The following is a 57,671-nucleotide window of genomic DNA, read 5'->3' as shown; positions in this document are numbered from 1 at the left end:
GCCCGGTCACGCCGCCGAAACCCGTGCCAAGCTCCTCGCCCACCTTCGCCCCACCACCGGGCGCCGCCAGCCACTGGGACGGCAAAATGCAGGTGTATGTGCTGGAAGAACAGCCCGACACCTTCTACCGCCAGCGCACCTACTACCGCTGGAGCAACGGCTGGAGCCGCTCGATCAGCCCGAACGGGCCGTGGGAGGAAACCAACGTACAGGGCGTGCCGCCCGGGTTGAGCAAGCAATACGCACAATGAAAAAAGGCGACCCTCGGGTCGCCTTTTTCATGGCCTTGAAATATTTCCCCCCCACCAATGAAAATCAACTGTGGGAGCTGGCTTGCCTGCGATAGCGGTGAGCCAGTTGGCAGATTTGTGGCTGACCCACCGCCATCGCAGGCAAGCCAGCTCCCACAGGGGATCACCTTGCCATCAAGCCACGGGACACTCCCGATTCAGTGCTTCATTCACCAACAACTGCGCGATCTCAATCATCTGCACCACCGCCAGCACTTGCTTGCGGCCCGAGCCACCCAGATGTTCAGCGCAGTCGTACGCACAGACAGTCGCCGACTCAAGCATCTCGCTGGCATTGCTCAAGGCAACTTCAGTACTGAGGCCGGGACGGACGGTGAAGATGACGTCGGGTGGGGTTTTATCCGAGAGGGATGACGGGGGATTGGGTGTGACTTTTTTCATGGTGAAGCTCCTATGAATGAGCACCTCCATTTCGCTACCACACGATGTAAGGAGGCGACTGTACACGGGGTGGTAGACCGGTCATAGAAACCCGGCAGGCCGAAGCCTCCCATGCACAGCCGCCACAAAGCAGCCCGCACAAAAAAACGCCCTTAAGCGTTTTGGGATCTATGAAGGAACCGGGCTACCACACCCGTTCGCTGAATTTGCAGCGACCCGCGAAGGTTAGCGGTGAGGTTGACCGGACGCAACCCGAAAGATGTGTAGGGCAGATCCTAAATGCTGAATACACACCAATCCCCTGTGGCGAGCGGGCTTGCCCTGCGTTGGGCTGCGAAGCAGCCCCAAACCCTGCCGACGCGTTCTGTCTGACTCTATCGCGCCGGTCCTATTGGGGCTGCTGCGCAGCCCAACGCAGGGCAAGCCTGCTCGCCACCCGTTATTCCATACAGGCTTTGGGCGTGATGCGGATCGTTTCAGTCCCACCCATTTCGGCGCTCGGCGCGAGCTCTTTATGGGTCGTGAACGCCAGCGGGTAGGGGCCGCTTTTAGCCAGCGCGGCATTCACTTGGGCCCTGAAGCTTTCCTCGCTTTCGGCATAGAAAATCCACTGCACCTGTTGCCCACCCGTCACCGTGCACAGCCACTTCGCCAACCCTTGTTCCTGCACGGCCGGCACGATCAGGCTGCGCATCTGTTCCATCCGGGAGAGGTCCCGGGGCGCTGGCCTGAGGGTTTTGGAGCTGTACTTCCAGGTGATTCTGATCTTGTAGGGCAGTGCCCGCCGTTCAGCCGCCGTGACAGAGCGCGCCCCCTGGTAAAGCATGGGGTTGGGTGTGTCTGGAAAGTCGGCGTCCTGGTAGTCGTCAGGGCCAGGCTCGGCCAATGCTTGCTGGCGAGGGTTGGGGTTGGCATCGTCCAGCAGGCGCCTGAGGGCTTCCGCTCGGTCCGCCGCTCGATCAGCCACACACCTGTCAAACGCCACGCTGTGCACCGGGCCTTCATCCAGGCAAGGGTTGCGCTCGACAGCGGGCGCAGGAGGGTGCCCTGCGCAGCCTGTGGTCAATACGCTTGCCAGCACCAGCAACGTGAGTGGGCGCTTGTTACTTTGCTTGTCTTTCAATGTTCATCCCTAAACGCTGAGCCTGCCCTGTGACGGCGAATGCTGGCTAATTAATGGCGCCGATTGTGCCAGACGCCCTCGCCGCAGACCATTGTCTACCCACCTTCAACCTTTCATAAAACCTTCATCCAACCGACCCCCTCCAGTCATGTGCAAGTAATAGCACTGACACCTGGCGCGCCTACTGTCGTTTGAACTCAAACGCAGCCACCCCGTGGCTGTTCAAACAAGACAGAGAAGCCCATGACTCACGCTATTCATGTCGATCACTTGAACAAGACCTTTGCGAAGAAATCCGCACTGGTCGACCTCGAACTCACCATTGCTGCCGGTGAGATGGTCGCGCTGATTGGCGCTTCCGGTTCCGGCAAGTCCACGCTGCTGCGCCACTTGGCGGGCCTGGCGTGCTGCGACAAGAGCAATGGCGGCAGCGTCAAGGTGTTGGGCCGGGAGGTGCAGGCCAGTGGACGGCTGAATGGCAAGGTTCGGCGGTTGCGGGCAGACATCGGCTACATCTTCCAGCAGTTCAACCTGGTCAACCGTCTGAGCGTGATCGACAACGTATTACTCGGCTGCCTGGGCCGCATGCCGCGCTGGCGCGGCAACCTGGGTCTGTTCAATGCCGAGGAAAAGGCCTTTGCCCTCGAATCCCTGGCCCGCGTCGGCCTGGCGGACCTGGCCGGGCAGCGCGCCTCCACCTTGTCCGGCGGCCAGCAGCAGCGTGTGGCGATTGCCCGCGCCTTGACCCAGCGCGCCGAAGTCATCCTCGCCGACGAACCCATTGCCTCGCTGGACCCGGAGTCGGCGCGCAAGGTCATGGAGATCCTCGCCGACATCAACCGCCGCGACGGCAAGACCGTGGTGGTGACCCTGCATCAAGTCGATTACGCCATGCGTTATTGCCCGCGCGCCGTGGCCCTTAAAGGTGGCCGCATTCATTTCGACGGGCAGGGCAGCGCCATGAGCAGCCAGTTCCTCAACGATTTGTACGGTGCCGACGTCGACACCAGCCTGATGTTTTCCGACCAGACCCGCCACGCCGAAGCCATGCCACGCCTGGCCCTGGCGCGCGCTTGAAATCCTACTCACGACCCACAGGAACGCCTTCCATGTTGAACCGTATCGGCCACGTGTTTTTGTCAGCCGCCTTGTTGGCCAGTGTCGCGATGGGCAATGCCCAGGCGGCGGACAAAGCCATCAACTTCGGTTTTATGTCCACCGAGTCTTCGCAGAACCTGAAAGCGATCTGGCAACCGTTTCTGGATGACATGCACAAGAAGACCGGCTTGAACGTCAACGCCACCTTCGCCTCCGACTACGCCGGCCTGATCCAGGGCATGCGCTTTAACAAGGTTGATGTGGCGTGGCTGGGCAACAAAGGCGCGATGGAGGCAGTCGACCGCTCCAACGCCGAAATTTTCGCCCAGACCACCGCCCCCGACGGTGGCGCCGGTTACTGGAGCCTGTTGATCGTGCGCAAGGACAGCCCGATCAACAACGTTGAAGACATGCTCAAGAATGCCAAGAGCCTGACCTTCGGCAACGGCGACCCTAACTCCACCTCGGGCTACCTGGTGCCGGGCTATTACGTATTCGCCAAGAACAACGTCGATGCGACCACCGCTTTTAAACGCACCCTCAACTCCAGCCATGAAGTGAACGCCTTAAGCGTGGCCAAAGGGCAATTGGACGTCGGCACGTTCAACACCGAAAGCTGGGATCGACTGGAAGTCACCCAGCCGCAAGAGGTCGCCAAACTCAAGGTGATCTGGAAATCACCCTTGATTCCTTCCGACCCGTTGGTGTGGAGCAAGTCGTTGAGTGACAGCGACAAAGCCAAGATCCGCGACTTCATCCTCACTTATGGCAGTACCGATGAGGAAAAGGCCGTGCTGAAGAACGTGCAGAAGGGCAAGTTCATCGCCTCCAACGACGACCAGTTGCTGCCGATCCGCCAGCTGGAACTGTTTAAGGCGCGCACGATCATCAGCGCCGATGACCACCTCGAAGCGGCCGATAAGGCCAAGAAGCTGGCCGACATCGACGCCGACCTGGCGAAGCTGCAACAGCGCATCAGCGAACTGGACAAAAAGACCGCAGCAAACGGCTAACCCCCCTGTGGGAGCGGGCTTTTGTGGGAGCCGGGCTTGCCCGCGATGCAGGCAACTCGGTCTGACAGTAAAACCGAGTCGATTCTATCGCGGGCAAGCCCGGCTCCCACATAAACCTTGCTCCCACACTTAGATTGAGGCGATCCAATGACAACCTTGCACGCTGAAGCCGTCGGCAAACGCACCTGGCCGCAATACCTCGGCTGGGGCCTGTTCCTGCTCCTGCTGGCCTGGGCCTGGCGCGGCGCTGAAATGAACCCGCTGGCGCTGTACCGCGATTCCGGAAACATGGCGACCTTCGCCGCCGACTTCTTCCCGCCGGACTTCCACGAATGGCGCTCCTACCTCAAGGAAATGATCGTCACCGTGCAAATCGCCCTCTGGGGCACGGTGTTGGCCATCGTCTGCTCGGTACCGCTGGGCATTCTCTGCTCTGAAAACATCACCCCGTGGTGGGTCCATCAACCCCTGCGCCGCGTGATGGATGCGTTCCGCTCCATCAATGAAATGGTGTTCGCCATGCTGTTCGTGGTGGCTGTCGGCCTCGGTCCTTTCGCCGGCGTACTGGCCCTGTGGATCAGCACCACCGGCGTCCTCGCCAAGCTGTTTGCCGAAGCCGTCGAAGCCATTGACCCGGGCCCGGTTGAGGGCGTGCGTGCCACCGGCGCCAGCGCCTTGCAGGAAGTGATCTACGGCGTGATCCCCCAAGTGATGCCGCTGTGGGTGAGCTACGCGCTGTACCGCTTCGAGGCCAATGTGCGCTCGGCCACGGTGGTCGGCATGGTCGGCGCGGGCGGTATTGGCGTGATCCTCTGGGAAAACATCCGCGCCTTCCAGTTTGTACAAACCTGCGCGGTGCTGCTGGTGATCATCGTGGTGGTGAGCTGTATCGACGTGCTGTCCCAACGCCTGCGCAAGCAGTTCATCTGACGCCGGAGGGGTGCCCGCGGGGCGCTTTTTTAAGCATGCAGTTGTCTAGACAAGATGAGCCGGTGTACCGCGAACTCGCAGACATCCTGCGCCGCGAACTGAGCAGCTACAACGCGGGCGACTTTCTGCCCGGCGAGGTGCACATGGCCGAGCGCTTCGGCGTCAACCGCCACACCCTGCGCCGCGCCATCGACGAGTTAGTGTTCGAAGGCAGCCTGTTGCGCCGCCAGGGCAAGGGCACCCAGGTGCTCGATCGCCCGCTGATTTACTCGATGGGCGCTGAAACGTCCTACAGCCAGTCACTGTCGGCCCAGGGTGTCGGCGTGCAGGCGGTGTTGCTCAAGCGCCGCTACTGCTATGCCAGCCGCGACGAAGCCCAACACCTGGGCATCGCCGAAATGGCGCCGATGATAGAGCTGCAAACCCTGCGCAAGCTCGACCACCAGCCCGTCAGCCTGATCCGCCATCGCTACTGCGCCAGCCGCGCGCCGTTGCTGGCCGACTACAACGGCGGCTCGTTGCGCCAGTACCTGCGCGAGCGTGACCTGCCGCTGACCCGCACCCAAAGCCTGATCGGTGCGCGTTTGCCCAACCGTGATGAAGCCGCACTGCTGATGATGCCTCGGCACTTGCCGGCCCTCACCGTTTTTACCCTTTCCTGCGATCGCGACGGCCGCCCGGTGGAGCTGGCGCAGTCCACCAGCCGTTCGGATCGCTTCCAGTACCAAGTGGTGACTTGAATGGAGTCCTCAATGAGCGTGTCCCCGCGTCAACACTGGATCGGCGTACTTGCCCGCGCCCGGCTCAGTGAACTGCAACCCTTTGAGGCGGCCTTGAAGGACGCCGACTACCAACTGATCCGCGCCCCGGAAATCGGCATGACCCTGGTGCGTGGCCGCATGGGCGGCAACGGTGCGCCGTTCAACGTCGGCGAAATGAGCGTGACCCGCTGCGTGGTGCGCCTGGCCGACGGCCGCACCGGCTACAGCTACCTGGCTGGGCGCGACAAGTTGCACGCCGAGCTGGCCGCCCTGGCCGACGCCCACCTGCAAGGCAGCCAGCCGAGCATTTGGCTCAGCGATTTGATCACCGCGCTGGCCCACGCCCAGGCGGCCCGCCGCGCGCAAAAAGAAGCCGACACCGCCGCCACCAAGGTCGAGTTTTTCACCCTGGTTCGAGGAGAAAACTGATGAATGCGCACCTGTTGCAACCGGCGTTTGTCGACCCGGTGCTGGACGCCCAGCGCGGTTTTCGCGCCGCGCTCAAGGCCCTGGCCGAGCCGGGTTTGATCCAGCACCTGCCGTCCGCCCCACGCCTGGACGGCCTCGCGCCCGCCACTTACGCCTTGTGCCTGGCCATGCTCGATATGGACACACCGCTGTGGCTGGCGCCGAGCTTCGACACGCCGCTGATCCGCGCCAACCTGGCGTTCCATTGCGGCTGCCCGCTGACCACCCGGCGTGAAGACGCCGCGTTCGCGCTGCTCGGCGAACAGGACCTGCTCGACCTCAGCGGCTTCGACCACGGCAACGACCGTTACCCCGACCAGTCTTGCACCTTGCTCGTGCAGCTTACCGACCTGGAAGCCGGCCGCGGCCTGCTGTGGCGCGGCCCGGGCATCAAGACCCAGCGCCAGGTGCACCTGCCGGTACCGCAAGCGTTCTGGCTGGAGCGCCAGCGCCGCGAAGCCTTCCCGCGTGGCCTGGACCTGTTGTTCACCGCCGGCAATCACTTGATCGGCCTGCCGCGCAGCAGCCGTGTCGCACAGGAGCATGCCTGATGTACGTAGCCGTCAAAGGTGGCGAACAGGCCATCGATAATGCCCACCGCCTGCTGGCGAAAAAACGCCGGGGCGATACTGCCGTTCCTGAACTGAGCGTGACGCAAATCCGTGAGCAACTGCCCCTGGCCGTGGCGCGGGTGATGACCGAAGGCTCGTTGTTCGATGAAGAACTCGCTGCCCTGGCGATCAAGCAAGCGGCGGGGGACCTGGTGGAAGCGATCTTCCTGCTGCGCGCCTACCGCACCACGTTGCCGCGTTTCAGCCCGAGCCTGCCGATTGATACGTCGCAGATGTGCTTGAGCCGGCGCCTGTCGGCCACGTTCAAGGACGTGCCCGGCGGCCAGCTGCTCGGCCCGACCTTCGACTACACCCACCGCCTGCTGGATTTTTCCCTGCTCGCCGAAGGTGAATACCCCGGCCCGCAGACCACGCCTGAAGCACGCATTGAAGCCTGCCCGCGGGTGCTCGGTTTGCTCGCCAAAGAAGGCCTGATCAAGAACGAAACCGACAACAACGCGAGCATCGCCGACATCACCCGCGACCCGCTGGAATACCCCGCCAGCCGCGCCGAACGCTTGCAGGCACTGGCCCGTGGCGATGAAGGTTTCCTGCTGGCACTGGGGTATTCGACCCAGCGCGGCTACGGCCGCAACCACCCGTTTGCCGGTGAAATACGCATCGGCGACGTGGACGTGTGGATCGACCCTGAAGAGCTGGGCTTCCCGATTTGCCTGGGCAGCATCGAAGTGACCGAGTGCGAAATGGTCAACCAGTTCGTCGGCTCGGCCACTGAGCTGGCGCAGTTCACCCGTGGCTACGGGCTGGCATTCGGGCACGCCGAGCGCAAGGCCATGGGCATGGCGCTGGTGGACCGCTCGCTGCGCGCCGGGGAATACAACGAAGAAGTGGTGTCGCCGGCCCAGCGCGAGGAGTTCGTGTTGGCCCACTGCGACAACGTCGAGGCGGCGGGCTTTGTCTCGCACCTCAAATTGCCTCACTACGTGGACTTCCAGGCCGAACTGGAGCTGATCCGCAAACTGCGCCAACCGGCCGAGGGCACCCGCCATGAATGACTTGACCCAACCGGCTGTGCGCGACCCTGCGTACAACTTCGCCTACCTCGACGAACAGACCAAACGCATGATCCGCCGCGCCTTGCTCAAGGCCGTAGCGATCCCCGGTTATCAGGTCCCGTTTGGCGGCCGCGAGATGCCGTTGCCGTATGGCTGGGGCACCGGCGGCATGCAATTGACCGCCGCAATCCTGGGGGACGATGACGTACTCAAGGTCATCGACCAGGGGGCGGATGACACCACCAATGCTGTGTCGATCCGGCGCTTTTTTGCGCGCACCGCAGGCGTTGCCACCACCGAAGCCACGCCGGACGCCACGGTGATCCAGACCCGCCACCGCGTGCCGGAAACCCCGCTACAGGCCGGCCAGATCATGGTCTATCAGGTGCCGATCCCGGAGCCGCTGCGCTTTATCGAACCGTCGGAAACCGAGACGCGCACCATGCACGCCCTCAATGATTACGGGGTAATGCACGTAAAACTCTACGAAGACATCGCCACCTTCGGCCACATCGCCACGGCGTATGCCTACCCGGTGATGGTCGACGAGCGCTACGTGATGGACCCGTCGCCGATCCCCAAATTCGACAACCCCAAACTCGACATGAGCCCGGCGTTGATGCTGTTTGGCGCCGGCCGTGAAAAACGCCTCTATGCGGTGCCGCCCTACACCCAGGTCCACAGCCTGGACTTTGAAGACCACCCGTTCGAAGTGCAGAAGTGGGAGCACAGCTGCGCCATCTGTGGCAGCCATGAATCGTTCCTCGATGAGCTGATTCTCGACGATGCCGGCACCCAGAGTTTCGTGTGTTCCGACACCTGGTACTGCGCCCAACGGGTGAAGGAGAACAACCAGTGAGCCAGCCATTGCTTCAAGTACGCGACCTGTCATTGCTCTACGGCCCGGAGAAGGGTTGCCAGGGCGTCAGCTTCAATCTTTACCCCGGCGAAGTGCTGGGCATCGTCGGCGAGTCCGGCTCGGGCAAATCCACCTTGCTCTCGTTGTTGAGCGGGCGCCTGCCGCCGCAGGCCGGCAGCATCGGCTACCGCAGCAAGGACGGCGAATGGCTGGATTTGTACAGCGCCAGTGAAGCCGAACGCCGCACCTTGCTGCGCACCGAGTGGGGTTTTGTCGAGCAGAACCCGCGTGACGGTTTGCGCATGGGCGTGTCGGCCGGGGCGAATATCGGCGAGCGTTTGATGGCCCAGGGCGTGCGCAACTATGAGCAATTGCGTGGCGCCGGGCTGGACTGGCTGGGCCAGGTGGAAATTGACCCGCAGCGCATCGATGACTTGCCGCGCACCTTCTCGGGCGGCATGCAGCAGCGTCTGCAAATCGCGCGGAATCTGGTCTCCAGCCCACGTCTGGTGTTTATGGACGAGCCCACCGGCGGGCTCGATGTGTCGGTGCAGGCACGTCTGCTCGACCTGCTGCGCGGGCTGGTGCGTGAGCTGGATCTTGCCGTGGTGATCGTCACCCACGACCTGGCCGTGGCGCGCCTGCTGGCCGACCGCCTGATGGTGATGCGCCGCTCCCACGTGGTGGAAACCGGGCTGACGGACCAGATCCTCGACGATCCACAGCACCCTTACTCTCAACTGCTGGTGTCTTCGGTATTGCAGCCATGACGAATGCTCTGATCGAGGTCCGTGACCTCTCGAAAACCTTCACCCTGCACCAGCAAAACGGCGTGGTGCTCAACGTGCTGCGCGGTGTGGAATTCAGCGTGCAGGGCGGCGAATGCATGGTGCTGCACGGCCAGTCGGGCGCAGGTAAAAGCACCTTGCTGCGCACGCTGTACGGCAACTACCTGCCGGCGGGCGGCAGCATCCGTGTGCAGCACGCAGGCGCGTGGCTGGAACTGGTCGGCGCCGAGCCGCGTGATATTTTGCAGGTTCGCCAACAGACGCTGGGTTACGTCAGCCAATTCCTGCGGGTCATCCCGCGTGTGGCCTGCCTGGACGTAGTGATGGAGCCGGCGCTGGCCCGTGGCTGGTCGAAGGCCAATGCGCAGTCGCGCGCCGAACACCTGCTGACCCGGCTGAACATTCCGCAACGCCTGTGGCAATTGGCGCCCGGCACCTTTTCCGGGGGCGAGCAGCAGCGCGTCAACATCGCTCGCGGCTTCATGGTCGAGTGGCCGGTGATGTTGCTGGATGAACCCACCGCGTCGCTTGACGACAACAACCGCCAGGTGGTGCTGGAACTGATGAACGAAGCCAAGACAGCCGGTGCTGCGCTGATTGGCATCTTCCACGACCGCGCCGCCCGTGAAGCGGTCGCCGACCGCCATTTCGACATGACCCCATCGCCTGTTGCCACAGAGGAATACGCCCATGCCCGCTGAACACATCCTCAGTAATGCCCGGATCGTCACGGCTGATCGCATGTTTCTGGGCTCGGTGGTGCTGCGTGGCGGCAAGATCGTCGACCTCGCCGAAGGCCGCAGCCAGTTGCCCCAGGCGCAGAACCTGGAGGGTGATTTCCTGTTGCCGGGGCTGGTGGAGCTGCACACCGACAACCTGGAAAAACACATGACCCCGCGCCCCGGCGTGGACTGGCCGTCGATTTCGGCGGTGCTCAGCCACGATTCGCAGATCATCGCGGCGGGCATCACCACGGTGTTCGACGCCGTGTCCATCGGCGACGTGAACCCCAAGGGCAACCGCATGAAGAAACTGCCGGCGATGCTCGATGCCATCGCTTCGGCAGAAGACGCCGGCCTGACCCGCGCCGAGCACCACCTGCACCTGCGTTGCGAGCTGTGCCACCCCGACACCCTCAGCGTGTTCCGCGACCTGGTGGAAAACCCGTTGGTGCGCCTGGTCTCGGTGATGGACCACTCGCCGGGTCAGCGCCAGTTTGTGCTCGAGTCCAAGTACCGTGAGTACTACATGGGCAAGTACCACTTGAACGACGAGACCATGGACGCGTTTATCGTGCTGCAAATGGCCAATTCCCGGGAGTACAGCGACCGTTACCGCGCGGCCATCGTCGAGCATTGCCTGGGGCGCGGGTTGTCGGTGGCCAGCCATGACGACGCGACGCTGGCGCACGTGGAAGAGTCGGCACGCTACGGCATGACCATCGCCGAATTTCCCACCACAATGGAAGCGGCGCGGGGCTGCCAGGCGCTGGGCATGAAAGTGCTGATGGGCGCGCCGAACGTGGTGCGTGGCGGGTCGCACTCGGGTAATGTGGCCGCCGCCGGCCTGGCCGCCGACGGATTGCTGGATATACTTTCCAGCGACTATTACCCGGCCAGCCTGTTGCAGGCCGCCTTTGTGCTGGCTGACCAGCAGGACGGCGGCGATCTGTCGCGGGCGGTCAAGATGATCAGCCTGGCGCCGGCGCAAGCGGCGGGCCTGCATGATCGCGGTGAAATTGCCGTTGGCCTGCGTGCGGACCTGGTACAGGCGCGCAGCCGCGAAGGGCTTCCTGTGGTGCAACAAGTCTGGCGACAGGCGAAGAGGGTGTTTTGATGGCAGGCAGGTTGATCTATCTCATCGGGCCCTCCGGTTCGGGCAAGGACAGCCTGCTGGAGGCTGCGCGCCCACGCTTGGCCGAGCGCGGTTGCCGGATTGTGCGCCGCGTCATCACCCGCTCGGCGGAAGCCGTGGGCGAGGCGGCGCAAGGGGTGAGCCCGGAACAGTTCGCGGTATTGCAAGCGGAGGGCGCGTTTGCCCTCAGCTGGCACGCCAATGGGCTCTCCTACGGCATCCCGCGCGAGATCGACGACTGGCTGGCGGCGGGAGAGGACGTGCTGGTCAACGGCTCCCGCGCGCACCTGGCGAAGACCCGCGAGCGATATCCGACCTCGCTGGTGTTGCTGCTGACGGTGGATCAGGCCGTGCTGCGCCAGCGCCTGATTGCCCGCGGGCGTGAGTCGCTGGAGGATATCGACGAGCGCCTGGCGCGCAATGCGCGGTTCACCGCCGAGCTGATCTCGGGCAATGGTTCGGGCTTGTTCGTGCTGGACAACTCCGGCCCACTGGAACACACCGTCGAGCGCCTGCTGTGCTGCCTGGACCACGGGCACTCGGCATGCGCCTGACCCTGCTTGGCACCGGTGACGCGCGGCAAGTCCCGGTGTACGGCTGTGACTGCCCGGCGTGCACGCTGGCCCGCCATGACGAAGGCCTGCGCCGCCGCCCGTGCAGCGCGTTGATCGAATGCGGTGACCAACGCTGGCTGATCGACAGCGGCCTGCTTGACCTCACCGAACGCTTCCCGCCGCGCAGCTTCAACGGGATTTTCCAGACCCATTACCACGCCGATCACGCCCAGGGGCTGCTGCACCTGCGCTGGGGCCAGGGGCTGGTGATTCCGGTGCACGGCCCGGCGGACCCGGAGGGTTTGTCCGACCTCTACAAACACCCCGGCATCCTGGATTTCAGCCAGCCGTTTGCTGCATTCGAGACGCGACAGTTCGGCGAACTGAGCGTCACTGCGTTGCCGTTGCAGCATTCCAAACTGACCCTGGGTTACCGGTTCGAAGGGGAAGGGCGGCGCATCGCCTACCTCACCGACACCGTCGGCCTGCCGCCCGAAACTCTTGCCTGGCTAAAGCGCGAACCGGTGGATGTGCTGGTGCTCGACTGCTCCATGCCGCCGCAGCCGCAGGCGCCGCGCAACCACAATGACCTGACATTGGCGTTGCAGAGTATTGAGGACGTGGGGGCTGAACTTGGTGTGCTGACTCATATTGGGCATACGCTGGATGCGTGGTTGTTGCAGCATCGGCGCGAGCTGCCCAGGCATGTGACCGTCGGCTGGGACGGCCGAATCATCTAAACCCCGCAAACCCATGTGGGAGCTGGCTAGCCCTGTATCTGCCTTGTGTGGGAGCTGGCTCCCACAAGTAAAGGTTTAGGCCACCGCCGGTGCGGCCTGGCGCGAAGCGCTCAGGAAGCGCAACAAGGCCACCAGTGGGAACGCGCTGCCCACCAGCATCACGCCCAGCCAGCCGCCGTGTTCGTACACGCTGCTGGCAATTGCCGAGCCGAAGGCGCCACCGATGAAGATGCTGGTCATGTACAGCGCGTTCAGGCGGCTACGGCTGTTGGCGTCGAGGGCGTAGATGGCGCGTTGGCCGAGGACCATGTTCATCTGCACGCAGAAGTCCAGGATCACGCCGGTCACCGCCAGGCCGATCACGCTGTACAGCGGGTGCACCAGGGCCGGCAGGAAACTCAACGCGCCAAACAGCATTGCCAGCAGCGAAGCGCGGTGGGTGTGGCCTGCATCGGCGAGGCGGCCGGCGATGGGCGCGGCAATGGCACCCAGGGCACCTACCAGCGCAAACAATGCGATCTGGCTTTGGCTCAGGCCGTGGTTACGCGCAAGCTCCAGCGGCGCGGCGGTCCAGAACAGGCTGAAGGTGGCGAACATGCAACCCTGGTAAAACGCGCGCTGACGCAGTACCGGTTGCTTGCGCAGCAAGGTCCCGAGAGAGCGCAGCAATTGACCGTAGCTGGCGCTGTGATTCGGCTGGCGCTTGGGGATGGTGACCAGCAACACCACGCTGATAAACGCCATCAGCGCGGCGGCCGCCATGAACATGGCGCGCCAGCCGAAGTGGTCGGCCACCACGCTCGACACCGGCCGTGCCAGCAGAATACCCAGCAGCAAACCGCCCATGATGCTGCCCACCACTCGGCCACGGGACTCGGCGGGTGCGAGGTGAGCGGCCAGCGGGATCAGAATTTGTACAGATACGGAACTGAAACCGATCAACAGCGACACCAGCAGAAACAGGTTCGGTTGCTGGGTGAACGCCGCACCCAGCAAGCTCGCAATGGCGACCACGGTGGTGGTGATCATCAGCTTGCGGTTTTCCAGCAGGTCGCCCAACGGCACCAGGAAAAACAGGCCCAGGGCATAACCGATCTGGGTCAGCGACACGATCAGGCTGGCCAGCGCGGGTGTGAGGCCGATGTCCGGCGCGATCAGGTCGATGATCGGCTGGGCGTAGTAGATGTTGGCCACAATGGCGCCGCAACAGAACGCAAACAACATCACCATGCCTCGGGTCATGGTGCTCGCAGCAGCAGGGGTAGCGTTCATGGCGTTCTCGTTAAAGCGAAGGAAGAGGGCGTGGCAGAGTAAAGACAACGCGGTGGCCGGGGTAGAGCGCTGACAGTGATATCACTCATGCCGCAAATTAATGACTGAAACGTTAACTTTCGGGTCGAACGGCAATGATACATTCAGTCACAACTGCCGAAACAGGAAATCCACCTTCATGAAAATCACGCTGAACAAGATGCTCCTGGCCTCAACCCTCGCCGCCGCCATGGCGATTGGCCTGGCCAACGCCGCCGAAGCCCCGCGTGTGGGCGTGCGTGGCGCCATCACGGCGGTCGACGGCGACGCGATTCACGTCAAGGTCAACAGTGGCGAAGACGTCACCGTGCACCTGACCAAAGACACCCAGGTACGTGCCGTCACCCTGGCCAAAATCGATGAAATCAAACCGGGCAGCTACATCGGCTCCGCCGCCATGCCCAATGCCGACGGCACGCTGACTGCGCTGGAAGTTCACGTATTCCCCCCGGCCATGGCCGGCACGGGCGACGGGCACCGCGCGTTTGACTTGAAAGAAGGCAGCAGCATGACCAACGGCACCGTCGGCGACCTGGTGGTCAGCAACGGGCGCACCTTGACCGTCAAATACAAGGGCGGCGAACAGAAAATCGTCGTGCCGGATGACGTGCCGATCGTCAATCTGGAGCCGGGCGACCGCAGCTTGCTCAAGGTCGGGACGAAGGTGGTGTTGTTTGCGGCGCAGGACGCGGATGGGACGGTGACGGCTCAGGCCATCTCGGCGGGCAAGGATGGCGTGACACCGCCGATGTAACGGCTGAACGCAAAGCCAGATGTGGGAGCTGGCTTGTGTGGGAGCTGGCTTGCCTGCGATAGCGGTACATCAGTTGGCGGATTTGCTTCTGATACACCGCTATCGCAGGCAAGCCAGCTCCCACAGCTTCAGTTATTGACCGTTGTAGATCTGGTCAAACACGCCGCCATCATTGAAGTGGGTTTTCTGCACGGTACGCCAGTCACCAAAGGTCTTCTCCACCGACAGGAAGTCGACTTTCGGGAAACGGTCGGTGTACTTGGCCAGCACCGCCGGGTCACGCGGGCGCAGGTAGTTATTGGCAGCAATTTCCTGGCCTTCCGGCGACCACAGGTACTTCAGGTAGTCTTCGGCCGCCACGCGGGTGCCTTTCTTCTCGACCACCTTGTCCACCACCGACACCGGCGGCTCAGCTTCAGCCGAGACGCTTGGGTAGATCACTTCAAACTGATCGCGGCCGAATTCACGGGCGATCATTTCGGCTTCGTTTTCAAAGGTCACCAGCACGTCGCCGATCTGGTTGGTCATGAACGTGGTGGTGGCGGCACGGCCGCCGGTGTCCAGCACGGGAGCGTGTTTGAACAGCTCGCCGACGAATTTCTTCGCCTTGTCTTCGTCGCCACCGTTCTTCAACACATAACCCCAGGCCGACAGGTAGGTGTAGCGGCCGTTACCCGAGGTTTTCGGGTTGGGCACGATCACTTGCACGCCGTCCTTGAGCAGGTCGGGCCAGTCTTTCAGGGCCTTGGGGTTACCTTTGCGCACGATAAACACCGTGGCCGAGGTGAACGGCGCGCTGTTGTTCGGCAGACGGGTGACCCAGTTGTCCGGCACCAGTTTGCCGTTGTCCGCCAGGGCGTTGATGTCGGTGGCCATGTTCATGGTGATCACGTCAGCCGGCAGGCCGTCGATCACCGAGCGTGCTTGTTTGCTGGAGCCGCCGAAAGACATCTGCAGGGTCAGCTTGTCGTTCGGGTGTTCGGCTTCCCAGTGCTTCTGGAAGGCCGCGTTGTAGTCCTTGTAGAAGTCGCGCATCACGTCGTAGGAGACGTTGAGAAGTGTGACGGGGGCAGCCTGAACGGCGCCCGCCAGGGCAAGGCCGGCGGCCAGGAGAGAGGCGCTAACGAGTTTTTTCACTGCTCATTCCTTGTTGTTCGAGAAGGTGGTCGGTTGAGTGGGGGCAATTTGCCATCGACTATAACGGGCGGTGCATAGACGTTTAAAGATTAAAACGCTCTGTACTTATTCCAGTTTACGAAAAAGGTTGCTGCCGCAACGCGAGCAAAACGCCGCGTTGGGCTCATGGCTGTCTTTTTTGCACACCGGGCAGTCGTGGTGCAGCTGTTCACCGCGCATGGCCGTCGCCAGTTCGGCGGTGAAAATCCCGGTGGGCACGGCGATGATCGAGTAACCGGTGATCATCACCAGCGACGAAATCACCTGGCCCAGCGGCGTCTTCGGCACGATATCGCCGAAGCCCACGGTGGTCAGGGTCACGATGGCCCAATAGATGCCCTTGGGAATGCTGGTAAAACCGTGTTCCGGGCCTTCGATCACGTACATCAAGGTGCCGAACACCGTGACCAGCGTGCACACGCTGACCAGAAACACCACGATCTTCTGTTTGCTGCCGCGCAACGCGGCCATCAGGTAATTGGCTTGCTTGAGGTAGGGGCTGAGCTTGAGCACGCGGAAAATCCGCAGCATGCGGATGATGCGAATAATCAGCAGGTACTGCGCGTCGCTGTAATACAGCGCAAGAATGCCCGGCACGATGGCGAGCAAGTCCACCAACCCATAAAAGCTGAAGGCGTAGCGCAACGGTTTGGGCGAGCAATACAGCCGCAACCCGTATTCGATCAGAAAGATGAGCGTGAAGCCCCACTCGATATAGGCCAGTACATCGGCATAGTTCTGGTGAATCTGGTCGATGCTGTCGAACATCACGATCACAAGGCTGGCGAGGATGATCAGCAGCAGGATGCCGTCAAAGCGCCGCCCGGCGACGGTGTCACTCTGAAAAACCATGACATAGAGCCGCTGACGCCAGTCGTTATTGCTGTCCATAAAGCCCGCCTGAATCGAATATCGGGCAAGCCTAGGGGGATTCGAACGGGCTGTCCACGCGGGCTTTGAACATCCGCCCGCTGGCGCGTACCAGCCAGCAGGCGAGGATGAACGGCGCGGTCAGCGCAGGTAGGTGCAGGGCAGCAAAACCGGGGGTGAGCATGATCGCCAACAAGAGGCCGAGCAGCGGCAGCCAGGGTTGGCGGCGTGACTGGCTCAACGCCAATGCGGCGAGTGCCGGGTTGTAGCTGTGCAGGCCGAGCAGGGCGCTGTCGGGTTCGTCCAGCAGCAGCGCAATCAGCACGCCCGCGCTGGCGCCGGTCAACGCCCATAAGGCGGCGCGACGGTTGGCGATCGACAGGCCCAGCGCAATCAAAGCGCCCGCCACCGGCTGGTCCAGCAGCATGATCTGCGCAAGGCCGGTAAAAGGTGCAACGAGCACGGACAGCGTATCGGGTTCAGTCAGGGCAAAGGTGCTCTCGGGTACCGTGCCCATCAGCAACCAGCCGAGGCCGACAAAAGGCGCGGTGTAGGCAGGTAAATCGTCGGGCTGACTGGCGTGTTTCAGCCATTGGCGCGTGAGGATCGCACTCAAGCCGCCGCACGCCAGGATCAGCGGCGGCAATAGCGCCGACCAGGCGAAGTGCTGGCTTATCAACAAACCCAGCAGTACACCGTTATAGCTATAAAGCCCGGCCTGGCGCTCGGCCTTGGGATAACCCCGGCGCTGGGCGGTAAGCAAACCGGCGACGCCACCGAGCAGCGCGCCGCCGAGCAGGGCCGGGGCGCCGATCAGGATGGCCAGCAGGCACAGCAGGCCACACAGCGGCTGGCGTTGGAGGAATATCTGGCTGAAGCCGTTGAGCAGGGCTTCGGCCCAGTCGGGGCAGGTTTGATTTTGCATGGTGGTTAGTCAGTGACACCGCGTTGCCCTTATCGCAGGCAAGCCAGCTCCCACACTTTGAATTGTGAACACAGTCAAATGTGGGAGCGGGCTTGCCCGCGATGAGGCCCGAACAGGCGCTAAATCAACGTCTCGATGCGCAGCGAGTTGGTGGACCCCGGCTGCCCAAACGGCACCCCCGCCGTAATCACCAACGTATCCCCGCGCTGCGCCATGCCCTGGGCCTGGGCAATCTCCAGCGCCGTGGAGCACACCTCATCCACTTGCCGCAGCCGGTCATTGACCACCGAATGCACACCCCACGCCACGCTCAAGCGCCTGGCGGTGGACAGGTTAGGCGTGAGGTTGAGGATCGGCGCCACCGGCCGTTCCCGCGCCGCGCGCAGGCTGGAGCTGCCGGACTCGCTGTAGTTCACCAGCACCGCCACCGGCAAAATGCTGCTGATGCGGCGAATCGCGCAGCTGATGGCGTCCGACACCGTGGCATCGGCTTTAGGTCGGCTCACATCCAGCTGAGTCTGGTAATCCGGGCCGTTTTCCACTTGGCGGATGATCTTGCTCATCATCTGCACGGCTTCCAGCGGGTACTCGCCCGAAGCGGTTTCGGCGGAGAGCATTACCGCGTCCGCGCCTTCGGCGACCGCGTTGGCCACATCCGTGACTTCTGCGCGAGTGGGCGCCGGCGAGAAGCGCATGGATTCGAGCATCTGTGTGGCCACCACCACCGGTTTGCCCAACTGGCGGCAGGTGCTGATGATGTCTTTCTGAATCTGCGGCACGCTTTCGGCGGGCACTTCCACACCCAGGTCGCCTCTGGCCACCATGATTGCGTCGCTCAGCTCGGCGATTTCCTGCAGGCGTTGCACGGCCGAAGGCTTTTCGATCTTGGCCATCAAAAAGGCCTTGTCGCCGATCAGCTCGCGGGCTTCGCGGATGTCTTCCGGGCGTTGCACGAATGACAGCGCCACCCAGTCCACGCCCAACTCCAGGCCAAAGCTCAGGTCGCGCCGGTCCTTGGCAGTCAATGGGCTGAGTTCCAGCAAGGCTTGCGGGACGTTTACGCCTTTGCGGTCAGACAATTCGCCGCCATTGAGCACGGTGGTGTCGATGGCGTCGGCATGCTTGGTGATCACGCGCAGGCGCAGCTTGCCGTCGTCCAGCAGCAGGTCCATGCCGGGTTCCAGCGCCGCGATGATTTCCGGGTGGGGCAGGTTGACCCGGCAGTGGTCGCCCGGCGTCGGGTCCAGGTCCAGGCGCAGCGCCTGACCACGCACCAGTTGCACCTTGCCCTCGGCAAACTTGCCGATGCGCAGCTTTGGCCCTTGCAGGTCCATGAGGATGCCCAGCGGGTAATTCAGCTGGCGTTCCACCTGGCGAATCCACTGGTAACGCTGGGCGTGATCGGCGTGGTCGCCATGGCTGAAGTTGAGGCGAAAGATATTTACCCCGGCTTCCACCAGCTCGCGGATGTCATCGATGCCGTCGGTGGCCGGGCCCAGGGTGGCGAGGATTTTGACCTTCTTGTCAGGCGTCATGTGCAGGGTTCCCCAGGATCAGAATGGCGCGGAAGTCGTTGACGTTGGTGCGTGTCGGCTCGGTGACGATCAGCCCGTCGAGGGCAGCGAAATAGCCGTAGCCATTGTTGTTGTCCAGCTCATCGCTGGCCGACAGGCCCAAGGCTTCGGCGCGGGAATAGCTGCACGGCGTCATGATCGCGCCGGCGTTGTCTTCGGAGCCGTCGATGCCATCGGTGTCACCGGCCAGGGCGTACACACCGGGCAGGCCCTTGAGGCTGTCGGTGAGGCTCAGCAGGAACTCGGCGTTACGCCCGCCACGGCCATTGCCGCGCACGGTGACGGTGGTTTCGCCGCCCGACAGAATCACGCACGGCGCCGCCAGTGGCTGACCGTGCTGCACGATCTGCCGGGCGATACCGGCGTGCACTTTGGCGACGTCCCGCGCTTCGCCTTCGAGGTCACCGAGAATCAGCGGGCTGAAACCGGCCTGACGGACTTTGACAGCCACCGCTTCGAGGGATTGCTGCGGACGCGCGATCAGCTGGAAATGGCTGCGGGCAAGTACCGGGTCGCCGGGTTTGACGGTTTCCGAGGCCGGGTTCTGCAACCAGCTGCGTACCGAGGCGGGGGCGTCGATGTTGTAGCGCTTGAGGATCGCCAGGGCTTGTTGCGAGGTGCTCGGGTCGCCGACCGTAGGGCCGGAGGCAATCACCGTGGCCTGGTCGCCCGGCACGTCGGAAATCGCGTAGGTGTAAACGGTTGCCGGCCACGCGGCTTTGGCCAGTCGGCCGCCCTTGATGGCCGAGAGATGCTTGCGCACGCAGTTCATCTCGCCAATGGTCGCGCCGGATTTAAGCAGGGCTTTGTTGATGGCCTGTTTGTCGGCCAGGGTGATGCCTTCGGCGGGCAGCGCGAGCAATGCAGAGCCGCCGCCGGAGAGCAGGAAAATCACGCGGTCGTCTTCGCCGAGGTTGCTGATCAGATCCAGCACGCGCTGGGCCACGGCGAGGCCGGCGGCGTCGGGCACGGGGTGTGCGGCTTCGACCACTTCGATTTTTTTGCAGGGCGCGCCATGGCCGTAGCGGGTGACCACCAGGCCGGTGACCTCACCCTGCCAGCAGTTTTCCACAACCAGCGCCATGGCGGCGGCAGCCTTGCCGGCGCCGATCACGATCACGCGGCCGCTGCGGTCGGCGGGCAGATAAGGTTCAAGGACTTGCCGGGGGTGGGCGGCGTCGATGGCTGTGGCAAACAGCTCGCGAAGCAGGTGTTGCGGATCGACCGACATAAGCGGGCTCCCGGGGATTCTTGTTATGAGTGTTGAGACGATCGTTCCCACGCTCTGCGTGGGAATGCCTCTTGTGACGCTCTGCGTCACGCTTTGGGACGCGGAGCGTCCCGGGCTGCGTTCCCACGCGGAGCGTGGGAACGATCAGCGGGGGAGCGGGTTACTTATCGCGAATCGAAAAATTCGCCATATGCTCCAGGCCCTTGATCAGCGCCGAGTGGTCCCAGTTGCCGCCGCCCAGCGCGGTGCAGGTGCTGAACACTTGCTGGGTGCCGGCAGTGTTGGGCAGGTTGATCCCCAGCTCCTTGGCGCCGGCCAGCGCCAGGTTCAAGTCCTTTTGGTGCAGGTTAATGCGGAAGCCCGGATCAAAGGTGCCCTTGATCATGCGCTCGCCGTGCACTTCGAGGATTTTCGACGACGCGAAACCGCCCATCAACGCCTCACGCACCTTGGCCGGGTCGGCGCCGTTTTTCGAGGCGAACAGCAGTGCTTCGGCCACCGCCTGGATGTTCAGCGCGACGATGATCTGGTTGGCGACCTTGGCGGTTTGACCGTCGCCATTGCTGCCCACCAGGGTGATGTTCTTGCCCATGCTCTGGAACAGCGGCAGGGCGCGTTCGAAGGTCTGCGGCTCGCCGCCGACCATGATGCTCAGGGTGCCGGCCTTGGCGCCGACTTCACCACCGGACACCGGCGCATCGAGGTACTGCGCGCCGGTCTCGTTGATCTTCGCGGCGAAGGCTTTGGTGGCGGTGGGCGAGATCGAGCTCATGTCGATCACCACTTTGTTTGGCGACAGGCCGGCAGCCACGCCGTCTTTGCGGAACAACACGTCATCGACTTGCGGGGTATCCGGCACCATCACGATGATGAACTCGGCTTCCTGCGCGACCTGTTGCGGGTTGGCCAACGCCACCGCGCCGGCGTCGATCAGGGCTTGCGGGGCCTTGCCGTGGTGTTCGGAAAGGAACAACTGGTGACCTGCCTTTTGCAGGTTGGCGGCCATGGGTTCGCCCATGATGCCGGTGCCGATAAAGCCGATTTTAGCCATGATGAATTCCTCTTATTATTAGGCGTAAAGATCGTTCCCACGCTCTGCGTGGGAATGCCTCTTGTGACGCTCCGCGTCACGCTTTGGGACGCAGAGCGTCCCGGGCTGCATTCCCACGCAGTGCGTGGGAACGATCAGTCAGTGTTAGATCGCGTTGTGGGTTTTGAGCCAACCCAAGCCCGCTTCAGTGGTGGTCAACGGCTTGTATTCACAGCCGACCCACCCCGTGTAACCAATGCGGTCCAGGTGCTCGAACAGGAAGCGATAGTTGATCTCGCCCGTGCCCGGCTCGTTGCGCCCAGGGTTGTCCGCCAGCTGGATGTGGTTGATTTCACCCAAGTGCGCGGCCATGGTCCGCGCCAGGTCACCTTCCATGATTTGCATGTGGTAGATGTCGTACTGCAGGAACAGGTTGTCGCTGCCCACCTGCTCGCGAATCGACAGGGCTTGAGCCGTGTTGTTCAGGTAGAAACCCGGGATGTCGCGGGTGTTGATCATCTCCATCACCAGCTTGATGCCCGCTGCCTGCAGCTTTTCGGCGGCGTACTTGAGGTTGGCGACGAAGGTTTTTTCCACGGTTTGGTCATCTACGCCCGCGGGACGAATCCCGGCCAGGCAGTTGATCTGGGTATTGCCCAGCACTTGGGCGTAAGCGATGGCCAGCTTGACCCCGGCGCGGAATTCCTCGACCCGGTCCGGGTGGCAGGCCAGGCCGCGCTCGCCCTTGGCCCAGTCGCCGGCCGGCAGGTTGAACAGCACTTGGGTCAGGCCGTTGGCGTCCAGTTGCGCCTTGATATCGGCAGAGCTGAACTCGTACGGAAACAAATATTCCACACCCTGAAAGCCCGCATCGGCGGCCGCTTTGAAACGGGCGAGAAAGTCCTGCTCGGTAAACAGCATGGACAGGTTGGCAGCAAAGCGCGGCATAGGGTTCTCCTTAATCGAGCAGGGAAATGGCAGTCGGCGCATCGTTGCCGACCAGTGCCAGATCTTCGAATTCGTTGACGGCGTTGATCTCGGTGCCCATGGAAATGTTGGTCACGCGCTCCAGAATAATCTCAACGATCACCGGAACCTTGAATTCTTCGATCATTTCCTCGGCCTTGCGCAACGCAGGAGCAATCTGCCCCGGTTCGAACACACGCAGGGCCTTGCAACCCAGGCCTTCGGCGACGGCCACGTGGTCCACGCCATAGCCGTTGAGTTCCGGGGCGTTGAGGTTGTCGAAGGACAGCTGCACGCAGTAGTCCATCTCAAAACCGCGTTGGGCCTGGCGGATCAAGCCCAGGTAGGAGTTGTTCACCACCACGTGGATGTACGGCAGCTTGAATTGCGCGCCCACTGCCAGTTCTTCGATCATGAACTGGAAGTCATAGTCGCCGGACAGTGCCACGACTTTACGGCTCGGATCCGCCTTGACCACGCCCAGCGCTGCCGGAATGGTCCAGCCCAACGGGCCGGCCTGGCCGCAGTTGATCCAGTGACGTGGCTTGTACACGTGCAGGAATTGCGCGCCGGCAATCTGCGACAGGCCGATGGTGCTGACGTAGCAGGTGTCTTTGCCGAACACCTGGTTCATCTCTTCGTACACGCGTTGCGGCTTGACCGGCACGTTGTCGAAGTGGGTCTTGCGGTGCAGGGTGGCTTTGCGCTGCTGGCAGTCATTGAGCCAGGCGCTGCGGTCCTTGAGCTTGCCGGCGGCTTTCCACTCGCGGGCCACTTCAATGAACATGGTCAGGGCGGAGCCGGCGTCGGAAACGATGCCCAGGTCCGGAGTGAACACGCGGCCGATTTGCGTCGGCTCGATGTCGACGTGAATGAACTTGCGGCCTTCGGTGTACACGTCCACCGAGCCGGTGTGGCGGTTGGCCCAGCGGTTGCCGATGCCCAGCACCACGTCGGACTTGAGCAGCGTCGCGTTGCCGTAACGGTGCGAGGTTTGCAGGCCGACCATGCCGACCATTTGCGGGTGATCGTCGGGGATGGTGCCCCAGCCCATCAGGGTCGGGATGACCGGAATGCCGGTCAATTCAGCAAACTCGACCAGCAGCTCGCTGGCATCGGCGTTGATCACGCCGCCACCGCTGACCAGCAGCGGGCGTTCGGCCTGATCCAGCAGCGCCAGGGCTTTTTCCACCTGCACACGGGTCGCCAGAGGCTTGGCCAGGGGCAGCGGTTGGTAGGCGTCGATGTCGAACTCGATTTCAGCCATTTGCACGTCGAACGGCAGGTCGATCAGCACCGGGCCTGGGCGGCCGGAGCGCATTTCATAGAAGGCTTTCTGGAACGCATAAGGCACCTGGCCCGGCTCCAGGACGGTGGTCGCCCACTTGGTCACCGGCTTGACGATGCTGGTGATGTCCACGGCCTGGAAGTCTTCCTTGTGCATACGGGCACGTGGCGCCTGGCCGGTGATGCACAGGATCGGGATCGAGTCGGCCGAGGCGCTGTACAAGCCGGTGACCATGTCGGTGCCCGCCGGGCCCGAGGTGCCGATGCACACGCCGATATTGCCGGCCTTGGTGCGGGTGTAGCCCTCGGCCATGTGCGAGGCACCTTCAACGTGGCGAGCAAGGACGTGATCGATGCCACCCACTTTCTGCAAGGCTGAGTACAGCGGGTTGATTGCGGCGCCCGGGATACCGAAGGCGGTATCGACACCTTCACGGCGCATCACCAGGACGGCGGCTTCGATTGCTCTCATTTTGCTCATGGTTTTGGTGCCTCTTGCGTTTTGTAATTGTATACAAGTGGTGTTTGTCCAAAGTGTATTCACGGCGAGCGGCGCAGGTCAATGGATTTTATAAACCAGCGATTACGTTCGTCGGAAGCACTTTTTTCGACGTGTGGAGACTTTGTTTGAAATTATTGTATACAAAAACAAATGTCATTGTGTTCTATTTGTTTGATCGAGCATCTGATTGTTCAGACCTCCACCGCTTTCCCAATAACAAAAGAAGGACGGCACCATGAGCGCTTTAACCTTGAAACTTGCCACCCAACTGGCCAGCCAGGCCCTCACCGCAGGGCGTACGATTTCGGCAGCGCCGCTGACCATCGCCGTGCTCGACAGCGGCGGCCACCTGGTCACCCTGCAACGGGAAGACGGCGCCAGCCTGCTGCGCCCGCAAATCGCCATTGGCAAAGCCTGGGGCGCGATTGCCATGGGCAAGGGCTCGCGCTTGCTGGCACTGGACGCACAACAGCGGCCGGCGTTTATCGCGGCGCTGAACAGCCTGGGACAGGGCAGCGTAGTGCCGGCGCCGGGTGGGGTGTTGATCCGGAGTCAGGAGGGCGTGGTGCTGGGGGCGATCGGGATCAGCGGGGATACCTCGGATATTGACGAGCAGTGTGCAATTACGGCGATTGAGGGGGTGGGGTTGTTGGCGGATGCGGGGGTGTCGGCTTGATGTGAGATGACTGGAAGGGCCTTATCGCGGGCAAGCCCGCTCCCACAGGGGGTGTGCGCTATTCATACAATTTGTGTGGGAGCTGGCTTGCCTGCGATAGCCTCACCCCGGTCTTTCAGTCCGGCTCACACCCTTTCAACACCAACCGAATTATCGTCTGCGCCGCCGCTTCATAATCCGCCTCATCCAGCTTGGCCTTTCCGGTCACCGCCGAAATCTGCCAGTCAAAATCCGCGTACGTCTGCGTGGCGGCCCAGATGCTGAACATCAAATGATTGGGGTCAATGGCTGCGATCAACCCGCGGTCCACCCAGCTTTGGATGCAGTCGATATTGTGCTTGGCCTGGGCATTCAGTTGTTCAACCTGCTCGGCGCTGAGGTGCGGCGCGCCGTGCATGATTTCGCTGGCGAACACTTTGGACGCAAACGGCAGGTCGCGGGAGATACGGATTTTCGAGCGGATGTAGTTGCTCAAGACTTCCTTGGGCTCGCCGTCGGGGTTGAACGGCGTGGAAGCGGCCAGGATCGGCTCGATGATGCTTTCGAGCACTTCGCGGTAGAGGTTGTCCTTGGACCGAAAGTAGTAATAGACATTGGGCTTGGGCAGCCCGGCCTTGGCGGCGATGTCGCTGGTTTTGGTCGCGGCGAAGCCCTTGTCGGCAAACTCCTCGCTGGCCGCCCGCAGGATCATTTGTTTGTTGCGCTCGCGAATGGTGCTCATAAACCAGGAACTTCCTTGCCATGACAGGCGGTCGGGCATGGTAGCACCGGCTTGACGCAGCGCTCAAGAATACAGGCGCAGCCCTTGTATCACGGGCGTTACAGAGAGTTTGTCTGTCTTGATGCTGAACGCATTCACGGTAGTACAGGCTTACGCCGAGCGCGCTGCTAGAGTTCAGGTCAGCGACACGGCGATCACGTCGGTCGTTTTGTCCTGTATTCGGCGTTCGAGTGAGAAACCGTGGAGAAAAGCAGACGACGTACGTTTGCCTGGGTCATTGGCGTGTTGCTGCTGGTGGCGTTGGTGATGGTTTTGGGCATGCACTTTTTTTCCGGTAATGCCCACAAGGGCCGGCCTGCTTCTCCCGGCGAGCCGGTCGCCGTGGTGCCGGTGGCCTTGCAGGATGTACCGGTGTACATCGACGCCCTCGGTACCGTTACTCCCACCCGAAGCGTCACGGTGGTGAGCCAGGTCGATGGCATTCTCAGCAGTGTTGAGTTCAAGGAAGGCCAGCACGTCAGCAAGGGCCAGGTCATTGCCCGTATTGACGACCGCGCGCTCAAAGCGCAACTGGCGGTCGCCAAAGGCACACTCGCTCACGATCAGGCGGTGCTGAGCAACGCCCAGCGTGATCTGGCGCGCTACCGCGACCTGGTCAAGGCCGGCTCCACCAGCCAGCAAACCCTCGACACCCAGGCCTCGCTGGTTCAGCAACAACAAGGCACCGTCGCCGCCGATCAGGGCAATGTGCAAAACCTGGAAGTGCAACTGAGCTATTGCACCATCACCTCACCGGTCGATGGCGTGGTCGGTTTGCGCCTGGTCGACCCCGGCAACTACGTCACCACGGCCAGCACCACCGGCATCGTGGTCATTACCCAGATGAACCCGGCCACGGTTGTGTTTGCCGTGCCCGAGGATGATCTTGGCGCGATCAACCACGCGCTGGCCCGTGGCAACGTCACGGTGCTGGCTTACGACCGCAATAAAAAGTCCCTGCTGGCCACCGGCAACCTGCTGGCGCTGGATAACCAGGTGGACACCAGCACCGGCACCATCAAGGTCAAGGCGCAGTTCGATGATTCGGGCAACGCGCTGTTTCCTAACCAGTTCGTCAACGCGCGGCTCAAAGCCGACACCTTGAGCCAGGTTGCCGTGGTGCCGACCCGTGCGATCCAGCACGGCAGCAAGGGCGACTTCGTGTTTGTGGTCAACGGCAGCAAGGCCAGCCTGCGCACTATCACGACAGGGCCTTCCACCGGGGATGTTTCGGCGGTGCTCGACAATGGGCTCAAGGCCGGTGAGCAGGTGATCACCGAGGGCGCCGACAAACTGGATGATGGCTCCTCGGTAAAAGTCGTCGCCCAGTGAGGAGCTGCCGAGCATGAATATTTCGCGGCCCTTTATCGAACGCCCCGTTGCCACCACGTTGATGATGGTGGCGGTGCTGTTGCTCGGTTTGCTGGGTTACCACTTGCTGTCGGTGTCGGCGCTGCCCGAGGTGGATTACCCGACCATTCAGGTGTTCACCCAATACCCCGGCGCCAGCCCGGATGTGGTCAGTTCCTCGATCACTGCACCGCTGGAGCGCCAGCTCGGCGAGATGCCGGGGCTCAAGTCGATGAACTCCACCAGCTCCGACGGTGCCTCGGTGGTAACCCTGCAATTTGACCTGTCGCTGTCCCTCGACGTGGCCGAGCAGGAAGTGCAGGCGGCGATCAACGCGGCAGGTACGTTCCTGCCGGCGAACCTGCCGTACCCGCCGGTGTACAGCAAGGTCAACCCGGCGGATGCACCGGTGCTGACCCTGTCGCTGACGTCCGACGTGCTGCCGCTGACCAAGGTGGAAGACCTGGCCGACACACGCCTGGCGCAGAAAATTTCGCAGATCACCGGCGTTGGTCTGGTCACCATCAGCGGCGGCCAGCGCCCGGCGGTGCGGGTCGAGGCCAACACATCGGCGCTGAATAACCTGGGCTTGTCACTGGATGACCTGCGCACGTCCTTGGGCACGGCCAACGTCAACCAGGCCAAAGGCAATATCGACGGCAAGTTCCAGGCCTATTCCATCGGCGCCAACGACCAGTTGCAGTCGGCCGAGGAATACCGCGACCTGGTGATTGCCTATAAAAACGGCGCGCCGATTCGCCTGTCGCAAATCGCCACGTCCACCCAGGGCCCGGAAAACCCCAGGCAAGCGGCGTGGACAAACGACACGCCGTCGATTGTGTTGAATATCCAGCGCCAACCCGGTGCCAACGTGATTGAAGTGGTCGACCGCGTGCAGCAACTGCTGCCCAAATTGCGCGCCAGTTTGCCGGGCACCCTGAAGGTGGCGGTGCTGACCGACCGCACCCAAACCATTCGCGCGTCGGTCACCGATGTGCAGTACGAACTGGGGCTGGCGATTCTGCTGGTGGTGATCGTGATCTTCGCGTTCCTGCGCAGCGTGCCGGCCACCATTATTCCGGCGGTGACCATTCCGCTGACGCTGATCGGCACGCTGGCCGTTGCTTATGCGCTGGGGTTTTCCCTGAACAACCTGACGCTGATGGCGCTGACCATTGCCATCGGCTTTGTGGTGGATGACGCCATCGTCATGATCGAAAACATCACCCGCTACCTGGAAGCAGGAGACACCCCATTGCAAGCCGCGCTCAAGGGCGCGGAGCAGATTGGCTTCACGATTATTTCGCTGTCCATCGCGCTGATTGCGGTGATGATCCCGCTGTTGTTCATGGGCGATGTGGTGGGGCGGCTGTTCCGTGAGTTCGCCATGACCGTGGCAGTGACCATCGTGATTTCTGCGGTGATTTCCCTGACGCTCACGCCGATGATGTGCGCGCGCATGCTCAAGTCCAGGCACGAGGAACGTCGCGCGGATTTCTTCGACCGTATCAACCGCCATTACGTACGCGGGCTCGATTGGGTGCTGGCCCATCGCACACTCACATTGATTTCGGTGGTGCTCACCGCCGCGCTGACCTTGTTCACGCTGGTGATCATGCCCAAGGGTTTTTTCCCCGATCAGGACACCGGCCTGATCCAGGGCATTTCCCAGGCCGCGCCGACCGTGTCGTTCCAACAGATGCAGGCCGAGCAGCAACGCCTGGCGGCGCGCATTCTCAAGGACCCGGCGGTGCAGAGCCTGTCCTCGTTCGTGGGCATCGACCAGACCAACCCGACCATCAACCAGGGCAATCTGCTGATCAACCTCAAGCCCCGTGGCGAACGTGACAGCAGCACCGAAGTGATCCGTCGCCTGGCCGACGCGAATGCCGATGACGCCGGCATCCGCCTGTACCTGCACTCGGTGCAGGACCTGACGCTGGACGCCACGGTGTCCACCACCAGCTACCGCCTCGGCCTGCAGGCCACCGACCCGGATGAGCTGGAACACTGGACCACCCAACTGCTCGCTGCCATCAAGCAAGACCCGATGTTCACCGATGTGCAAAGCCAGGCCATGCAGTTCGGCAACCAGATCAAGCTGACCTTCGACCGCGCCACCGCCTCGCGCCTGGGCATCACGCCGCAGGCCATTGACGACGTGCTCTACGACGCCTTCGGCCAGCGCCAGGTCTCGACCATTTACACCCAGCTCAACCAGTACCACGTGGTGATCGCCACCGACCACCCGCCGCGCAACCTGCCGGATTTGCTCACCGGTTTGTACGTGGATATTCCAAGCGGCGGCGTGGCGCCGCTGTCGAGCATGGCGACCCTGGAAGTGGTGCGCTCGCCGGTGACTATCAACCGTTTGGGGCAGTTTCCCTATGCGGACGTGTCGTTCAACCTCGCGCCCGGCCAGACGCTGGGCGCGGCGGTGACGCGCTTGCAGGCCATTGAGGCGAAGGTCGGGCTGCCGCTGTCGGTGAAGGCCAACCTCGAAGGCGCGGCGGCGACCTTCCAGGCGTCGCTGTCCAACCAAGTGTTTCTGGTGCTGGCGGCGATTGTGGTGGTGTATTTGATGCTGGGGATTCTGTACGAGAGCTTCGTGCACCCGGTGACGATCCTTTCGACGCTGTTGTCGGCGGCCCTCGGCGCCCTGCTGGCGCTGCTGGTCACGGGCACGCAGTTCGACATCATCGGCTTGATCGGCATCGTGCTGCTGATCGGCATCGTGATGAAAAACGGCATCATGATGGTCGACTTCGCGCTGGAGCTGTTGCGTGAGGGCGGTTTGAGCCCGGTTCAGGCGATTCGCCAGGCGGCGGAACTGCGTTTCCGGCCCATCCTGATGACGAGCATGGCCTCGCTGTTCGGCGCAGTGCCCTTGGCGCTGGGCACGGGCATCGGCTCGGAGCTGCGCCACCCCTTGGGCATCGCGATCATCGGCGGCCTGTTGCTGAGCCAGTTGCTCACGTTGTTTTCAACGCCGGTGATTTTCCTCGCCATGCACGGCCTGGGCGAGCGTTTCAGCCGTCGTCCGGTTGCCGTGGATTGATGCGATGAACCTCAGCGCGCCGTTTATCCGTCGCCCCATCGCCACCACGCTGCTGGCGGCCGGGCTTGCCCTGTTCGGCGTGTTGGCCTTCAACCTGCTGCCGGTGGCGCCGCTGCCGGAGGTGGATTTCCCGACCATCAGCGTCAGCGCCTCGTTGCCCGGCGCCGACCCGACCACCGTCGCCAGCTCCGTGGCCACGCCGCTGGAGCGCCAGTTCGGGCAGATCGCCGGCGTGACGCAAATGACCTCGGCCAGCAGCCTTGGCTCGACGCGCATCACCCTGCAATTTGACTTGAGCCGCGACATCGACGGCGCCGCGCGGGACGTGCAGGCGGCGATCAACGCCGCGCGCAGCAACTTGCCTAGCGACCTGTCCGGCAACCCGACGTACCGCAAGGTCAACCCGGCGGACTCGCCGATCCTGATCATCAGCCTGACGTCCGACAGCGCCACGCCCGGCCAGATGTACGACGCGGCCTCGACCGTGCTGGAACAGCGTTTGCTGCAAACCACCGGCGTCGGCGATGTCACGGTGGGCGGCGGCGCGCTGCCGGCGGTGCGGGTCGAATTGAACCCCGACCGGCTCAACCACTATGGCGTCAGCCTGGAACAGGTGCGCCAGGTCATCAGCGCCTCCAACGCGAATTTACCCAAGGGCAATGTGGCGGTGGGCGACCGCTCCTACGGCATCGGCGCTAATGACCAACTGCTCGATACCCAGGATTACGGGCCGCTGGTGGTCAAGGAACACAACGGCGACCTGATCCACATCTCGGACCTGGGCTACGTGCGCGAAGACGTGCAGGACCTGCGCAACTTCGGCCTGTCCAATGGCAAGCCGGCGGTGCTGTTGGTGGTGTTCAAGCAGCCGGGCGCGAATGTGATCGACACGGTGGACGCGGTGAAGGCCTCGCTGCCGTTTCTGCAAAGCTCGATTCCGGCGTCGATCAAGCTCAGCCTGTTGATGGACCGCACCACCACCATCCGCGCCTCGTTGCATGACGTGGAAGTGACGTTGCTGGCGTCGATCCTGCTGGTCACGCTGGTGACCTTTGGTTTCTTCCGCGACTGGCGCAGCACGCTGGTGCCGGCCATCGTGGTGCCGTTGTCGTTGCTCGGCACCTTTGGCGCGATGTATTTCCTCGGTTACAGCCTGAACAACCTGTCGCTGATGGCGCTGACCATTTCCACCGGTTTTGTGGTGGACGACGCCATCGTGGTGGTGGAAAACATCATTCGGCACCTGGAGCGCGGCAAGACGCGGGTGGAAGCCGCGATGGCCGGGGCGCAGGAAGTCGGGTTCACGGTGCTGACCATCAGCGTGTCGCTGGTGGCGGTGTTCATTCCGTTGCTGATGATGGGCGGGATTGTGGGGCGGCTGTTTCGTGAGTTTTCGGTGTCGCTGTCGGTGGCCATCGTGATCTCGATGCTGATTTCGCTGACCGTCACGCCGATGCTCGCCAGTGTGTTGCTGCGCGCGCCGAAGGCGATTCACGAAGGCAACGAACACCCGGATTCGCGTTTTCATCGCTTCTATGACCGCACGCTGGGTTGGGTCATCGACCACTCAATTCTGATGGGCCTGGTGACGGTGCTGGTGATCGTGTTGGCGGGCGTGTTGTACGTGCTGGTGCCCAAGGGGTTTTTCCCGCAGGAAGACACCGGGCGCCTGCAGGGCAGCATCATTGCGGCGCAAAGCATTTCCTATGGCGCGATGCAAAAGGACTTCACCGAGATCAACCGCAAGGTCATGAAAAACCCCAACGTGGAAACCGCCGCCGGGTTTGTCGGCGGCGGGGGCGGTGGCGGCGGGGCGGTCAACAGTGCGCAGATGTTTGTGCTGCTCAAGCCGCTGGGCGAGCGCAAGGACGGTGCCACCGAGGTGATCGCGCAGATCCGTCGCACCCTTGGCGATTTGCCGGGCACCAAGCTGTTCCTGCAATCGGCCCAGGACATCACCGTGGGTGGGCGGCAAAGCGGCGCGCAATACCAATACACCCTCACCGCCGACGACCAGTCTTCGCTGGATGAATGGGTGCCGAAGGTGGTGGCGGTGCTGCACAAGCTGCCGCAACTGACCGACCTGAACACCGACCAGCAGGACAACAGCCTGTTGGCGAATGTGCACATCAACCGCGACACGGCGGCGCGGCTCGGCGTGGGCATGTCGGCGGTGGACCAGACGCTTTACGACGCCTTCGGCCAGCGCCAGGTCTCGACGCTGTATCGCGCCGCCAACCAGTACCACGTGGTGATGGAAATTGCCCCCGAATACTGGACCGACCCTCAAGCGCTCAAGGGCATTTATGTGCCCAGCGGCAAGCAGGCCGTGGCGGCGAAGGGCGCCACGACCACGCCGAACCTGGCCAACCCGGCGCCGTTGGTGCCGTTGTCTGCCTTGGCGGATAACGCGATTGCACGCACGGCGATTTCCATTAGCCACCAGGGCACGTTTCCCGCAGTGACGATCTCGTTCAACCTGGCGCCCGGTGCCTCGATTGGCCAGGCCACGGAGTGGGTGGACGACGCCGTGAAGCAGTTGCGCATGCCGGCCAGCGTCACCGGGCAGTTTGCCGGGACGGCGCAGGTGTTCCAGTCTTCAGTGGCCAGCGAGCCGTTGCTGATTGTTGCCGCGTTGCTTTCGGTGTACATCGTGTTGGGCATTCTTTATGAAAACCTGATGCACCCGCTGACCATTCTTTCCACCTTGCCCTCGGCAGGGGTGGGCGCCCTGATTGCCTTGCTGCTGACCGGCACCGAACTGTCGATCATCGCGCTGGTGGGGTTGATCCTGCTGATCGGTATCGTGAAGAAGAACGCGATCATGATGATTGATTTTGCGATCACCGAGCGCCGCGAGTTTGGCCTCACGGCCAAGGAGGCGATCCGCCGCGCGTGCCTGATCCGCTTCCGGCCGATCATGATGACCACACTGGCGGCGATCCTCGGCGCACTGCCGCTGGTGCTCGGCACAGGCTATGGCTCGGAATTGCGCCGGCCCTTGGGCATTTCGATTATTGGCGGGTTGCTGCTCAGCCAGGTGCTGACGCTTTACACCACCCCGGTGATTTACCTCTGGCTCGACCGGGCGTCGCAACGCCTGGGGCGGCACAAGGAAGCAAGGTCATGAAATTCAGAATCAGCGTGCTGGTTATCAGCCTGATGCTCGGCGGTTGTATGGTCGGGCCGGATTATCAAAAGCCCGCCATGGAACTGCCGCAGTCGTTCAAGGAAGGCGCGCAGTGGCAGCGCGCGGCGTCCAACCCCCGGGGCGCGCTGGACAGTCAGTGGTGGCTGGCCTATCAGGACCCGGTGTTGAACGATTTGGTGGCGCGTTCGGCAAAGGCCAATCAGTCGATCATCGCGGCTGAGGCGGCGTATCGGCTGGCTCAGGCGCAGGTAGCGTCGAGCCGCGCCGGGTTGTGGCCGACGGTGGGCGTGGGGTTGTCGGGTTCGCGGGGGGAGGGCGGTGATGGCAGCAGTTCCGGCACCACTGCGTCGACCGGGGTGAAAAACACGGTCAGTGCGACGTTGACGGCCAGCTGGGAGCCGGATTTGTGGGGGCAGGTGCGACGCGGGATTGAGTCAAGCCAGGCCTCGGCGCAGCAGTCGGATGCGTTGCTGGCCGGGGTGCGTTTGTCGATCAGTTCCAGCGTGGCGAGTAATTACCTGGCGTTGCGGCAGATGGACATTGATGTGCGCCTGCTGCAACAGCAGCAGACGATTAATCAGCAATTGCTCGACATGATTCAGGTGCAGTTCACTCAAGGTGTGGCCACCCATGACCAGTTGCTGGTGGCGCAGGACCAACTGACCACGTCGATTGCCGACTTGCAGACGTCGCTGCGTGACCGCGAGCAGTATGAGCATGCGCTGGCGGTATTGGTGGGCGTGGCGCCGAGCGAGTTCAGCGTGGCGCCGCGCTCTGATTTTGCGTTCATGGTGCCGCGCCCGCCGTTGTCGTTGCCGTCGACGTTGCTGCAACGGCGGCCGGATGTGGTGGCGGCTGAACGTTCGGCGGCGGCGGCGAATGCCAAAATCGGGGTGGCCGAGGCGGCATTCTTTCCGACACTCGACCTGACGGCGTCGGCGGGCTATCGCGGCAGTGCATTGGGAGGGTTGTTTTCATTGCCCAATCGCATCTGGACGTTGGGCCCGGCGCTGGCGGAGACGCTTTTTGATGGAGGCGCGCGGGAGGCGGCGGTCAAGCAGGCTGAGGCGGGTTATGACCAGGTTGCGGCCAACTATCGTGGCACGGTGCTCAGTGCGTTACAGAACGTTGAGGACAACTTGTCTGCGATCAATCATTTGCAAACGCAGGCTGATGCGTTTGGGCAGGTGTTTGCGCGTAATCAGCAGCTCTTTGGCAGCCAGGAAGCGCAGTTGCGGGCGGGCACCGTCAGCCGTGAAGCGGTACTGACCCAGCAGTTGGTGTTGCTGCAAGCCGAGCAGAACTTGCGCGATACCCAGGGGCAACTGAGTCAGGGCAGTGTGGCGCTGATCCAGAGCCTGGGCGGCGGCTGGCAGCCCTGATTCACGGGGGGGCCATGTGGGAGCGGGCTTGCCCGCGATGGCTATGGGGCAGGCTCTACATCCCTTGGGTCGGAGTACATATCCGTTATCGTGCGTATCGAGTTCAGCTTTAGCAGAAGTTTAAGCTTAATCCTACAGCTCGACTTTCCAGGCATTTATAGGATGCGCCGCGCCTCTTCATGTGGAGTGGCTCGATAAAAATGGATCGATTGGGAGTTAAGGATGAACTGGTGTTTCCGTGCTTTAAAAAACTATGCCAAGTTCAGTGGACGAGCCAATAGAAAGGAGTATTGGTTGTTCGCTTTTGTAGACATAGTGCTTACGTATGGCTCGATGGTTGTCGCGGGCTGGGCGGGAGTTGCCTACAGCAGATGGTTTTACATACCGCTGGGTATTTACACTGTGCTTATGATTATTCCTCGAATAGCAGTAACATTTCGTCGGCTTCACGATGTGAACATGACAGGGGCTTACGTGCTCTGGTATGCGTTACCTCTCGTGGGCCTGGTCATGGTTACCATTAAATTGCTGACGAAAGGTGACCAAGGGGAGAACAAGTACGGGTTGCCTTGCCGGCAGGTTGAAAATGCCTAACCGCGTTTGACTTTGTCCAAAACGTAATAAAAAAGGCCATTCATTCGAATGGCCTTTTTTTGTGATGCCCGGTTTACTCCGCAATCTGCAATTTGCGCGATTCCGTATAGATGTACCGCACTTTTTCATACTCAAACGGCGAGTTCATCTGCCCATAACGGAAGCTGGTTTGATAGCGCTTGTCCACCGCGCGCAGGGCCCAGATTTCCGGGTGGTTTTCGCTGACTTTGGACACGTTGAGGAAGTTGACCTCGGTTTCCGCGCCATAGTCGACGATCAGACCAGTGGTGTCGCGCAGGTTCGACGGGCCGAAGATCGGCAGCACCAGGTAGGCGCCGCCGGGCACGCCGTAGAAGCCCAGGGTCTGGCCGAAGTCTTCGCTCTGGCGTGGCAGGCCCATGGCGGTGGCCGGGTCCCACAGACCGGCGATGCCGATGGTGGTGTTGAGCAGCAGGCGCCCGGTGGTTTCCAGGGAGCGGTGGCCCTTGAGTTGCAGCAGACTGTTCAACAGGTTGGGCACGTCGCCCAGGTTGTTGAAGAAATTGCTTACGCCAGTGCGCAGGAAGCTGGGCGTGACGTAGCGGTAACCGTCGACCACGGGCAGGAACACCCATTGGTCGAAGCGGTAGTTGAAGTGGTACACGCGGCGGTTCCACGATTCCAGCGGGTCATACACGTTCAGCGCGGTCAGCGACGAACGCTCGAACTCACGCTGGTCCAGGCCCGGGTTGAACTTGAGCTTGGACAATGGCTCCTTGAAACCGTCGGCGTCGACCTTGACCGGTTCATGGGCCTTGCTGTTGTCGGCATTGGCAACGCCTGCGCACATCAGGGCGGCGAGCAGCAGAAGATATTTAGCCACGGAAGAACTCCAGCATGGCGTCGGCGTTGACGCGGTAATTGAGGTTGCCGCAGTGGCCGCCCAGCGGGTAGACGGTCAAGCGATCGCCGAAGGTTTTACGCAGGAAACCGAGGTCGCCGGGGCCCAGGATCACGTCGTCGGCGTTGTGCATCACCGCGATTTTCGGGCTGGTGTGCAGGTAATCCTTGAGGGCGTAGAGGCTCACCTGGTCAACCAGTTGCAGCAGGCTGCCGCCATCGGTGCGTGCGCGCCACATCGGAATCACCTGCTCGGTGAGGTAGCAGTCGAAGTCGCATTGCAGCGCACGCTTGAGGAACGGCGTGAGGCTGGTGCCTTCGGTGATCGGGTATTTGGGCGGGATGATCAGGCCGCGACGGTTGATCAGGTCCGAGGTGAAGGCGATGTCGGCTGCCGAGAAGCGGAACGAGGTGCCGATCAGCATGGCCATCTGTTCGTTGGTCAGGTGCTGCTTGGAGTTCTGGAAGTCGTAGAGCAGGGCATCATTGAGGTCGATGTAGCCCTTTTGCTGGAAGTAGCGGGTCAGCTTGGCCAGCACCAGTTCGTAGAACGTGGTGGTGTTGTTGATGCCCTTGACCTCGGTCTGTACCAGCTTGTCGAGGTTGGTGATCGAGGTGTAGAGGTTGACCGGCGGGTTCAGCAGCAGCACTTTCTTGAAGTTGAAGCTGCGGCGGGTTTCGTCGAGTTTGCTGACGAATGCCGCGTCCAGTGCGCCGAGGCTGTAGCCGCTGAGGTAGAAGTCGGTGACCGGCAACGACGCGTTTTGCGCGCGCACCGCCTGCATCACGCGGTACATGTCTTCGGCGTCTTCCTGGGTCACGCCGGGGGTGGCGTAGCGCGAGGCGGCGCTGATGAAGTCGAAGCTGGTGGGCGACGACAGTTGCACCACATGGTAGCCGGCCTGGTAATACAGCTTTTTCAGGTATTCGTTGATGCTGCTGTCAAACCGCGCGCCGGTGCCCGCGATCAGGAAGATCAGCGGTGCGGCGTGGTCCTGCTTGGCGATGCGGTAGGTGAGCTTTTTCACCGCCCAGAAATTGTCCGGCAGGCTGAATTCGCGCTCGGGGCGCATGGTCAGGCTGTAGTCGGATTGGTTGATTTCGTCGTCGCTCGGCAGTTTTGGCCGAAGATCGGGCGGTGTGGTGGCGATGGTCGCTTCGAACGGGTTGGTCAAAGGGTAGCCGTAAGTGGCTTGGTCTATGTCGACCGCCAGTGCTGACGCACTCAGAAAAAGGCTGCCCAGCAGGGCAACACAGCGCAAGGAACGGAGCATGACTTTATCCCTAAGAGGAAACGTGCTGAATGAAGTTCGCAGGCTATGACCACCGCGCCATCACCGAAGTGCCAGCACTCGGCACGAAAAGTCGGAAATAAACGTCGGAATTTGGGTAATAGTAGCCAGACGATACACTTTGCGACGCTTTGTTGAACACTTATCTGTGTACGTAGCTTGCCAACAGGCGCCGGGGGATTAAGCTGAGCGCCGTTTTTGCCTATCGGAGTGCCCCGAATGTCCCGTCGTTTGCCATGGATTCTGTTGCTTATCGCCCTGCCGTTATGGCTGGCCGCCAGTTATGGTGCACGTTACGGCTTTATGGAGGACGGTCAGTGGGTGGGCATCTGCGCCGATGAGGCCGGCCGCTGGGAATGCCAGCTGCGCTCGAACCTGGGGCTGATGATCCACTTCAAGGTGCTGGGCTGGGCGGCGCTGGTCACGGCCGTGTTGGCGTTTTTTGTGCCGGGCCGTGCGGGTTGGGGGCTGGCGGTGCTGGGGATGGTGTTCGGGTTGCCGGCGCTGGCGCTGTACAACACCACGTTTGCGGTGTTTGCGGTGGTGATTGCGGGGTTGCGGCTCGTACGCAAACCCCGCGTTGTCTGATAGGGCCTCATCGCGGGCAAGCCCGCTCCCACACTTGACCGCGTTCCAAAGGATGTACTCGGTCAAATGTGGGAGCTGGCTTGCCTGCGATAGCGGTCTTACGCCTTGCGCACCCGCAAGCAACGCCACAAAGCTGCAACCATCAGCACACTCACCACTGCCCAACCCCACGCCTGCTGGTTCAGCAGGCCTTCACGATACAGCTGCGGGGCAATGCCGGCACCAATGATAAAGGCCAGCAGCGCAATCTCCCGACGCGGCCCGGCGACCGGGCGAACCAGGTACACCAGCGCCGGCAACACCAGTGCCGCACTCGGAAAGCTGCGATAACGCGGGTCAAACACCAGCTCAAGCATCATGACCGCGCCTGCAAAACCGGCAACCGCCACCAGCCAGCCTGCGCGTTGCTCCAGCCAGTTGAACGCCCGCTCACGCCAACCCTCCCGTGCGCTCAAGGCCAAGGCCGCATGGGCCAGCACTAACAAATTCAACACCACCAGCAAACCGGCCCACACCCATTCGTCATTAAAGCGTGCAGTCACGCGCGTCAATTCAGCCCAGGTGCCGATGGAGCAGGCAGCAACAGCGCCGAGCAATGGCAAGGCAACGGCGGCGCGTGTGTTGCGAACGCGGCCGCCGAGCGTCAGCGTACCCAGCAGAATCAGCCCACCCACGCCCAGCCACAGTGGCCAGTACGGCACATTGGTCACCGGCCCGGCGAGGATGCCCTTGTCCTGGCGGTCCGCGTCGAACAGACCCCAATAACCGCCAACCGCACCTTCACTCGCACGCTTCCACGGCTGATCAAATGCTTCGATCAGGTTGTAACGCCAGCCATTGGCTTCGGCCATGGCTACAAAACCACGCATGAACCTGGCTTCGTTGACGCGGCTCGGAACGGCGGTTTCGCGCTGTCGGCCTTCACTGGGCCAGCCGGTCTCGCCGATCAGCACGTCTTTGGGGGCGAACTTGTTGCCGAAGGTCTGACGCACATCACCCACATGCTTGAGCGCCTGGTCAATGCCGGACGGATCATCTTCCCAATACGGCAGCAGGTGAATGGTCAGGAAATCCACCGCCGGGGCGATTTCCGGGTGTTTCAGCCAGAATTCCCAGACATCGGCGTAGGTCACCGGCTGCTGGATGTGGCTTTTGACTGTATGGATCAGCGTCACCAGTTGCTTGGCGGTGACTTCCTTGCGCAGCAAGGCCTCGTTGCCGACGATGACCGACGTCACTACATCCGGGTTGGCGTTGGCGGAAGCGATCAGCAGGTCGACTTCCTTTTCAGTCGCCACCGGGTCGCTGCTGACCCAGGCGCCGATCATTAACTTCAACCCATGCTTGCGCGCCAGAGCCGGCAGGGCTTCCAGGCCGGTCATGGAATAGGTGCGGATGCATTCAAAGCGGGTGGCCAGCAGCGCCAGGTCGGCGTCCATGCGCTCGGGGCGCAACGTGAAGGGCTGGTCGAAGGGCGATTGGTCCTTGTCGAACGGTGTGTAGGACGCGCATTGCATCTTGTGGCTGGCGCTGGCGACGTCCGGCAGTACCACCGGCCGGCCGAGGCCGTACCAGTAGCCGATAAGGGCCAGCAGACCAAGGGTCAAGGCGAGAAAATAAGGCAGGGCAGGAAAGCGGGCAGTCGCAGGCATGGTCGGCTTATCTGGAGGAGCAAAGGCGCGCATCTTACCCGGAATTGCCCCGCTCCAGTGGGGCCGCATAATTTTGACATGCAAAGTTCGGGCGGGATTTTGACGTCAACTCCCGTAAAGCGACTTGCTGGCGATGTGATGTCGTTTCTTGCTTACCTGAGGTCGCAGTCAGAGCAGGTTCCAAGCTTCACGAGGTTGATGATCAAGGCATCAGCACTCCACTGATGGGGCAGCAGCCGGATCGATGCGCGTGAAGGGGGCGCGGTGCACCACCATAACAACTAGGTTGACGTCGCTCGGCATCCGCCGGGCGCAGCACTTTCGGGAAAGTACGATGAAGATGCGACGACTCTTGGGCGCAGCTGCCACTCTGGTAGTTGCGATGAGCTCCACACTGGCCAGCGCCGACAGCAAAACCCTGAGCATCGGCTATGTAGATGGCTGGTCCGACAGCGTGGCCACCACCCACGTAGCGGCGGAAGTGATCAAGGAAAAACTTGGGTACGACGTGAAACTGCAAGCCGTCGCCACCGGGATCATGTGGCAGGGCGTGGCCACCGGCAAGCTCGACGCCATGCTCTCCGCCTGGCTGCCCGTAACCCACGGTGAATACTGGGCCAAGAACAAGGACAAGGTGGTCGACTACGGACCCAACTTCAAGGATGCGAAGATCGGCCTGATCGTGCCGGAGTACGTCAAGGCCAAGTCCATCGAAGACCTCAAGACCGACACCACCTTCAAGAACAAAATCGTCGGCATCGACGCCGGTTCAGGCGTGATGCTCAAAACCGACGAAGCCATCAAGCAATACGGCCTCGACTACAAACTGCAAGCCAGCTCCGGCGCCGCCATGATCGCCGAGCTGACCCGTGCCGAAGACAAGCAGGAATCCATCGCGGTCACCGGCTGGGTGCCGCACTGGATGTTCGCCAAGTGGAAACTGCGTTTCCTCGACGATCCAAAAGGCGTGTATGGCGCGGCTGAAACCGTGAACAGCATCGGCAGTAAAGGCCTGGAGAAGAAAGCACCGGAAGTCGCGGCCTTCCTGAAGAAATTCCAGTGGGCCTCCAAGGATGAAATCGGCGAAGTCATGCTCGCGATCCAGGAGGGTGCCAAGCCTGACGCGGCGGCCAAGGACTGGGTGGCCAAGCACCCTGAGCGCGTTGCCGAGTGGACCGGTAAATAACCATTCACCTGTAAATGTGGGAGCGGGCTTGCCCACGATAGCGGTGTATCTGTCACTCATAGGTTGACTGGTGCACTGCTATCGCGGGCAAGCCCGCTCCCACATTAATTTCACCGCCTGCAAATCCTCCTGCGTTCTGACAATCCCTCGCTACACTCGATCTAAGACTAAGGTCGTCTGGAACCTCTACGGCAGCCGCATACAGTGGATACGTTCCAAAATAATAAAAAAGCTGTGCTGCGAGGATAAAAACAATGAACGACAGCATTTACCTCTCGATTCAAAACAGCCCGCGTTTCAAGGAGCTGGTCAGAAAAAGGGAAAGGTTCGCCTGGATTCTCTCGGCGATCATGCTAGGGCTTTACTCCGCTTTCATCCTGTTGATTGCCTACGGGCCACAAGTGCTGGGGGCCAAGCTCAGCCCTGGCTCCTCGATTACCTGGGGCATTCCCCTGGGCGTCGGACTGATTGTGTCCGCCTTCATCCTGACCGGCATTTATGTACGCCGGGCCAACGGCGAATTTGACGACCTGAACAATGCGATTCTCAAGGAGGCTGCGCAATGATCCGGCGTCTATTGGCTGTATTCGGCGCTTCGTTGTTTGCTCCGGCCGTTTGGGCGGCGGACGCATTGACCGGTGAAGTGCACAAGCAACCGTTGAACATCTCGGCCATCGTGATGTTTATCGCGTTCGTCGGTGCCACCCTGTGCATTACCTACTGGGCATCCAAGCGCAACAAGTCGGCGGCTGACTACTATGCAGCCGGTGGCAAGATCACCGGTTTCCAGAACGGCCTGGCGATTGCCGGTGACTATATGTCGGCGGCGTCCTTCCTGGGGATTTCCGCGCTGGTGTTCACTTCCGGCTACGACGGCCTGATCTACTCGATCGGCTTTCTGGTGGGCTGGCCGATCATTCTGTTCCTGATCGCCGAGCGCCTGCGCAACCTGGGCAAGTACACCTTTGCCGACGTGGCGTCCTACCGTCTCGGGCAAACCCAGATCCGCAGCCTGTCGGCCTGCGGTTCGCTGGTGGTGGTGGCGTTCTACCTGATTGCGCAGATGGTGGGTGCGGGCAAGCTGATCCAACTGCTGTTCGGCCTGGACTACCACGTTGCGGTGATCCTGGTGGGTATCCTGATGTGCCTGTACGTGCTGTTCGGCGGCATGCTGGCGACCACCTGGGTGCAGATCATCAAGGCGGTGTTGCTGCTGTCCGGTGCCTCGTTCATGGCGCTGATGGTGATGAAACACGTCAACTTCGACTTCAACACGCTGTTCTCCGAGGCGATCAAGGTTCACCCCAAAGGTGAAGCGATCATGAGCCCCGGCGGCCTGGTGAAAGACCCGATCTCGGCATTCTCCCTGGGCCTGGCGCTGATGTTCGGTACTGCGGGCCTGCCGCACATCCTGATGCGCTTCTTCACCGTGAGCGACGCCAAGGAAGCGCGCAAGAGCGTGCTGTATGCCACCGGATTCATCGGCTACTTCTATATCCTGACGTTCATCATCGGTTTTGGCGCGATCCTGCTGGTCAGCACCAACCCGGCGTTCAAGGATGCGGCCGGCGCATTGCTGGGCGGTAACAACATGGCGGCGGTGCACCTGGCCAACGCGGTGGGTGGCAGTATCTTCCTGGGCTTCATCTCGGCTGTGGCGTTCGCCACCATCCTCGCGGTGGTTGCCGGCTTGACCCTGGCCGGTGCTTCGGCGGTGTCCCACGACCTGTACGCCAGCGTGATCAAAAAAGGCAAAGCCAACGAGAAGGATGAGATTCGCGTGTCGAAGATCACCACCGTGGCTCTGGGTGTACTGGCTATCGGCCTGGGCATCCTGTTCGAAAGCCAGAACATCGCGTTCATGGTCGGCCTGGCATTCTCCATTGCTGCCAGCTGTAACTTCCCGGTGTTGCTGCTTTCCATGTACTGGAAAAACCTCACTACCCGTGGCGCGATGATCGGCGGCTGGCTGGGCTTGCTCAGTGCCGTGGGCCTGATGATTCTGGGCCCGACCATCTGGGTCTCGATCCTGCACCATGAAAAGGCCATCTTCCCGTACGAGTACCCGGCGCTGTTCTCGATGATCATTGCATTCATCGGCATCTGGTTCTTCTCCATCACCGACAAGTCGGCGGCGGCAGAGAAGGAGCGTGCGCTGTACTTCCCGCAGTTTGTGCGTTCGCAAACTGGCCTGGGAGCGAGCGGGGCGGTTAATCACTAAGGGCTGTAGCTGTTACAAAAAAATGCCCCGGTCGTGAGATCGGGGCATTTTTTTATGTTTATTGTGAGTGGATATCACAAAACTGTTTCTCAAATTCTGCACAAATAAAAACGGCCTCCTTGAGAAAGGAGGCCGTTTTTAAGACCAAATAGTTAGATGCTTACTTGCGATCTTCCAGTTTGGTGATATCACGCGACTCGTAGCCGGTGTACAACTGGCGTGGACGGCCAATCTTGTACGGGCTGGAGAGCATTTCTTTCCAGTGCGAGATCCAGCCGACAGTACGTGCCAGAGCGAAGATCACGGTGAACATGCTGGTTGGAATGCCGATCGCCTTGAGGATGATCCCCGAGTAGAAGTCGACGTTCGGGTACAGCGAGCGTTCGATGAAGTAAGGGTCGGTCAGGGCAATCTCTTCCAGGCGCATGGCCAGTTCGAGCTGCGGATCGTTCTTGATGCCCAGTTCCTTCAACACTTCGTCGCAGGTCTGCTTCATCACGGTGGCGCGCGGGTCGCGGTTCTTGTAAACGCGGTGACCGAAGCCCATCAGCTTGAACGGATCGTTCTTGTCCTTGGCCTTGGCGATGAACTTGTCGATGTTGGAGACATCGCCGATTTCATCGAGCATGGTCAATACGGCTTCGTTCGCACCGCCGTGGGCAGGGCCCCACAGTGCGGCGATGCCGGCGGCGATACAGGCGAACGGGTTGGCACCCGAAGAGCCTGCAAGGCGTACGGTGGAGGTCGATGCGTTCTGCTCGTGGTCGGCGTGGAGGATGAAGATCCGGTCCATGGCCTTGGCGAGTGTCGGGCTGATCGGTTTGATCTCGCACGGCGTGTTGAACATCATGTGCAGGAAGTTTTCCGCGTACGACAGGTCGTTGCGCGGGTACATCATGGGTTGGCCCATGGAGTACTTGTAGACCATCGCGGCCAGGGTCGGCATCTTGGCAACCAGGCGGACCGCGGAGATTTCGCGATGCTGCGGGTTATTGATGTCCAGGGAGTCGTGATAGAAAGCCGACAGGGCGCCGACCACACCGCACATGACGGCCATCGGGTGGGCGTCGCGACGGAAGCCGTTGAAGAAGGTCTTCAACTGCTCGTGAACCATGGTGTGGTTCTTCACATTGCTGACAAACTTGGCTTTCTGTTCGGCCGTTGGCAGTTCGCCGTTCAGCAGCAGATAGCAGGTTTCCAGGTAGTCCGACTTCTCGGCCAGTTGCTCGATCGGGTAGCCGCGGTGCAGCAGAATGCCATTGTCACCATCGATATAGGTGATCTTCGACTCGCAAGAGGCGGTCGACATGAAGCCTGGGTCGAATGTGAAACGGCCCGTGGCCGTCAGGCCCCGTACGTCGATAACATCGGGACCAACGGTGCCGGTTAAAATGGGCAGCTCGACGGGGGCTGCGCCCTCGATGATCAACTGCGCTTTTTTGTCAGCCATGTGGCCTCCTATTTATGCTTCAAATCATCAGACAGACCCCCCACGCAGGGCCCGCACCACTATATTGATATAAATCCAGATGTCAATTTGCCTAAAGTCTCGCTCCAGAAGGCTTTAACCGTACTTTTTCGTCGAAATTGACTGCCATTTACGCCTTTTATCCCGCCAACGCAATCAGCTATTAGGGTGAGGAGCGCGCGTTGTCATTAGTAACCTAACTGTCTATACTCGGCCACCGACCGCCAAGGGCTTTTGGGCTTGCTTTCATTGGGGGTCGCACTCCCTGGGTGGTGCTTACCTGACCAGTGCACCCCCCAACAACTTTGCCCTGATTGTTAGGGGCTCTTCAGTGTGAAAAAAAGCCGTGAATAGCCAACGACCTGTAAACCTAGACCTAAGGACCATCAAACTCCCCATCACCGGCGTTACGTCGTTCCTGCACCGTGTTTCCGGCATCATCCTGTTCCTCGGCCTGGGCATCATGCTTTATGCATTGAGCAAATCCCTGGGTTCGGCGGAAGGTTATGCCGAGGTGAAGGCATGCTTGACCAGCCCGCTGGCCAAGTTCGTAGCATGGGGCCTCCTGTCCGCTCTGCTGTATCACCTGGTTGCCGGTGTGCGCCACTTGATCATGGATGCGGGTATCGGTGAGACGCTGGAAGGCGGCCGCCTGGGCTCGAAAATCATCATCGCCATTTCCGTGGTGCTGATCGTTCTGGCAGGAGTTTGGATATGGTAACCAGCGTTACGAACCTTTCGCGTTCGGGCCTCTATGACTGGATGGCACAGCGTGTGTCTGCGGTCGTTCTCGCGGCTTATTTCATTTTCCTGATCGGATACCTCGTCGCAAATCCAGGCATCAGCTATGAGCAATGGCATGGCCTGTTTTCCCACAATGCGATGCGAATCTTCAGTCTGCTGGCCCTTGTAGCCCTGGGCGCTCACGCCTGGGTCGGCATGTGGACCATCGCGACCGACTACCTGACGCCGATGGCGCTGGGCAAGTCCGCGACCGCAGTACGTTTCCTCTTCCAGGCAGTCTGCGGCGTTGCGATGTTCGCTTACTTCGTCTGGGGTGTGCAGATTCTTTGGGGTATCTGATTCATGGCTAACATTCCAACTATTTCCTTCGACGCCATCATTATTGGTGGCGGCGGTGCCGGCATGCGCGCAGCGCTGCAACTGGCGCAGGGTGGTCACAAGACTGCCGTGATCACCAAGGTGTTCCCGACACGTTCCCACACCGTATCGGCCCAGGGTGGCATCACCTGCGCCATCGCCTCCGCCGACCCGAACGATGACTGGCGCTGGCACATGTACGATACCGTCAAGGGTTCCGACTACATCGGTGACCAGGACGCTATCGAATACATGTGTCAGGAAGGCCCGGCTGCGGTGTTCGAGCTGGACCACATGGGTCTGCCGTTCTCCCGTACCGAACAGGGTCGTATCTACCAGCGTCCATTCGGCGGCCAGTCGAAGGATTACGGTAAAGGTGGCCAGGCTGCCCGCACCTGCGCTGCGTCCGACCGTACCGGTCACGCACTGCTGCACACCCTGTATCAGGGCAACCTGAAAGCCGGCACCACGTTCCTGAACGAATACTACGCAGTGGACCTGGTGAAGAACGCCGACGGCGCCTTCGTTGGCGTGATCGCCATCTGCATCGAAACCGGTGAAACCACCTACATCCGCGCCAATGCTACCGTTCTGGCGACGGGTGGTGCAGGCCGTATCTACGCCTCGACTACCAATGCCCTGATCAACACCGGTGACGGCGTCGGCATGGCACTGCGTGCTGGCGTGCCGGTACAAGACATCGAAATGTGGCAGTTCCACCCGACCGGCATCGCCGGCGCCGGTGTACTGGTTACCGAAGGTTGCCGTGGTGAAGGTGGTTACCTGATCAACAAGCACGGCGAGCGTTTCATGGAGCGTTACGCTCCGAACGCGAAAGACCTTGCCGGTCGTGACGTTGTTGCCCGTTCGATGGTTAAAGAGATCATCGCCGGCAACGGCTGTGGCCCGAATGGCGACCATGTACTGCTCAAGCTCGATCACCTGGGCGAAGAAGTACTGCACAGCCGCCTGCCAGGCATCTGCGAACTGTCGAAGACATTCGCCCACGTTGACCCGGTGGTTGCTCCGGTTCCGGTTGTCCCGACTTGCCACTATATGATGGGCGGCGTTGCCACCAACATTCACGGCCAGGCGATTACCCAGGACGACGAAGGCAAAGACGCCATCATCCCGGGCTTGTTCGCTGTAGGCGAAGTGGCTTGTGTATCGGTTCACGGTGCCAACCGTCTGGGCGGCAACTCGTTGCTCGACCTGGTGGTATTCGGTCGCGCTGCCGGCCTGCACCTGGAAAAGGCGCTGACCGACGGTATCCATTACGACGACGCCACCGAAGCCAACATCAACGCTGCCATGGCGCGTTTGAACGCTCTGAACGAGCGTACCGACGGTGAAGACGTAGCTACCTTGCGTCGCGAGCTGCAAAGCTGTATGCAGAACTACTTCGGTGTATTCCGTACCGGCGAATACATGCAGAAGGGTATTGCCCAGCTGGCGGATCTGCGCAAGCGTATCGCCAACGTCAAGATCAACGATAAGAGCCAGGCTTTCAACACCGCTCGTATCGAAGCCCTTGAGCTGCAAAACCTGCTGGAAGTGGCTGAAGCGACTGCAATCGCCGCCGAGGTTCGTAAAGAATCCCGTGGCGCCCACGCCCGTGAAGACTTTGAAGATCGCGACGACGAAAACTGGTTGTGCCACACCCTGTACTTCCCGGGTGACAAGCGCGTAACCAAGCGTGCCGTGAACTTCTCGCCGAAGACGGTTCCGACGTTTGAACCGAAGATTCGGACTTACTAAGGGTGGCTGCCATGTTGAAAGTCAGTGTTTATCGCTACAACCCTGATCAGGACGCTGCGCCGTTCATGCAGGAATTCCAGGTCGATACCGGTGGTAAAGACCTGATGGTGCTGGATGTACTGGCACTGATCAAAGAGCAGGACGAAGGTTTCTCCTATCGTCGCTCTTGCCGTGAAGGTGTATGCGGTTCCGACGGCATGAACATCAACGGCAAAAACGGCCTGGCGTGCATCACGCCGCTGTCGGCCGTGGTCAAAGGCAACAAGCTGATCGTTCGTCCTCTGCCAGGTTTGCCGGTTATCCGTGACCTGGTCGTCGATATGAGCATCTTCTACAAGCAATACGAGAAAGTTAAGCCATTCCTGCAGAACGACACGCCGGCTCCGGCCATCGAGCGTCTGCAGTCCCCTGAAGAGCGTGAAAAGCTCGACGGTCTGTACGAGTGCATTTTGTGCGCTTGCTGCTCGACCTCGTGCCCGTCCTTCTGGTGGAACCCGGACAAGTTCCTGGGTCCGGCCGCGCTGCTGCAAGCCTACCGCTTCCTGGCAGACAGCCGTGACACCAAGACGTCCGAGCGTCTGGCTTCACTGGATGACCCGTTCAGCGTATTCCGCTGCCGCGGGATCATGAACTGCGTCAACGTATGTCCCAAGGGCCTGAACCCGACTAAGGCCATTGGTCACATCCGTAACATGCTGCTGCAAAGCGGCGTGTAACCGACGTTGTAGCAAAGCAGGACCGTTGTGCCCGTAAATGCTGCGGCGCAGGCTTCAACCGGCGCCGTAGTTTTAACTTGAGCAGCGACTTACAAAGCCGCGGCTCTTATTTTGAAGAAATGAGACAAGCAGGGGCATTCGGGTTGGTACCCGAACTATCAGCGTGATCCTAAGTGGCTTGTTTTGGTCGCTGCACTCGGCCTTTTGCAAGCAAACTCGGTGTTTTCGCCGGTGGTGTCCCCAAATCGAGGGTGACCAAGCATGCAAGAAAGCGTGATGCAGCGCATGTGGAACAGCGGCTATCTTTCAGGTGGTAACGCTGCCTATGTGGAAGAGCTTTATGAGCTCTACCTGCACGACCCTAACGCTGTGCCAGAAGAATGGCGCACCAAATTTCAGACGTTGTCTTCAGACGGCAACGCTGCCACCGATGTATCGCACGCAACAATTCGCGATCAGTTTGTGCTGCTGGCAAAGAACCAGCGCCGCGCTCAGCCGGTTTCCGCCGGTAGCGTGAGCAGCGAGCATGAGAAGAAGCAAGTTGAAGTACTGCGACTGATCCAGGCCTACCGGATGCGTGGCCACCAGGCGGCCCAGCTTGACCCGCTGGGGCTCTGGAAGCGTCCTGCACCTGCAGACCTGTCGATCAATCATTACGGCTTGACCAATGCCGATCTTGATACGACCTTCCGTGCCGGCGACCTGTTCATCGGCAAAGAGGAAGCGAGCCTACGCGAAATTCACGAAGCGTTGCAGCAGACATATTGCCGCACCATCGGCGCTGAATTTACGCACATCACCGATTCCGAGCAGCGTCACTGGTTCCAGCATCGCCTGGAAGGCGTGCGTGGCCGTCCGGTGCTGTCCGCCGACGTTCGCAGCCACCTGCTGGAGCGCGTGACCGCAGCTGAAGGTCTCGAAAAATACCTGGGTACCAAATACCCGGGCACCAAGCGTTTCGGCCTGGAAGGCGGCGAAAGCCTGATTCCGATGCTCGACGAGATGATCCAGCGTTCCGGTTCCTACGGCACCAAGGAAATCGTGATCGGCATGGCTCACCGTGGTCGCCTGAACGTGTTGGTCAACACCTTCGGCAAGAACCCGCGCGAGCTGTTCGACGAGTTCGAAGGCAAGAAGAAGGTCGAGCTGGGTTCCGGTGACGTTAAATACCACCAGGGCTTCTCGTCCAACGTAATGACCACCGGCGGTGAAGTTCACTTGGCCATGGCCTTCAACCCATCCCACCTGGAAATCGTTTCTCCGGTGGTCGAGGGTTCGGTGCGTGCTCGCCAGGATCGTCGCAACGACGCCACCGGTGAGAAGGTTCTGCCGATTTCCATCCACGGTGACGCGGCATTCGCCGGTCAGGGCGTGGTCCTGGAAACGTTCCAGATGTCGCAGACTCGCGGCTTCAAGACTGGCGGTACCGTTCACATCGTTATCAACAACCAGGTGGGTTTCACCATCAGCAACCCTCTGGACGCACGCTCTACCGAGTACGCGACCGACGTTGCCAAGATGATCCAGGCGCCGATCCTCCATGTGAATGGTGATGATCCGGAAGCCGTGCTGTTCGTGACCCAGCTCGCCATCGACTACCGCATGCAGTTCAAGCGTGACGTGGTCATCGACCTGGTTTGCTACCGCCGTCGCGGTCACAACGAAGCGGACGAGCCAAGCGGCACCCAGCCGTTGATGTACCAGCAGATCACCAAGCAGCGCACCACCCGTGAGCTGTACGCCGAAAGCCTGACCAAGGCCGGCGTGGTTGACGATGCGCGTGTTCAGGCGAAAGTCGACGAATACCGCAATGCGCTGGATAACGGCCTGCACGTAGTAAAAAGCCTGGTCAAAGAGCCGAACAAAGAGCTGTTCGTGGACTGGCGTCCGTACCTGGGCCACGCCTGGACGGCGCGTCACGACACTTCGTTCGATCTGAAAACCCTGCAGGAACTGTCTGCCAAGCTGCTGGAAATTCCGGAAGGCTTCGTCGTACAGCGCCAGGTTGCGAAGATCTACGAAGACCGTCAGAAGATGCAAGCCGGCGGCCTGCCGATCAACTGGGGTTACGCCGAAACCATGGCGTACGCGACCCTGGCGTTCGAAGGTCACCCGATCCGCATGACCGGCCAGGACATCGGCCGCGGTACGTTCTCGCACCGCCACGCGGTTCTGCACAACCAGAAAGACGCGACCACCTACGTACCGCTGCAACACCTGTACGAAGGCCAGCCACGTTTCGACCTGTACGATTCGTTCCTGTCCGAAGAAGCCGTACTGGCGTTCGAATACGGTTACTCGACCACCACGCCAAACGCGCTGGTGATCTGGGAAGCCCAGTTCGGCGACTTCGCCAACGGTGCCCAGGTGGTGATCGACCAGTTCATCACCAGCGGCGAGCACAAGTGGGGCCGTCTGTGCGGTCTGACCATGCTGCTGCCACACGGTTATGAAGGTCAGGGTCCGGAGCACTCCTCGGCCCGTCTGGAGCGTTACCTGCAGCTGTGCGCCGAGCACAACATTCAGGTGTGCGTGCCGACCACCCCGGCTCAGATCTACCACTTACTGCGTCGCCAGGTGATCCGCCCGCTGCGCAAGCCGCTGGTAGTGCTGACTCCGAAATCGCTGTTGCGTCACAAATTGGCCATCTCGACCCTGGAAGATCTGGCCGACGGTTCGTTCCAGACCGTTATTCCAGAAATCGACACGCTGGACGCCGCCAAGGTCACTCGCCTGATCCTGTGCAGCGGCAAGGTCTACTACGACTTGCTGGAAAAACGCCGTAGCGAGGGCCGCGAAGACATCGCCATCGTGCGTATCGAGCAGCTTTACCCGTTCCCGGAAGACGACCTGATGGAGGCCATCGCGCCTTACACCAACCTCACGGCTGCCGTGTGGTGTCAGGAAGAACCGATGAACCAGGGCGCTTGGTACAGCAGCCAGCATCATTTGCGTCGCAGTGTCGGTAACCACAAAGCAGGCCTTGGCCTGGAGTACGCCGGTCGTGATGCTTCTGCTGCACCTGCGTGTGGTTATGCGTCGATGCACGCCGAGCAGCAGGAAAAACTGCTGCAAGATGCTTTCACTGTTTAACGCCTTCGCGCTGACTGAAACCGAATTTTAAGGACCCACAGATAATGGCTATCGAAATCAAAGCCCCGTCATTCCCGGAATCGGTTGCCGATGGCACCGTTGCCACCTGGCACAAGAAACCAGGCGACGCTGTAAAGCGTGACGACCTGATCGTCGACATCGAGACCGACAAAGTCGTTCTGGAAGTGTTGGCTGAAGCTGACGGCGTACTGGGCGCAATCGTTGCCGAAGAAGGCGCTACCGTTCTGTCGAACCAGGTTCTGGGCTCGATCGAAGAGGGCAGTGCTGCTGCCGCTGCTCCTGCCGCTGCTGCACCGGCCGCCGCCGCCGCTGCTCCAGCAGCCGCTCCGGCTGCTGGCGCTGAAGACCCGATCGCTGCACCGGCTGCCCGTCAGCTGGCTGAAGAGAACGGCATCAACCTGGCTTCCGTCAAAGGCACCGGCAAAGACGGTCGCATCACCAAGGAAGACGTGGTTGCTGCAGTTGAAGCCAAGAAAAACGCTCCGGCTGCCGCACCTGCCAAGGCTGCTGCCCCGGCTGCCGCTGCGCCTGTGTTCGCTGCCGGCGACCGCACCGAGAAGCGCGTTCCGATGACCCGTGTACGTGCCACCGTGGCCAAGCGCCTGGTTGAAGCACAATCGAACATGGCGATGCTGACCACCTTCAACGAAGTCGACATGACCGAAGTCATGGCCCTGCGTTCGAAGTACAAAGACCTGTTCGAGAAGTCCCACAACGGCGTGCGCCTGGGCTTCATGTCGTTCTTCGTGAAGGCGGCCACCGAAGCGCTGAAACGCTTCCCGGCAGTCAATGCGTCGATCGACGGCAACGACATCGTTTACCATGGCTATGCAGACATCGGCGTTGCCGTGTCCAGCGACCGTGGCCTGGTGGTTCCGGTTCTGCGTAACGCCGAGCTGATGAGCCTGGCTGAAATCGAAGGCGGCATCGCCACCTTCGGCAAGAAAGCCCGTGACGGCAAGCTGACCATCGACGAGATGACCGGCGGTACCTTCACTATCACCAACGGTGGTACCTTCGGTTCTATGATGTCGACGCCGATCGTCAACCCGCCGCAAGCTGCGATCCTGGGCATGCACAACATCATCCAGCGTCCGATGGCCATCAACGGCCAAGTCGTGATCCGCCCGATGATGTACCTGGCGCTGTCGTACGATCACCGCCTGATCGATGGTAAAGAAGCCGTGACTTTCCTGGTGACCATCAAGAACCTGCTGGAAGACCCGGCTCGTCTGCTGCTGGATATCTGATAGAAGCAGCTGCAGGCCTGGGGGCGAACTGCCGGATGAGGCGGCTTGACCCCGGGCTTGCGGCTTGAAAGCTTGCTGCTAAATAGAGGAACTATTTTCATGTCGCAGAAATTTGACGTTGTAGTGATTGGTGCAGGTCCTGGCGGCTACGTTGCCGCCATCAAGGCCGCACAACTGGGCCTCTCGACTGCTTGCATCGAAAAATACACCGACAAGGAAGGCAAACTGGCGCTGGGCGGTACCTGCCTGAACGTTGGCTGCATTCCTTCCAAGGCGCTGCTGGACAGCTCCTGGAAATTCCACGAAGCCCAAGACGGTTTCGCGATCCACGGCATCAACCATGCTGGCGTGACCATGGACGTGCCAGCAATGGTCGGCCGTAAAGCCAACATCGTTAAAGGCCTGACTTCCGGCGTTGCCACCCTGTTCAAGGCCAACGGCGTCACTTCCCTGCAAGGCCACGGCAAACTGCTGGCCGGCAAGAAAGTTGAAATCACCAAGCCGGACGGTTCGGTTGAAGTGATCGAAGCCGAAAACGTGATCCTGGCACCAGGCTCGCGCCCGATCGACATTCCACCCGCTCCAGTCGACAACAACGTGATCGTTGATTCGACCGGCGCCCTGGAATTCCAATCGGTTCCAAAACGTCTGGGCGTGATCGGCGCTGGCGTGATCGGTCTGGAACTGGGTTCGGTATGGTCCCGCCTGGGTGCTGAAGTGACCGTTCTGGAAGCTTTGGACACGTTCCTGCTGGCTGCCGACACCGCAGTGTCCAAAGAAGCGCTGAAAACCCTGACCAAGCAAGGTCTGGACATCAAGCTGGGCGCTCGCGTAACTGGCTCGAAAGTTAATGGCGAAGAAGTCGTTGTTAACTACACCGACAAAGATGGCGAAAAAACCATCACCTTCGACAAGCTGATCGTAGCCGTGGGTCGCCGCCCGGTGACCACCGACCTGCTGGCTTCCGACAGCGGCGTGAACATCGACGAGCGTGGTTTCATCCACGTTGACGATCACTGCGCGACCACCGTGCCTGGCGTCTACGCCATCGGCGACGTGGTGCGCGGCATGATGCTGGCGCACAAGGCTTCCGAAGAAGGCATCATGGTTGTCGAGCGCATCAAGGGCCACAAAACCCAGATGAACTACGACCTGATCCCATCGGTTATCTACACCCACCCGGAAATTGCATGGGTCGGCAAGAACGAACAGCAGTTGAAAGCTGAAGGCGTTGAAGTTAACGTCGGCACCTTCCCGTTTGCCGCTTCTGGCCGTGCCATGGCAGCCAACGACACCGGTGGTTTTGTCAAAGTCATCGCTGATGCCAAGACTGACCGCGTATTGGGCGTCCACGTGATTGGCCCAAGCGCTGCAGAACTGGTTCAGCAAGGCGCAATCGGTATGGAATTCGGCACCAGTGCCGAGGACCTGGGCATGATGGTCTTCTCCCATCCGACCCTGTCCGAAGCGTTGCACGAAGCAGCGTTGGCAGTGAATGGCGGCGCCATCCACATCGCCAACCGCAAGAAGCGCTAAGCGAGATAATAAGAAACCACGGCGGAGTTGCCCGTCGTGAGCCTTGCGCGCAAGACTCACCGCGGAATATCCGCCGGACGCAGTCTTGCGCAGCTTTACGGGCATTAAGCCCCGCAAGTTGTGCAAGCAGCAGTCACAGGTGGCGCGGCACTCATAATGAGCGCAGCGCCGAATGCGCAGTACCTAACGAAGACGGTAAAAAGCATGAATCTTCACGAGTATCAGGGTAAGCAGCTGTTCGCTGAATACGGCCTGCCAGTTTCCAAGGGCTACGCAGTAGACACCCCGGAAGCAGCAGCAGAAGCTTGCGACAAAATCGGTGGCAGCGAGTGGGTTGTCAAAGCCCAGGTCCACGCCGGTGGTCGCGGTAAAGCGGGCGGCGTCAAGCTGGTTCGCAGCAAAGAAGACGCCAAGGCCTTCGCACAGCAGTGGCTGGGCAAGCGTCTGGTGACTTACCAGACTGATGCCAATGGCCAACCAGTCACCAAGATCCTGGTTGAATCGTGCACTGATATCGCTAAAGAGCTGTACCTGGGCGCTGTCGTTGACCGTTCGAGCCGTCGCATCGTGTTCATGGCTTCCACCGAAGGTGGCGTGGACATCGAGAAGATCGCTCACGAAACCCCAGAAAAAATTCTGAAAGCCACGATCGATCCACTGGTTGGCGCTCAGCCATTCCAGGGTCGCGAGCTGGCTTTCCAGCTGGGTCTGGAAGGCAAGCAAGTTGCCCAGTTCGCCAAGATCTTCGTGGGTCTGGCCAAACTGTTCCAGGATCACGATCTGGCCCTGCTGGAAGTGAACCCGCTGGTGATCAAGGCTGACGGCGATCTGCACTGCCTGGACGCCAAGATCAACATCGACGCCAACGCCATGTACCGTCAGCCCAAGCTGAAGACTTTCCACGATCCGTCGCAAGACGATCCGCGCGAAGCGCACGCTGCCAAGTTCGAACTGAACTACGTAGCGCTGGAAGGCAACATCGGTTGCATGGTCAACGGTGCCGGCCTGGCCATGGGTACCATGGACATCGTCAACCTGCATGGCGGCAAACCAGCCAACTTCCTCGACGTGGGCGGCGGTGCTACCAAAGAACGCGTGACCGAAGCGTTCAAGATCATTCTGTCCGACTCCAACGTCGCTGCAGTATTGGTTAACATCTTCGGCGGCATCGTTCGTTGCGACATGATTGCCGAAGGCATCATCGGTGCAGTGAAAGAAGTCGGCGTTAAAATCCCGGTTGTTGTTCGCCTTGAAGGTAACAATGCTGAACTGGGCGCTAAAGTACTGGCAGAAAGCGGTTTGAACATCATCGCGGCTACCAGCCTGACCGACGCTGCTCAACAAGTTGTTAAAGCTGCGGAGGGCAAGTAATGAGCGTCCTGATCAATAAAGACACCAAAGTTATCTGCCAGGGTATTACCGGTTCGCAAGGTAGTTTCCACACCCAGCAAGCCATCGAATACGGCACCAAGATGGTTGGTGGTGTAACTCCGGGCAAAGGCGGCACCGAGCACCTGGGTCTGCCAGTGTTCAACACCGTGAAAGACGCTGTAGCTGCCACTGGCGCCACCGCCAGCGTGATCTACGTTCCAGCACCTTTCTGCAAGGACTCCATCCTGGAAGCGGCATTCGGCGGCATCAAGCTGATCGTTTGCATCACCGAAGGCATTCCTACCCTGGACATGCTGGACGCCAAAGTTAAGTGCGACGAGCTGGGCGTAGTCCTGATCGGCCCTAACTGCCCAGGCGTGATCACTCCAGGCGAATGCAAGATCGGCATCATGCCAGGTCACATTCACTTGCCAGGCAAAGTCGGTATCGTTTCCCGTTCCGGCACCCTGACCTACGAAGCTGTGAAGCAGACCACTGACGCCGGTTTCGGTCAGTCGACTTGCGTCGGCATCGGCGGTGACCCGATCCCGGGTTCGAACTTCATCGACATCCTGAAGCTGTTCCAGGAAGACCCGAAGACCGAAGCGATCGTGATGATCGGTGAGATCGGCGGTTCGGCTGAGGAAGAAGCGGCTGCCTACATCAAGGCACACGTGACCAAGCCGGTTGTTTCCTACATCGCTGGTGTGACTGCCCCTGCCGGCAAGCGCATGGGCCATGCTGGCGCAATCATCTCTGGCGGCAAAGGCACTGCAGACGAGAAATTCGCTGCATTGCAAGACGCAGGTGTTAAAACCGTGCGTTCGCTGGCAGACATCGGCAAGGCCCTGGCTGAGCTGACCGGTTGGGCTGTCAAGTAAGCTTCGTGCTTAACTGACGCCATACCAACACAAAGGCCACCTTCGGGTGGCCTTTGTGCGTTTCGGGTATACCCATTTTCGGAAGGGTACTCGGTACAATGTGGGAGCTGGCTTGCCTGCGATGGCATCACCGCGGTGTAAATGGAAGACCGAGGTGGCTGCATCGCAGGCAAGCCAGCTCCCACAGTAGAGCGTATTGCCAAGTTAAGTATGAAAACGCGACATGAAGATGTCGCTTATCGGACAGTTCGCCCCGCAACAGTGCGTTCGTCAGCCAATGTCTGTAACCTGTCCGCCTCTTTATGCGTGCGCATCCCAAAAGGAAGCCTCGCGCTAGACCGGTCGGCTCCCAAAAGGGCCGGCAGCATTTCCCTCATCCATAGGGAAGCCCTCTCTAAATTCCGATTCAGTAGTGTGGTATTTCCTCAAATGAAAGTGTTGAAAAGCCAGGACATCCTGGCGTTGGGCTTTATGACCTTTGCCCTGTTCGTGGGCGCCGGCAACATCATCTTCCCGCCTATCGTTGGTTTGCAGTCCGGGCCTCACGTCTGGATGGCGGCATTGGGTTTCCTGATCACCGCAGTGGGTTTGCCGGTGGTTACCGTGATCGCCCTGGCCAAGGTCGGCGGCGGCATGGACGCGTTGAGCAGCCCGATCGGCAAGATCGCCGGCGGCCTGCTTGCGGCGGCGGCGTATCTGGCGGTAGGGCCGCTGTTCGCCACTCCGCGTACCGCGACCGTGTCCTTTGAAGTGGGCCTGGCGCCGCTGACCGGCGAAAGCCCGCTGGCGCTGTTCCTCTACAGCTCGGTGTACTTCCTGGTGGTGTTCTTCGTTTCCCTGTACCCGGGGCGGCTGCTGGACACTGTGGGTCGCTTCCTGGCCCCGCTGAAAATCATCGCGCTGGCCATTCTTGGCATCGCCGCATTTGCCTTGCCGGCGGGTGAGGTGGGTGTCGCTACCCCGGAATATGTGGCTGCGCCGTTCTCCCAGGGTTTTATCAATGGTTACCTGACCATGGATACCCTTGGCGCGCTGGTGTTCGGTATCGTGATCGTCAACGCGATCCGCTCCCGTGGTGTTGAATCACCGAAGCTGATCACCCGTTACGCCATCATTGCCGGCCTGATTGCCGGTATTGGCCTGGCGCTGGTGTACATCAGCCTGTTCCGCCTCGGTTCGGGCAGCCATGCGGTCGCCGCCGGTGCCAGCAACGGCGCAGCGGTATTGCACGCCTACGTGCAACATACCTTCGGCTCCCTGGGCAGTGGCTTCCTGGCCGTGTTGATCTCCCTGGCCTGCCTTGTCACTGCCGTGGGGCTGACCTGCGCCTGCGCCGAGTACTTCAGCCGGATCCTGCCGCTGTCGTACAAAACCCTGGTAGTGATCCTGGCGCTGTTTTCGCTGTTTGTGTCCAACCTGGGCCTGACCAAGCTGATCGCGTTCTCGATCCCGGTGCTGACCGCCATCTACCCGCCGTGCATCGTGCTGGTAGCCCTGAGCTTCTGCAAAGACTTCTGGCAGGAGCAAGGCCGGATCGTCGGGCCGGTGATGCTG

51 protein-coding genes (2 of these 51 cut by a window edge) are annotated in these 57,671 nt (G+C 61.0%); 35 read left to right on the top strand and 16 right to left on the bottom strand.

Annotation, left to right across the window (positions count from 1 at the left end; genetic code table 11):
- Positions 1-251 carry the 3' portion of a hypothetical protein gene (locus ATI14_RS28905; protein ID WP_016972116.1) on the top strand. The gene continues 142 nt to the left of window position 1, outside the view, so only the last 251 of its 393 coding nucleotides appear in the window; its start codon lies beyond the left edge, outside the window; it ends in the stop codon at positions 249-251.
- Between the two features lie 174 nt (positions 252-425).
- On the opposite strand, the gene ATI14_RS28900 is transcribed toward ATI14_RS28905, so the two are convergent.
- A complete protein-coding gene (locus ATI14_RS28900; protein ID WP_016972117.1) occupies positions 426-692 on the bottom strand; it encodes a DUF6124 family protein in 267 nt (88 codons plus the stop codon).
- 439 nt (positions 693-1,131) lie between these two features.
- Positions 1,132-1,815, bottom strand: a complete 684-nt coding sequence (locus ATI14_RS28895) for a DUF695 domain-containing protein (RefSeq protein ID WP_080519881.1) — start codon at positions 1,813-1,815, stop codon at positions 1,132-1,134.
- Positions 1,816-2,058: 243 nt separating this feature from the next.
- Between ATI14_RS28895 and phnC the strand changes: the two genes are divergently transcribed.
- The 13 genes from phnC (at position 2,059) to phnP (ending at position 12,507) form a co-directional block, all read left to right on the top strand.
- A complete protein-coding gene (phnC, locus tag ATI14_RS28890; protein ID WP_016972119.1) occupies positions 2,059-2,892 on the top strand; it encodes a phosphonate ABC transporter ATP-binding protein in 834 nt (277 codons plus the stop codon).
- A gap of 32 nt (positions 2,893-2,924) precedes the next feature.
- A complete protein-coding gene (phnD, locus tag ATI14_RS28885; protein ID WP_016972120.1) occupies positions 2,925-3,926 on the top strand; it encodes a phosphonate ABC transporter substrate-binding protein in 1,002 nt (333 codons plus the stop codon).
- 147 nt (positions 3,927-4,073) lie between these two features.
- Complete coding sequence (gene phnE / locus ATI14_RS28880) at positions 4,074-4,856, top strand: phosphonate ABC transporter, permease protein PhnE (protein ID WP_016972121.1); 783 nt, start codon at positions 4,074-4,076, stop codon at positions 4,854-4,856.
- Between the two features lie 35 nt (positions 4,857-4,891).
- Positions 4,892-5,596, top strand: coding sequence for a phosphonate metabolism transcriptional regulator PhnF (gene phnF / locus ATI14_RS28875; protein WP_165448262.1), 705 nt, complete (start codon positions 4,892-4,894; stop codon positions 5,594-5,596).
- A 12-nt stretch (positions 5,597-5,608) separates the two neighbouring features.
- A complete protein-coding gene (phnG, locus tag ATI14_RS28870) occupies positions 5,609-6,046 on the top strand; it encodes a phosphonate C-P lyase system protein PhnG (RefSeq protein WP_016972123.1) in 438 nt (145 codons plus the stop codon).
- A complete protein-coding gene (gene phnH, locus ATI14_RS28865) occupies positions 6,046-6,636 on the top strand; it encodes a phosphonate C-P lyase system protein PhnH (RefSeq protein ID WP_016972124.1) in 591 nt (196 codons plus the stop codon). The genes phnG and phnH overlap by 1 nt, the downstream gene beginning before the upstream one ends.
- Positions 6,636-7,712 (top strand): carbon-phosphorus lyase complex subunit, encoded by a 1,077-nt coding sequence (locus ATI14_RS28860; protein ID WP_016972125.1) that lies wholly within the window; start codon positions 6,636-6,638, stop codon positions 7,710-7,712. Before phnH ends, ATI14_RS28860 begins: the two co-directional genes overlap by 1 nt.
- Entirely contained in the window at positions 7,705-8,571 is an 867-nt protein-coding gene (locus tag ATI14_RS28855) for an alpha-D-ribose 1-methylphosphonate 5-phosphate C-P-lyase PhnJ (protein ID WP_016972126.1), read from the top strand. The genes ATI14_RS28860 and ATI14_RS28855 overlap by 8 nt, the downstream gene beginning before the upstream one ends.
- Positions 8,532-9,341: a phosphonate C-P lyase system protein PhnK gene (phnK, locus tag ATI14_RS28850; RefSeq protein ID WP_165448264.1), complete on the top strand. Its 810-nt coding sequence runs from the start codon at positions 8,532-8,534 to the stop codon at positions 9,339-9,341. Before ATI14_RS28855 ends, phnK begins: the two co-directional genes overlap by 40 nt.
- On the top strand, positions 9,338-10,060 hold the full coding sequence (gene phnL, locus ATI14_RS28845; RefSeq protein WP_080519880.1) for a phosphonate C-P lyase system protein PhnL: 723 nt from the start codon (positions 9,338-9,340) through the stop codon (positions 10,058-10,060). The genes phnK and phnL overlap by 4 nt, the downstream gene beginning before the upstream one ends.
- Entirely contained in the window at positions 10,050-11,195 is a 1,146-nt protein-coding gene (locus tag ATI14_RS28840; protein ID WP_016972128.1) for an alpha-D-ribose 1-methylphosphonate 5-triphosphate diphosphatase, read from the top strand. Before phnL ends, ATI14_RS28840 begins: the two co-directional genes overlap by 11 nt.
- Entirely contained in the window at positions 11,195-11,767 is a 573-nt protein-coding gene (gene phnN, locus ATI14_RS28835) for a phosphonate metabolism protein/1,5-bisphosphokinase (PRPP-forming) PhnN (protein WP_016972129.1), read from the top strand. Before ATI14_RS28840 ends, phnN begins: the two co-directional genes overlap by 1 nt.
- Positions 11,758-12,507 (top strand): phosphonate metabolism protein PhnP, encoded by a 750-nt coding sequence (phnP, locus tag ATI14_RS28830; RefSeq protein WP_016972130.1) that lies wholly within the window; start codon positions 11,758-11,760, stop codon positions 12,505-12,507. Before phnN ends, phnP begins: the two co-directional genes overlap by 10 nt.
- Before the next feature lie 75 nt (positions 12,508-12,582).
- On the opposite strand, the gene ATI14_RS28825 is transcribed toward phnP, so the two are convergent.
- Positions 12,583-13,779, bottom strand: a complete 1,197-nt coding sequence (locus tag ATI14_RS28825; RefSeq protein WP_016972131.1) for an MFS transporter — start codon at positions 13,777-13,779, stop codon at positions 12,583-12,585.
- Between the two features lie 178 nt (positions 13,780-13,957).
- Here ATI14_RS28825 and ATI14_RS28820 point away from each other — a divergent pair, with 178 nt between their 5' ends.
- A complete protein-coding gene (locus ATI14_RS28820) occupies positions 13,958-14,572 on the top strand; it encodes a DUF5666 domain-containing protein (RefSeq protein ID WP_016972132.1) in 615 nt (204 codons plus the stop codon).
- Positions 14,573-14,704: 132 nt separating this feature from the next.
- On the opposite strand, the gene ATI14_RS28815 is transcribed toward ATI14_RS28820, so the two are convergent.
- The 8 genes from ATI14_RS28815 to gcl form a co-directional block, all read right to left on the bottom strand.
- On the bottom strand, positions 14,705-15,709 hold the full coding sequence (locus ATI14_RS28815) for a sulfate ABC transporter substrate-binding protein (RefSeq protein WP_016972133.1): 1,005 nt from the start codon (positions 15,707-15,709) through the stop codon (positions 14,705-14,707).
- Between the two features lie 105 nt (positions 15,710-15,814).
- On the bottom strand, positions 15,815-16,639 hold the full coding sequence (locus ATI14_RS28810; RefSeq protein ID WP_016972134.1) for an ion transporter: 825 nt from the start codon (positions 16,637-16,639) through the stop codon (positions 15,815-15,817).
- Positions 16,640-16,670: 31 nt separating this feature from the next.
- Positions 16,671-17,543 carry an urea transporter gene (locus tag ATI14_RS28805; protein ID WP_016972135.1) on the bottom strand — a complete coding sequence of 291 codons (873 nt, stop codon included), beginning with the start codon at positions 17,541-17,543 and terminating at the stop codon, positions 16,671-16,673.
- Positions 17,544-17,662: 119 nt separating this feature from the next.
- Entirely contained in the window at positions 17,663-19,078 is a 1,416-nt protein-coding gene (gene pyk, locus ATI14_RS28800) for a pyruvate kinase (protein WP_016972136.1), read from the bottom strand.
- Positions 19,068-20,348 (bottom strand): glycerate kinase type-2 family protein, encoded by a 1,281-nt coding sequence (locus ATI14_RS28795; protein WP_016972137.1) that lies wholly within the window; start codon positions 20,346-20,348, stop codon positions 19,068-19,070. The genes pyk and ATI14_RS28795 overlap by 11 nt, the downstream gene beginning before the upstream one ends.
- Positions 20,349-20,508: 160 nt before the next feature.
- Positions 20,509-21,399, bottom strand: a complete 891-nt coding sequence (locus tag ATI14_RS28790) for a 2-hydroxy-3-oxopropionate reductase (RefSeq protein ID WP_016972138.1) — start codon at positions 21,397-21,399, stop codon at positions 20,509-20,511.
- Between the two features lie 144 nt (positions 21,400-21,543).
- The gene (gene hyi, locus ATI14_RS28785) at positions 21,544-22,326 is read right to left on the bottom strand and encodes a hydroxypyruvate isomerase (RefSeq protein WP_016972139.1); all 783 of its coding nucleotides are present in this window, start codon (positions 22,324-22,326) and stop codon (positions 21,544-21,546) included.
- A 10-nt stretch (positions 22,327-22,336) separates the two neighbouring features.
- Entirely contained in the window at positions 22,337-24,112 is a 1,776-nt protein-coding gene (gene gcl, locus ATI14_RS28780) for a glyoxylate carboligase (protein ID WP_016972140.1), read from the bottom strand.
- Between the two features lie 256 nt (positions 24,113-24,368).
- Between gcl and ATI14_RS28775 the strand changes: the two genes are divergently transcribed.
- The gene (locus tag ATI14_RS28775; RefSeq protein WP_016972141.1) at positions 24,369-24,809 is read left to right on the top strand and encodes a GlcG/HbpS family heme-binding protein; all 441 of its coding nucleotides are present in this window, start codon (positions 24,369-24,371) and stop codon (positions 24,807-24,809) included.
- A gap of 115 nt (positions 24,810-24,924) precedes the next feature.
- On the opposite strand, the gene ATI14_RS28770 is transcribed toward ATI14_RS28775, so the two are convergent.
- Complete coding sequence (locus ATI14_RS28770; RefSeq protein ID WP_016972142.1) at positions 24,925-25,530, bottom strand: TetR/AcrR family transcriptional regulator; 606 nt, start codon at positions 25,528-25,530, stop codon at positions 24,925-24,927.
- Between the two features lie 240 nt (positions 25,531-25,770).
- Here ATI14_RS28770 and ATI14_RS28765 point away from each other — a divergent pair, with 240 nt between their 5' ends.
- From ATI14_RS28765 to ATI14_RS28745, 5 genes are all read left to right on the top strand, one after another.
- Positions 25,771-26,901, top strand: coding sequence for an efflux RND transporter periplasmic adaptor subunit (locus ATI14_RS28765; protein ID WP_020372594.1), 1,131 nt, complete (start codon positions 25,771-25,773; stop codon positions 26,899-26,901).
- 13 nt (positions 26,902-26,914) lie between these two features.
- A complete protein-coding gene (locus ATI14_RS28760) occupies positions 26,915-29,977 on the top strand; it encodes an efflux RND transporter permease subunit (RefSeq protein WP_080519879.1) in 3,063 nt (1,020 codons plus the stop codon).
- Between the two features lie 4 nt (positions 29,978-29,981).
- Complete coding sequence (locus ATI14_RS28755) at positions 29,982-33,107, top strand: efflux RND transporter permease subunit (RefSeq protein WP_080519878.1); 3,126 nt, start codon at positions 29,982-29,984, stop codon at positions 33,105-33,107.
- The gene (locus ATI14_RS28750) at positions 33,104-34,510 is read left to right on the top strand and encodes an efflux transporter outer membrane subunit (protein WP_016972146.1); all 1,407 of its coding nucleotides are present in this window, start codon (positions 33,104-33,106) and stop codon (positions 34,508-34,510) included. The genes ATI14_RS28755 and ATI14_RS28750 overlap by 4 nt, the downstream gene beginning before the upstream one ends.
- Positions 34,511-34,732: 222 nt before the next feature.
- The gene (locus ATI14_RS28745; protein WP_231124386.1) at positions 34,733-35,104 is read left to right on the top strand and encodes a DUF805 domain-containing protein; all 372 of its coding nucleotides are present in this window, start codon (positions 34,733-34,735) and stop codon (positions 35,102-35,104) included.
- Between the two features lie 73 nt (positions 35,105-35,177).
- On the opposite strand, the gene ATI14_RS28740 is transcribed toward ATI14_RS28745, so the two are convergent.
- Positions 35,178-35,966 (bottom strand): MlaA family lipoprotein, encoded by a 789-nt coding sequence (locus ATI14_RS28740; RefSeq protein WP_016972148.1) that lies wholly within the window; start codon positions 35,964-35,966, stop codon positions 35,178-35,180.
- Positions 35,959-37,257 carry an alpha/beta hydrolase family protein gene (locus tag ATI14_RS28735; protein WP_016972149.1) on the bottom strand — a complete coding sequence of 433 codons (1,299 nt, stop codon included), beginning with the start codon at positions 37,255-37,257 and terminating at the stop codon, positions 35,959-35,961. The genes ATI14_RS28740 and ATI14_RS28735 overlap by 8 nt, the downstream gene beginning before the upstream one ends.
- A gap of 237 nt (positions 37,258-37,494) precedes the next feature.
- Here ATI14_RS28735 and ATI14_RS28730 point away from each other — a divergent pair, with 237 nt between their 5' ends.
- On the top strand, positions 37,495-37,863 hold the full coding sequence (locus ATI14_RS28730) for a hypothetical protein (RefSeq protein WP_016972150.1): 369 nt from the start codon (positions 37,495-37,497) through the stop codon (positions 37,861-37,863).
- 98 nt (positions 37,864-37,961) lie between these two features.
- Here ATI14_RS28730 and ATI14_RS28725 read toward each other — a convergent pair whose 3' ends face one another.
- Positions 37,962-39,515 (bottom strand): glycoside hydrolase family 17 protein, encoded by a 1,554-nt coding sequence (locus ATI14_RS28725; RefSeq protein ID WP_031320033.1) that lies wholly within the window; start codon positions 39,513-39,515, stop codon positions 37,962-37,964.
- Between the two features lie 334 nt (positions 39,516-39,849).
- On the opposite strand from ATI14_RS28725, the gene ATI14_RS28720 reads away from it, so the two are divergent.
- The 3 genes from ATI14_RS28720 to ATI14_RS28710 all read left to right on the top strand — a co-directional run bounded on the left by ATI14_RS28720 (position 39,850) and on the right by ATI14_RS28710 (position 42,922).
- Positions 39,850-40,701, top strand: coding sequence for a glycine betaine ABC transporter substrate-binding protein (locus ATI14_RS28720; protein WP_016972152.1), 852 nt, complete (start codon positions 39,850-39,852; stop codon positions 40,699-40,701).
- A 254-nt stretch (positions 40,702-40,955) separates the two neighbouring features.
- Positions 40,956-41,267: a DUF485 domain-containing protein gene (locus ATI14_RS28715; protein ID WP_016972153.1), complete on the top strand. Its 312-nt coding sequence runs from the start codon at positions 40,956-40,958 to the stop codon at positions 41,265-41,267.
- On the top strand, positions 41,264-42,922 hold the full coding sequence (locus tag ATI14_RS28710) for a cation acetate symporter (RefSeq protein ID WP_016972154.1): 1,659 nt from the start codon (positions 41,264-41,266) through the stop codon (positions 42,920-42,922). Before ATI14_RS28715 ends, ATI14_RS28710 begins: the two co-directional genes overlap by 4 nt.
- 160 nt (positions 42,923-43,082) lie before the next feature.
- On the opposite strand, the gene gltA is transcribed toward ATI14_RS28710, so the two are convergent.
- Complete coding sequence (gene gltA / locus ATI14_RS28705; protein WP_016974692.1) at positions 43,083-44,372, bottom strand: citrate synthase; 1,290 nt, start codon at positions 44,370-44,372, stop codon at positions 43,083-43,085.
- A 364-nt stretch (positions 44,373-44,736) separates the two neighbouring features.
- Here gltA and sdhC point away from each other — a divergent pair, with 364 nt between their 5' ends.
- From sdhC to brnQ, 10 genes are all read left to right on the top strand, one after another.
- On the top strand, positions 44,737-45,111 hold the full coding sequence (gene sdhC, locus ATI14_RS28700) for a succinate dehydrogenase, cytochrome b556 subunit (RefSeq protein WP_016974691.1): 375 nt from the start codon (positions 44,737-44,739) through the stop codon (positions 45,109-45,111).
- The gene (gene sdhD, locus ATI14_RS28695; protein ID WP_016974690.1) at positions 45,105-45,473 is read left to right on the top strand and encodes a succinate dehydrogenase, hydrophobic membrane anchor protein; all 369 of its coding nucleotides are present in this window, start codon (positions 45,105-45,107) and stop codon (positions 45,471-45,473) included. The genes sdhC and sdhD overlap by 7 nt, the downstream gene beginning before the upstream one ends.
- 3 nt (positions 45,474-45,476) lie before the next feature.
- Positions 45,477-47,249: a succinate dehydrogenase flavoprotein subunit gene (sdhA, locus tag ATI14_RS28690; protein WP_016974689.1), complete on the top strand. Its 1,773-nt coding sequence runs from the start codon at positions 45,477-45,479 to the stop codon at positions 47,247-47,249.
- 11 nt (positions 47,250-47,260) lie between these two features.
- Positions 47,261-47,965, top strand: coding sequence for a succinate dehydrogenase iron-sulfur subunit (locus ATI14_RS28685; RefSeq protein WP_003172807.1), 705 nt, complete (start codon positions 47,261-47,263; stop codon positions 47,963-47,965).
- Positions 47,966-48,226: 261 nt separating this feature from the next.
- A complete protein-coding gene (locus ATI14_RS28680; protein ID WP_016974688.1) occupies positions 48,227-51,058 on the top strand; it encodes a 2-oxoglutarate dehydrogenase E1 component in 2,832 nt (943 codons plus the stop codon).
- A 44-nt stretch (positions 51,059-51,102) separates the two neighbouring features.
- Positions 51,103-52,329, top strand: coding sequence for a 2-oxoglutarate dehydrogenase complex dihydrolipoyllysine-residue succinyltransferase (odhB, locus tag ATI14_RS28675; RefSeq protein ID WP_016974687.1), 1,227 nt, complete (start codon positions 51,103-51,105; stop codon positions 52,327-52,329).
- A gap of 99 nt (positions 52,330-52,428) precedes the next feature.
- Entirely contained in the window at positions 52,429-53,865 is a 1,437-nt protein-coding gene (lpdA, locus tag ATI14_RS28670; RefSeq protein ID WP_016974686.1) for a dihydrolipoyl dehydrogenase, read from the top strand.
- Positions 53,866-54,069: 204 nt separating this feature from the next.
- Positions 54,070-55,236 (top strand): ADP-forming succinate--CoA ligase subunit beta, encoded by a 1,167-nt coding sequence (gene sucC, locus ATI14_RS28665; protein WP_003190011.1) that lies wholly within the window; start codon positions 54,070-54,072, stop codon positions 55,234-55,236.
- Entirely contained in the window at positions 55,236-56,117 is an 882-nt protein-coding gene (sucD, locus tag ATI14_RS28660; RefSeq protein ID WP_003172813.1) for a succinate--CoA ligase subunit alpha, read from the top strand. Before sucC ends, sucD begins: the two co-directional genes overlap by 1 nt.
- Before the next feature lie 429 nt (positions 56,118-56,546).
- On the top strand, positions 56,547-57,671 hold the 5' portion of the coding sequence (brnQ, locus tag ATI14_RS28655; protein WP_016974685.1) for a branched-chain amino acid transport system II carrier protein. It continues 189 nt past the right edge of the window; 1,125 of the gene's 1,314 nt are visible here — the first part of the coding sequence; the start codon lies at positions 56,547-56,549; the stop codon falls past the right edge of the window.

Origin of the sequence: Pseudomonas tolaasii NCPPB 2192, assembly GCF_002813445.1 — a bacterium.
GTDB lineage: Bacteria > Pseudomonadota > Gammaproteobacteria > Pseudomonadales > Pseudomonadaceae > Aquipseudomonas > Aquipseudomonas tolaasii.
This window is presented reverse-complemented; position numbering and strand designations above follow the sequence as displayed.

Bases quoted from the DNA above. Each gene is read 5' to 3' on its own strand.
- ATI14_RS28685 (WP_003172807.1), top strand. From the start codon at position 47,261: ATGTTGAAAGTCAGTGTTTATCGCTACAACCCTGATCAGGACGCTGCG.
- ATI14_RS28855 (WP_016972126.1), top strand. From the start codon at position 7,705: ATGAATGACTTGACCCAACCGGCTGTGCGCGACCCTGCGTACAACTTC.
- phnC (WP_016972119.1), top strand. From the start codon at position 2,059: ATGACTCACGCTATTCATGTCGATCACTTGAACAAGACCTTTGCGAAG.
- sucC (WP_003190011.1), top strand. From the start codon at position 54,070: ATGAATCTTCACGAGTATCAGGGTAAGCAGCTGTTCGCTGAATACGGC.
- ATI14_RS28745 (WP_231124386.1), top strand. From the start codon at position 34,733: ATGAACTGGTGTTTCCGTGCTTTAAAAAACTATGCCAAGTTCAGTGGA.
- phnL (WP_080519880.1), top strand. From the start codon at position 9,338: ATGACGAATGCTCTGATCGAGGTCCGTGACCTCTCGAAAACCTTCACC.
- ATI14_RS28900 (WP_016972117.1), bottom strand. From the start codon at position 692: ATGAAAAAAGTCACACCCAATCCCCCGTCATCCCTCTCGGATAAAACC.
- phnD (WP_016972120.1), top strand. From the start codon at position 2,925: ATGTTGAACCGTATCGGCCACGTGTTTTTGTCAGCCGCCTTGTTGGCC.
- lpdA (WP_016974686.1), top strand. From the start codon at position 52,429: ATGTCGCAGAAATTTGACGTTGTAGTGATTGGTGCAGGTCCTGGCGGC.
- ATI14_RS28775 (WP_016972141.1), top strand. From the start codon at position 24,369: ATGAGCGCTTTAACCTTGAAACTTGCCACCCAACTGGCCAGCCAGGCC.
- phnE (WP_016972121.1), top strand. From the start codon at position 4,074: ATGACAACCTTGCACGCTGAAGCCGTCGGCAAACGCACCTGGCCGCAA.
- ATI14_RS28805 (WP_016972135.1), bottom strand. From the start codon at position 17,543: ATGCAAAATCAAACCTGCCCCGACTGGGCCGAAGCCCTGCTCAACGGC.
- ATI14_RS28715 (WP_016972153.1), top strand. From the start codon at position 40,956: ATGAACGACAGCATTTACCTCTCGATTCAAAACAGCCCGCGTTTCAAG.
- ATI14_RS28760 (WP_080519879.1), top strand. From the start codon at position 26,915: ATGAATATTTCGCGGCCCTTTATCGAACGCCCCGTTGCCACCACGTTG.
- ATI14_RS28735 (WP_016972149.1), bottom strand. From the start codon at position 37,257: ATGCTCCGTTCCTTGCGCTGTGTTGCCCTGCTGGGCAGCCTTTTTCTG.
- phnF (WP_165448262.1), top strand. From the start codon at position 4,892: ATGCAGTTGTCTAGACAAGATGAGCCGGTGTACCGCGAACTCGCAGAC.
- ATI14_RS28840 (WP_016972128.1), top strand. From the start codon at position 10,050: ATGCCCGCTGAACACATCCTCAGTAATGCCCGGATCGTCACGGCTGAT.
- ATI14_RS28680 (WP_016974688.1), top strand. From the start codon at position 48,227: ATGCAAGAAAGCGTGATGCAGCGCATGTGGAACAGCGGCTATCTTTCA.
- ATI14_RS28720 (WP_016972152.1), top strand. From the start codon at position 39,850: ATGAAGATGCGACGACTCTTGGGCGCAGCTGCCACTCTGGTAGTTGCG.
- ATI14_RS28795 (WP_016972137.1), bottom strand. From the start codon at position 20,348: ATGTCGGTCGATCCGCAACACCTGCTTCGCGAGCTGTTTGCCACAGCC.
- ATI14_RS28755 (WP_080519878.1), top strand. From the start codon at position 29,982: ATGAACCTCAGCGCGCCGTTTATCCGTCGCCCCATCGCCACCACGCTG.
- phnP (WP_016972130.1), top strand. From the start codon at position 11,758: ATGCGCCTGACCCTGCTTGGCACCGGTGACGCGCGGCAAGTCCCGGTG.
- phnH (WP_016972124.1), top strand. From the start codon at position 6,046: ATGAATGCGCACCTGTTGCAACCGGCGTTTGTCGACCCGGTGCTGGAC.
- ATI14_RS28730 (WP_016972150.1), top strand. From the start codon at position 37,495: ATGTCCCGTCGTTTGCCATGGATTCTGTTGCTTATCGCCCTGCCGTTA.
- odhB (WP_016974687.1), top strand. From the start codon at position 51,103: ATGGCTATCGAAATCAAAGCCCCGTCATTCCCGGAATCGGTTGCCGAT.
- phnN (WP_016972129.1), top strand. From the start codon at position 11,195: ATGGCAGGCAGGTTGATCTATCTCATCGGGCCCTCCGGTTCGGGCAAG.
- ATI14_RS28825 (WP_016972131.1), bottom strand. From the start codon at position 13,779: ATGAACGCTACCCCTGCTGCTGCGAGCACCATGACCCGAGGCATGGTG.
- pyk (WP_016972136.1), bottom strand. From the start codon at position 19,078: ATGACGCCTGACAAGAAGGTCAAAATCCTCGCCACCCTGGGCCCGGCC.
- sdhD (WP_016974690.1), top strand. From the start codon at position 45,105: ATGGTAACCAGCGTTACGAACCTTTCGCGTTCGGGCCTCTATGACTGG.
- ATI14_RS28810 (WP_016972134.1), bottom strand. From the start codon at position 16,639: ATGGACAGCAATAACGACTGGCGTCAGCGGCTCTATGTCATGGTTTTT.
- ATI14_RS28770 (WP_016972142.1), bottom strand. From the start codon at position 25,530: ATGAGCACCATTCGCGAGCGCAACAAACAAATGATCCTGCGGGCGGCC.
- ATI14_RS28820 (WP_016972132.1), top strand. From the start codon at position 13,958: ATGAAAATCACGCTGAACAAGATGCTCCTGGCCTCAACCCTCGCCGCC.
- hyi (WP_016972139.1), bottom strand. From the start codon at position 22,326: ATGCCGCGCTTTGCTGCCAACCTGTCCATGCTGTTTACCGAGCAGGAC.
- ATI14_RS28750 (WP_016972146.1), top strand. From the start codon at position 33,104: ATGAAATTCAGAATCAGCGTGCTGGTTATCAGCCTGATGCTCGGCGGT.
- sucD (WP_003172813.1), top strand. From the start codon at position 55,236: ATGAGCGTCCTGATCAATAAAGACACCAAAGTTATCTGCCAGGGTATT.
- gltA (WP_016974692.1), bottom strand. From the start codon at position 44,372: ATGGCTGACAAAAAAGCGCAGTTGATCATCGAGGGCGCAGCCCCCGTC.
- ATI14_RS28710 (WP_016972154.1), top strand. From the start codon at position 41,264: ATGATCCGGCGTCTATTGGCTGTATTCGGCGCTTCGTTGTTTGCTCCG.
- ATI14_RS28725 (WP_031320033.1), bottom strand. From the start codon at position 39,515: ATGCCTGCGACTGCCCGCTTTCCTGCCCTGCCTTATTTTCTCGCCTTG.
- ATI14_RS28860 (WP_016972125.1), top strand. From the start codon at position 6,636: ATGTACGTAGCCGTCAAAGGTGGCGAACAGGCCATCGATAATGCCCAC.
- sdhA (WP_016974689.1), top strand. From the start codon at position 45,477: ATGGCTAACATTCCAACTATTTCCTTCGACGCCATCATTATTGGTGGC.
- gcl (WP_016972140.1), bottom strand. From the start codon at position 24,112: ATGAGCAAAATGAGAGCAATCGAAGCCGCCGTCCTGGTGATGCGCCGT.
- phnG (WP_016972123.1), top strand. From the start codon at position 5,609: ATGAGCGTGTCCCCGCGTCAACACTGGATCGGCGTACTTGCCCGCGCC.
- ATI14_RS28790 (WP_016972138.1), bottom strand. From the start codon at position 21,399: ATGGCTAAAATCGGCTTTATCGGCACCGGCATCATGGGCGAACCCATG.